The organism is Aliiroseovarius sp. (assembly GCF_030148435.1).
Classification (GTDB): domain Bacteria; phylum Pseudomonadota; class Alphaproteobacteria; order Rhodobacterales; family Rhodobacteraceae; genus JASBTN01.
The window spans coordinates 112,547-166,864 of record NZ_JASBTN010000001.1; the positions used below are offsets into that span (position 1 = coordinate 112,547).

General features: G+C 63.5%; 55 protein-coding genes and 1 tRNA gene (2 of these 56 only partly in view). 34 read left to right on the forward strand and 22 right to left on the reverse strand.

The window, feature by feature from the left end:
• On the reverse strand, positions 1 to 1,008 hold the 5' portion of the coding sequence (locus Q1V43_RS00535) for a substrate-binding protein (protein ID WP_300512827.1). The gene continues 339 nt to the left of window position 1, outside the view; only the first 1,008 of its 1,347 coding nucleotides appear in the window; its start codon is at positions 1,006 to 1,008; its stop codon lies off the left edge, out of view.
• Between the two features lie 217 nt (positions 1,009 to 1,225).
• On the opposite strand from Q1V43_RS00535, the gene Q1V43_RS00540 reads away from it, so the two are divergent.
• The 8 genes from Q1V43_RS00540 to Q1V43_RS00575 all read left to right on the forward strand — a co-directional run bounded on the left by Q1V43_RS00540 (position 1,226) and on the right by Q1V43_RS00575 (position 10,091).
• Positions 1,226 to 2,518 (forward strand): helix-turn-helix domain-containing protein, encoded by a 1,293-nt coding sequence (locus Q1V43_RS00540; RefSeq protein ID WP_300512829.1) that lies wholly within the window; start codon positions 1,226 to 1,228, stop codon positions 2,516 to 2,518.
• A 116-nt stretch (positions 2,519 to 2,634) separates the two neighbouring features.
• Positions 2,635 to 3,012: a response regulator gene (locus Q1V43_RS00545; RefSeq protein ID WP_300512831.1), complete on the forward strand. Its 378-nt coding sequence runs from the start codon at positions 2,635 to 2,637 to the stop codon at positions 3,010 to 3,012.
• A complete protein-coding gene (locus Q1V43_RS00550) occupies positions 3,009 to 3,332 on the forward strand; it encodes a hypothetical protein (protein ID WP_300512833.1) in 324 nt (107 codons plus the stop codon). Before Q1V43_RS00545 ends, Q1V43_RS00550 begins: the two co-directional genes overlap by 4 nt.
• Positions 3,332 to 6,079, forward strand: a complete 2,748-nt coding sequence (locus Q1V43_RS00555; RefSeq protein WP_300512835.1) for an ATP-binding protein — start codon at positions 3,332 to 3,334, stop codon at positions 6,077 to 6,079. Before Q1V43_RS00550 ends, Q1V43_RS00555 begins: the two co-directional genes overlap by 1 nt.
• A 51-nt stretch (positions 6,080 to 6,130) precedes the next feature.
• Entirely contained in the window at positions 6,131 to 7,246 is a 1,116-nt protein-coding gene (locus Q1V43_RS00560; protein ID WP_300512837.1) for a FliM/FliN family flagellar motor switch protein, read from the forward strand.
• Between the two features lie 81 nt (positions 7,247 to 7,327).
• A complete protein-coding gene (locus Q1V43_RS00565; RefSeq protein ID WP_300512839.1) occupies positions 7,328 to 7,654 on the forward strand; it encodes a TraR/DksA family transcriptional regulator in 327 nt (108 codons plus the stop codon).
• Between the two features lie 23 nt (positions 7,655 to 7,677).
• Entirely contained in the window at positions 7,678 to 7,890 is a 213-nt protein-coding gene (locus Q1V43_RS00570) for a hypothetical protein (protein ID WP_300512841.1), read from the forward strand.
• A 104-nt stretch (positions 7,891 to 7,994) separates the two neighbouring features.
• A complete protein-coding gene (locus Q1V43_RS00575; RefSeq protein WP_300512843.1) occupies positions 7,995 to 10,091 on the forward strand; it encodes a 3-hydroxyacyl-CoA dehydrogenase NAD-binding domain-containing protein in 2,097 nt (698 codons plus the stop codon).
• A gap of 182 nt (positions 10,092 to 10,273) precedes the next feature.
• Here Q1V43_RS00575 and Q1V43_RS00580 read toward each other — a convergent pair whose 3' ends face one another.
• From Q1V43_RS00580 to Q1V43_RS00615, 8 genes are all read right to left on the reverse strand, one after another.
• Positions 10,274 to 12,463 carry a 3-hydroxyacyl-CoA dehydrogenase NAD-binding domain-containing protein gene (locus Q1V43_RS00580; RefSeq protein WP_300512845.1) on the reverse strand — a complete coding sequence of 730 codons (2,190 nt, stop codon included), beginning with the start codon at positions 12,461 to 12,463 and terminating at the stop codon, positions 10,274 to 10,276.
• A 15-nt stretch (positions 12,464 to 12,478) separates the two neighbouring features.
• A complete protein-coding gene (locus Q1V43_RS00585) occupies positions 12,479 to 13,687 on the reverse strand; it encodes an acetyl-CoA C-acetyltransferase (RefSeq protein ID WP_300512847.1) in 1,209 nt (402 codons plus the stop codon).
• 23 nt (positions 13,688 to 13,710) lie between these two features.
• Positions 13,711 to 14,346 carry a glutathione S-transferase family protein gene (locus tag Q1V43_RS00590; protein ID WP_300512849.1) on the reverse strand — a complete coding sequence of 212 codons (636 nt, stop codon included), beginning with the start codon at positions 14,344 to 14,346 and terminating at the stop codon, positions 13,711 to 13,713.
• Between the two features lie 152 nt (positions 14,347 to 14,498).
• The gene (locus Q1V43_RS00595) at positions 14,499 to 14,711 is read right to left on the reverse strand and encodes a hypothetical protein (protein WP_300512851.1); all 213 of its coding nucleotides are present in this window, start codon (positions 14,709 to 14,711) and stop codon (positions 14,499 to 14,501) included.
• A gap of 22 nt (positions 14,712 to 14,733) precedes the next feature.
• Complete coding sequence (locus Q1V43_RS00600) at positions 14,734 to 16,509, reverse strand: acyl-CoA dehydrogenase C-terminal domain-containing protein (RefSeq protein ID WP_300512853.1); 1,776 nt, start codon at positions 16,507 to 16,509, stop codon at positions 14,734 to 14,736.
• Positions 16,510 to 16,542: 33 nt separating this feature from the next.
• On the reverse strand, positions 16,543 to 16,938 hold the full coding sequence (locus Q1V43_RS00605; protein ID WP_300512855.1) for a MerR family DNA-binding transcriptional regulator: 396 nt from the start codon (positions 16,936 to 16,938) through the stop codon (positions 16,543 to 16,545).
• A gap of 240 nt (positions 16,939 to 17,178) precedes the next feature.
• On the reverse strand, positions 17,179 to 17,547 hold the full coding sequence (locus Q1V43_RS00610) for a MerR family DNA-binding transcriptional regulator (RefSeq protein WP_300512952.1): 369 nt from the start codon (positions 17,545 to 17,547) through the stop codon (positions 17,179 to 17,181).
• 55 nt (positions 17,548 to 17,602) lie between these two features.
• A complete protein-coding gene (locus Q1V43_RS00615; protein WP_300512857.1) occupies positions 17,603 to 18,736 on the reverse strand; it encodes a putative manganese transporter in 1,134 nt (377 codons plus the stop codon).
• 107 nt (positions 18,737 to 18,843) lie between these two features.
• Between Q1V43_RS00615 and Q1V43_RS00620 the strand changes: the two genes are divergently transcribed.
• The 3 genes from Q1V43_RS00620 to Q1V43_RS00630 are packed head-to-tail and all read left to right on the forward strand — an operon-like array spanning position 18,844 to position 21,126.
• The gene (locus Q1V43_RS00620) at positions 18,844 to 19,308 is read left to right on the forward strand and encodes a PaaI family thioesterase (protein WP_300512859.1); all 465 of its coding nucleotides are present in this window, start codon (positions 18,844 to 18,846) and stop codon (positions 19,306 to 19,308) included.
• A complete protein-coding gene (locus Q1V43_RS00625; RefSeq protein ID WP_300512861.1) occupies positions 19,305 to 19,814 on the forward strand; it encodes a PaaI family thioesterase in 510 nt (169 codons plus the stop codon). Before Q1V43_RS00620 ends, Q1V43_RS00625 begins: the two co-directional genes overlap by 4 nt.
• Entirely contained in the window at positions 19,807 to 21,126 is a 1,320-nt protein-coding gene (locus Q1V43_RS00630; protein WP_300512863.1) for an MATE family efflux transporter, read from the forward strand. The genes Q1V43_RS00625 and Q1V43_RS00630 overlap by 8 nt, the downstream gene beginning before the upstream one ends.
• Here Q1V43_RS00630 and arsC read toward each other — a convergent pair.
• From arsC to Q1V43_RS00645, 3 genes are read right to left on the reverse strand one after another with little or no spacing between them, the layout of a single operon-like run.
• A complete protein-coding gene (gene arsC / locus Q1V43_RS00635) occupies positions 21,123 to 21,473 on the reverse strand; it encodes an arsenate reductase (glutaredoxin) (protein ID WP_300512865.1) in 351 nt (116 codons plus the stop codon). The genes Q1V43_RS00630 and arsC overlap by 4 nt on opposite strands.
• Positions 21,464 to 22,528 (reverse strand): quinone-dependent dihydroorotate dehydrogenase, encoded by a 1,065-nt coding sequence (locus tag Q1V43_RS00640; RefSeq protein ID WP_300512867.1) that lies wholly within the window; start codon positions 22,526 to 22,528, stop codon positions 21,464 to 21,466. The genes arsC and Q1V43_RS00640 overlap by 10 nt, the downstream gene beginning before the upstream one ends.
• Positions 22,525 to 22,863 carry a DUF952 domain-containing protein gene (locus tag Q1V43_RS00645; RefSeq protein ID WP_300512869.1) on the reverse strand — a complete coding sequence of 113 codons (339 nt, stop codon included), beginning with the start codon at positions 22,861 to 22,863 and terminating at the stop codon, positions 22,525 to 22,527. The genes Q1V43_RS00640 and Q1V43_RS00645 overlap by 4 nt, the downstream gene beginning before the upstream one ends.
• Before the next feature lie 167 nt (positions 22,864 to 23,030).
• On the opposite strand from Q1V43_RS00645, the gene Q1V43_RS00650 reads away from it, so the two are divergent.
• From Q1V43_RS00650 to Q1V43_RS00670, 5 genes are all read left to right on the forward strand, one after another.
• Positions 23,031 to 24,599, forward strand: coding sequence for a bifunctional metallophosphatase/5'-nucleotidase (locus tag Q1V43_RS00650; protein WP_300512954.1), 1,569 nt, complete (start codon positions 23,031 to 23,033; stop codon positions 24,597 to 24,599).
• Positions 24,600 to 24,665: 66 nt separating this feature from the next.
• Entirely contained in the window at positions 24,666 to 24,971 is a 306-nt protein-coding gene (locus tag Q1V43_RS00655; protein WP_300512871.1) for a DUF1992 domain-containing protein, read from the forward strand.
• The gene (locus tag Q1V43_RS00660) at positions 24,971 to 25,660 is read left to right on the forward strand and encodes an SOS response-associated peptidase (RefSeq protein WP_300512873.1); all 690 of its coding nucleotides are present in this window, start codon (positions 24,971 to 24,973) and stop codon (positions 25,658 to 25,660) included. The genes Q1V43_RS00655 and Q1V43_RS00660 overlap by 1 nt, the downstream gene beginning before the upstream one ends.
• 81 nt (positions 25,661 to 25,741) lie before the next feature.
• Positions 25,742 to 26,992, forward strand: coding sequence for a malonyl-CoA decarboxylase (locus Q1V43_RS00665; protein WP_300512875.1), 1,251 nt, complete (start codon positions 25,742 to 25,744; stop codon positions 26,990 to 26,992).
• Between the two features lie 12 nt (positions 26,993 to 27,004).
• On the forward strand, positions 27,005 to 28,528 hold the full coding sequence (locus tag Q1V43_RS00670) for a malonyl-CoA synthase (RefSeq protein ID WP_300512877.1): 1,524 nt from the start codon (positions 27,005 to 27,007) through the stop codon (positions 28,526 to 28,528).
• 141 nt (positions 28,529 to 28,669) lie between these two features.
• Here Q1V43_RS00670 and Q1V43_RS00675 read toward each other — a convergent pair whose 3' ends face one another.
• The 6 genes from Q1V43_RS00675 to Q1V43_RS00700 form a co-directional block, all read right to left on the reverse strand.
• On the reverse strand, positions 28,670 to 29,986 hold the full coding sequence (locus Q1V43_RS00675; protein WP_300512879.1) for an FAD-binding oxidoreductase: 1,317 nt from the start codon (positions 29,984 to 29,986) through the stop codon (positions 28,670 to 28,672).
• Positions 29,983 to 31,329, reverse strand: coding sequence for a glutamine synthetase family protein (locus Q1V43_RS00680; protein WP_300512881.1), 1,347 nt, complete (start codon positions 31,327 to 31,329; stop codon positions 29,983 to 29,985). The genes Q1V43_RS00675 and Q1V43_RS00680 overlap by 4 nt, the downstream gene beginning before the upstream one ends.
• Positions 31,329 to 32,138: an ABC transporter permease subunit gene (locus tag Q1V43_RS00685; protein ID WP_300512883.1), complete on the reverse strand. Its 810-nt coding sequence runs from the start codon at positions 32,136 to 32,138 to the stop codon at positions 31,329 to 31,331. Before Q1V43_RS00685 ends, Q1V43_RS00680 begins: the two co-directional genes overlap by 1 nt.
• The gene (locus Q1V43_RS00690; protein ID WP_300512885.1) at positions 32,135 to 33,025 is read right to left on the reverse strand and encodes an ABC transporter permease subunit; all 891 of its coding nucleotides are present in this window, start codon (positions 33,023 to 33,025) and stop codon (positions 32,135 to 32,137) included. The genes Q1V43_RS00685 and Q1V43_RS00690 overlap by 4 nt, the downstream gene beginning before the upstream one ends.
• Before the next feature lies 1 nt (position 33,026).
• A complete protein-coding gene (locus tag Q1V43_RS00695; protein ID WP_300512887.1) occupies positions 33,027 to 34,178 on the reverse strand; it encodes an ABC transporter ATP-binding protein in 1,152 nt (383 codons plus the stop codon).
• A 73-nt stretch (positions 34,179 to 34,251) separates the two neighbouring features.
• Positions 34,252 to 35,337, reverse strand: coding sequence for a polyamine ABC transporter substrate-binding protein (locus tag Q1V43_RS00700; protein WP_300512888.1), 1,086 nt, complete (start codon positions 35,335 to 35,337; stop codon positions 34,252 to 34,254).
• A gap of 167 nt (positions 35,338 to 35,504) precedes the next feature.
• Here Q1V43_RS00700 and Q1V43_RS00705 point away from each other — a divergent pair, with 167 nt between their 5' ends.
• From Q1V43_RS00705 to Q1V43_RS00730, 6 genes are all read left to right on the forward strand, one after another.
• Positions 35,505 to 36,164, forward strand: a complete 660-nt coding sequence (locus Q1V43_RS00705) for a GntR family transcriptional regulator (RefSeq protein WP_300512890.1) — start codon at positions 35,505 to 35,507, stop codon at positions 36,162 to 36,164.
• A gap of 87 nt (positions 36,165 to 36,251) precedes the next feature.
• Positions 36,252 to 37,652: an aspartate aminotransferase family protein gene (locus tag Q1V43_RS00710; protein WP_300512892.1), complete on the forward strand. Its 1,401-nt coding sequence runs from the start codon at positions 36,252 to 36,254 to the stop codon at positions 37,650 to 37,652.
• Between the two features lie 3 nt (positions 37,653 to 37,655).
• Positions 37,656 to 38,957: an FAD-binding oxidoreductase gene (locus Q1V43_RS00715; RefSeq protein ID WP_300512894.1), complete on the forward strand. Its 1,302-nt coding sequence runs from the start codon at positions 37,656 to 37,658 to the stop codon at positions 38,955 to 38,957.
• 304 nt (positions 38,958 to 39,261) lie between these two features.
• Positions 39,262 to 41,055, forward strand: coding sequence for an ABC transporter transmembrane domain-containing protein (locus Q1V43_RS00720; protein ID WP_300512896.1), 1,794 nt, complete (start codon positions 39,262 to 39,264; stop codon positions 41,053 to 41,055).
• 105 nt (positions 41,056 to 41,160) lie between these two features.
• Positions 41,161 to 43,053, forward strand: a complete 1,893-nt coding sequence (locus Q1V43_RS00725; RefSeq protein WP_300512898.1) for an acyl-CoA synthetase — start codon at positions 41,161 to 41,163, stop codon at positions 43,051 to 43,053.
• A gap of 92 nt (positions 43,054 to 43,145) precedes the next feature.
• Positions 43,146 to 43,655: a hypothetical protein gene (locus Q1V43_RS00730; RefSeq protein ID WP_300512900.1), complete on the forward strand. Its 510-nt coding sequence runs from the start codon at positions 43,146 to 43,148 to the stop codon at positions 43,653 to 43,655.
• A 99-nt stretch (positions 43,656 to 43,754) separates the two neighbouring features.
• On the opposite strand, the gene Q1V43_RS00735 is transcribed toward Q1V43_RS00730, so the two are convergent.
• The 3 genes from Q1V43_RS00735 to Q1V43_RS00745 all read right to left on the reverse strand — a co-directional run bounded on the left by Q1V43_RS00735 (position 43,755) and on the right by Q1V43_RS00745 (position 45,853).
• Positions 43,755 to 44,342 carry an acyl-homoserine-lactone synthase gene (locus Q1V43_RS00735; protein WP_300512902.1) on the reverse strand — a complete coding sequence of 196 codons (588 nt, stop codon included), beginning with the start codon at positions 44,340 to 44,342 and terminating at the stop codon, positions 43,755 to 43,757.
• Between the two features lie 67 nt (positions 44,343 to 44,409).
• Positions 44,410 to 45,021 carry an autoinducer binding domain-containing protein gene (locus Q1V43_RS00740; RefSeq protein WP_300512905.1) on the reverse strand — a complete coding sequence of 204 codons (612 nt, stop codon included), beginning with the start codon at positions 45,019 to 45,021 and terminating at the stop codon, positions 44,410 to 44,412.
• Positions 45,022 to 45,778: 757 nt separating this feature from the next.
• Positions 45,779 to 45,853: transfer RNA gene (locus tag Q1V43_RS00745), tRNA-Thr, on the reverse strand.
• Positions 45,854 to 45,938: 85 nt separating this feature from the next.
• Here Q1V43_RS00745 and Q1V43_RS00750 point away from each other — a divergent pair.
• The 9 genes from Q1V43_RS00750 (at position 45,939) to Q1V43_RS00790 (ending at position 52,046) form a co-directional block, all read left to right on the forward strand.
• Positions 45,939 to 46,088 (forward strand): hypothetical protein, encoded by a 150-nt coding sequence (locus tag Q1V43_RS00750; RefSeq protein ID WP_300512907.1) that lies wholly within the window; start codon positions 45,939 to 45,941, stop codon positions 46,086 to 46,088.
• Positions 46,089 to 46,097: 9 nt separating this feature from the next.
• The gene (gene murA, locus Q1V43_RS00755; protein ID WP_300512909.1) at positions 46,098 to 47,363 is read left to right on the forward strand and encodes a UDP-N-acetylglucosamine 1-carboxyvinyltransferase; all 1,266 of its coding nucleotides are present in this window, start codon (positions 46,098 to 46,100) and stop codon (positions 47,361 to 47,363) included.
• 5 nt (positions 47,364 to 47,368) lie between these two features.
• Complete coding sequence (locus Q1V43_RS00760; RefSeq protein WP_300512911.1) at positions 47,369 to 47,848, forward strand: DUF2948 family protein; 480 nt, start codon at positions 47,369 to 47,371, stop codon at positions 47,846 to 47,848.
• A gap of 3 nt (positions 47,849 to 47,851) precedes the next feature.
• On the forward strand, positions 47,852 to 49,162 hold the full coding sequence (hisD, locus tag Q1V43_RS00765; RefSeq protein WP_300512913.1) for a histidinol dehydrogenase: 1,311 nt from the start codon (positions 47,852 to 47,854) through the stop codon (positions 49,160 to 49,162).
• Positions 49,159 to 49,638, forward strand: a complete 480-nt coding sequence (locus Q1V43_RS00770; RefSeq protein ID WP_300512915.1) for a UPF0262 family protein — start codon at positions 49,159 to 49,161, stop codon at positions 49,636 to 49,638. Before hisD ends, Q1V43_RS00770 begins: the two co-directional genes overlap by 4 nt.
• Positions 49,639 to 49,706: 68 nt before the next feature.
• On the forward strand, positions 49,707 to 50,102 hold the full coding sequence (locus Q1V43_RS00775) for a low molecular weight phosphatase family protein (RefSeq protein ID WP_300512917.1): 396 nt from the start codon (positions 49,707 to 49,709) through the stop codon (positions 50,100 to 50,102).
• An 86-nt stretch (positions 50,103 to 50,188) separates the two neighbouring features.
• Positions 50,189 to 50,584 (forward strand): ketosteroid isomerase-related protein, encoded by a 396-nt coding sequence (locus Q1V43_RS00780; protein ID WP_300512919.1) that lies wholly within the window; start codon positions 50,189 to 50,191, stop codon positions 50,582 to 50,584.
• On the forward strand, positions 50,581 to 51,177 hold the full coding sequence (locus Q1V43_RS00785) for a GNAT family N-acetyltransferase (protein WP_300512921.1): 597 nt from the start codon (positions 50,581 to 50,583) through the stop codon (positions 51,175 to 51,177). Before Q1V43_RS00780 ends, Q1V43_RS00785 begins: the two co-directional genes overlap by 4 nt.
• A complete protein-coding gene (locus Q1V43_RS00790; RefSeq protein ID WP_300512923.1) occupies positions 51,174 to 52,046 on the forward strand; it encodes a carbon-nitrogen hydrolase family protein in 873 nt (290 codons plus the stop codon). The genes Q1V43_RS00785 and Q1V43_RS00790 overlap by 4 nt, the downstream gene beginning before the upstream one ends.
• Here Q1V43_RS00790 and Q1V43_RS00795 read toward each other — a convergent pair.
• Complete coding sequence (locus tag Q1V43_RS00795; protein ID WP_300512925.1) at positions 52,024 to 52,782, reverse strand: DUF5765 domain-containing protein; 759 nt, start codon at positions 52,780 to 52,782, stop codon at positions 52,024 to 52,026. The genes Q1V43_RS00790 and Q1V43_RS00795 overlap by 23 nt on opposite strands.
• Positions 52,783 to 52,996: 214 nt before the next feature.
• Between Q1V43_RS00795 and infA the strand changes: the two genes are divergently transcribed.
• The 3 genes in view from infA to Q1V43_RS00810 are tightly spaced (at most 9 nt apart) and all read left to right on the forward strand, a layout consistent with a single transcriptional unit that may run on beyond the window.
• Positions 52,997 to 53,215 carry a translation initiation factor IF-1 gene (gene infA, locus Q1V43_RS00800; protein ID WP_008186030.1) on the forward strand — a complete coding sequence of 73 codons (219 nt, stop codon included), beginning with the start codon at positions 52,997 to 52,999 and terminating at the stop codon, positions 53,213 to 53,215.
• Positions 53,216 to 53,224: 9 nt separating this feature from the next.
• Entirely contained in the window at positions 53,225 to 53,806 is a 582-nt protein-coding gene (locus tag Q1V43_RS00805) for a Maf family protein (protein WP_300512927.1), read from the forward strand.
• Positions 53,803 to 54,318: the 5' portion of a ribonuclease E/G gene (locus tag Q1V43_RS00810; protein WP_300512929.1), read on the forward strand. It continues 519 nt past the right edge of the window; the window shows 516 of its 1,035 coding nt (coding positions 1–516); the start codon lies at positions 53,803 to 53,805; its stop codon lies beyond the right edge, outside the window. Before Q1V43_RS00805 ends, Q1V43_RS00810 begins: the two co-directional genes overlap by 4 nt.

The window sequence follows — 54,318 nt, forward strand, 5'->3', positions numbered from 1 at the left end:
CTTGGTGCCGAAGGATTTCACGAAGGCCTGCGAGCCTTCATCGGTCAGCGACCAGTGCCAGTTGGTGGAGCCAAGGATCCCCTTGATGTTTTCACCAGCACCACGGGCCATCAGGCGCGAGAACAGCGGCACGACGATTTCGAAGTTGCGGCCGTTCACCTGCTTTTCGCGCAGGCCGAACTGCACGGCGTTGGTCAGGGAGTTCACCATGTTGCCGCCATAGTGGTTCAGGACCAGCACGTCGGCATCCGTCTGCAGCACCGGGGTGATGTAGGACGAGAAGTCGGTCGCGGCCAGCGGCGTCTTGACCGTGTTGACGGTCTCCCAGCCCAGGGCCTCGGTCGAGGCGACGATCGATTCTTCCTGGGTCCAGCCCCAGGTGTAGTCGGCGGTCAGGTGATAGGCCTTGCGGTCGGAGCCGTAACGTGCGGCCAGCACCGGGGCCAGGGCGGCGCCCGACATGTAGGCGTTGAAGAAATGCCGGAAACCGTTCGCCTTCTTGTCCTTGCCGGTGGTGTCGTTCGAGTGGGTCAGGCCGGCCATGAAGATGACGCCGGCTTCCTGGCACAGGCCCTGCACGGCAATCGCGACGCCCGAGGACGAGCCGCCGGTGATCATCACCGCGCCATCTTTTTCGATCATCGACTTGGCCGAGGCGCGCGCCGCGTCCGATTTGGTCTGGGTGTCGCCGGTCACATATTCGACCTTCTTGCCCAGGATGCCGTTGCCCTGCAGCGCTTTCGAGCTGAAGGTGTTCATCATGCCGCCGTCACCTTCGCCGTTCAGGTGTTCGACCGCAAGTTGATAGGCGCGCAGTTCATCCGCGCCCTCGTCCGCATAGGGGCCCGACTGGGGCACGTTGAAGCCCAGCGTGACTGAGCTACCCATCGGCTCGTTCGTATAGGCCGCGGCCGACGAGGCGGTGAAGATGGTCGGCAGGGCGACACCGGCACCGGCGACGGCGCCGGATTTCAGCACGCCACGGCGGGTGAAGTTCGAGTTGGACATGTAATTCCTCCCTTTGATTAATGTGCAGCACTCCTCCTCCGAATGCGGCACAGACTCTTTACAGAGCCCTTTCATGTTAGGGGGTGATTGGAAAATTTCGCAACAAATGCTTTTGACGCAACATTTTTTTTGTAAACAAATCTACTATGCTGTGATAGCATTTGTTAACGAATTTTCGCGCACTTGCAGAAAGTGTCGAGAAACACGGGATAAAATGATGCCGCAGTCACGATTGACCGGGAGCAGAATTCGCGAACGCCGTATGGTGCGGGGCATCCGGCAGGCCGATCTGGCCCGCACGGTCGGAATTTCGCCCGCCTACCTCAATCTGATCGAACATAATCGACGCAGAATCGGCGGCAAGCTGCTGGTGGACATTGCCCGCGAACTGGGCGCCGAGCCTGTCAGCCTGACCGAAGGCGCCGAAGCCGCGCTGCTGGGCGCCTTGCGCGATGCGGCGGGACGGCGCCCGGACCAGGACGTGGAACTGGACCGGACCGAGGGTTTCGCGGGACGCTTTCCCGGCTGGGCCGGGCTGGTGGCCGCGCAGCACGGGCGGATCGAGGAATTGGAACGCCTGGTTGAAAGCCTGTCGGACCGGCTGACCCATGACCCGCATCTGGCCGCTTCGCTGCACGAGGTATTGTCAACCGTGACCGCGATCCGCTCGGCGGCGTCGATCCTGACCGACACGACCGATATTGACCCCGACTGGCAGGCGCGGTTCCTGCGCAACGTGGGCGAGGACAGCGCGCGCCTGACCGACAGTGCACAGGGGTTGGTCGACTATCTTGAAGCCGGCAGTGATGTAGAAGAGACGCCGATCTCCCCGCAGGAGGAGGTCGCGGCCTTTCTGGACGGGATCGGTTTTCACATCCCCGCGCTGGAAAGCGGCGAAGGGGATCCGGAGGCAATGGCCGAGGCCTCGGAGGCTCTGCACACCTCCGCGGCCCGCGACATGGCTGCGCGCATGCTGGCGCGCTATCAGGCCGATGCGCGCAACATGCCCGGACCCCGTTTTGCCGCTGCCTGGGCGCAAAGCCGCGATCCCGGCCAGGTGGCTGCACGGTTCCATGTCGATCCGGCCGCAGTGCTGCGCCGGGTGGCGGCGCTGAAAAGCGGTCCGACCTGCGGGCTTGTGATCTGCGATGGCTCGGGAGCGTTGAGTTTCCGCAAGCCGGTCGAAGGCTTTTCGATCCCGCGTTTCGGCACCGGCTGTCCGCTCTGGCCGCTATATCAGGCGCTGACGCGCCCGTCGCAGCCCATTCGGACCCGGGTCGAGATGCCCGGACGCACCCCGCGCCGCTTTATCTGTCTGGCGATCTGTCAGCCGCAGGCCGCGCCCAGTTTCGATGCGCCGCCGGTTTTCGAAGCGACCATGCTGATCCTGCCGGAGGATCCGATGGCCGAAACCGAGCCGGGCTTGCCGGTGGGGGGCTCCTGCCGCGTCTGTCCGCGCGAAGTCTGCGGCGCGCGGCGCGAACCGTCGATCCTGTCGGGCCGGGGTTGAGCCCTTCGGGTCGGTGTCTGTGCAAGAAAAACCATGATGGCTTTTGACATGCGCGCCCGCATTGGGGATAGTCAGGCGAAGCGGGACACAGGGTCCAGGTCCATGGGGAGGGACAGATGGCCAAAAAGGTTCTTGTCATCGAGGACGAACCGAACATCGTCGAAGCCATCAGCTTCATCCTCAGCCGTGATGGCTGGGACGTATCCGTCCATGCCAATGGTGAAACCGCCGCCGATACCGTCCGGGGGGGCGCGCCGGATGTGCTGATCCTCGACGTGATGCTGCCCGGCCGCTCCGGTTTCGAGATCCTGCAGGAACTGCGTGGCGAAGAGGCCACCGCCGACCTGCCCGTTCTGATGCTGACCGCGCGTGGGCAGAAGAAGGACCGCGATCTGGCCGCGCGCCTGGGCGTTACCCGTTTCATGACCAAGCCCTTCGCCAATGCCGAGGTGCTGGAGGCCGTGCGTGACCTGGCCGGCAATCCCGCCTCGTGAGCGGCGGACGCGAACCGCTTTTCCTGGCCCGCCAGACCTATCGCCGCCGCCGCGTGGCGGATGCCGCACGTTTGTTGCCGCTGCTGGGGGTTCTTCTGTTCATGCTCCCCCTGCTGGGCGCCGCCGGGGCCGGAAACGGTGGCGAAGGGACCGGCTCGACTTCGATCGGGGGCATCTACATCTTTGCGGTCTGGGGCGGTCTGATCCTGGCGGCCGCATTGCTGTCGGGGCCGCTCTCGGCAGGCAATCCTGCGCCGTCCGGCAACGACGGAGAGACACCGGAGACGACCAGAACGCGTGATACGGAAGGGCGCGGCTGATGCTGGGCTACAATCTGTTGGTCCTGGTTTGCCTGCTTTACGTGGCCACGCTTTTCGTCGTGGCCTATGGCGCGGACAAGCGCGCGCGGGAGGGGCGCGACGGTGCGGCCTGGCTGCGCAGCCCCTGGGTTTATACCCTGTCACTGTCCGTCTATTGTACCGCCTGGACCTTTTATGGCGCGGTGGGCTACGCGGCGCGCAGCGGGTTGGAGTTCGTCACCATCTACCTTGGCCCGACCTTGATCATGGTGGGCTGGTGGTGGCTTCTGCGCAAACTGGTGCGGATCGGACGGGCGCAACGTGTCACCTCGGTCGCCGACCTGATTTCCTCGCGCTATGGCAAGTCGAACCTGCTGGGTGTGATCGTCACCCTGCTGGCGGTCATTGGCACCACGCCCTATATCGCGCTGCAACTTCAATCTGTTACCCTGTCATTTGCAGTCTTTGCGGCCGAGCGCGGCTCCGGTACCGGTGGGGATCTGGTGGCCGAAGTGCCCGACCTCAACGCCACCGCGCTCTGGGTTGCGGCGGGGCTTGCGGTATTCACCGTGGCTTTCGGGACCCGCAATCTCGATGCCAACGAACGCCATCACGGTGTGGTCACGGCGATTGCGGTCGAAGCGGTGGTCAAGCTGATCGCCCTGCTGGCGGTTGGTATCTTCGTGGTTTGGGGCGTTGCCGGTGGCCCGGGTGAAATCGCACGCACGATCGACAGTTCCGCGATCGCCGATTGGGAGCTCAAACCGGGCCGCTGGGTCAGCCTGACCTTCCTGTCCGCCGCCGCGTTCCTGACTCTGCCGCGCATGTTCCAGGTGTTGGTGGTCGAGAACGTGGACGAGCGCCAGCTCGCCACGGCCTCCTGGGCCTTCCCGGCCTATCTGTTCGCGATGAGCCTCTTTGTCGTGCCCATCGCCGTTGTCGGGCTGAACATCCTGCCCCAGGATGCCAACCCGGACCTTTTCGTGCTGACCGTCCCCCTGCATTTTGAGAAGGAAAGCCTGGCCATGCTGTCCTTCCTCGGCGGGTTCAGCTCGGCCACTTCGATGGTCATCGTGGCGGCCATTGCCCTGTCGACCATGGTGTCGAACCACATCGTCATGCCGATCTGGCTGTCCCTGCGCAGCGACGGGGCCTCGATGTCCGGCGACGTGCGCAACCTTCTGCTGGTCTCGCGGCGTCTGTCGATCGCCGGCGTGCTGCTGCTGGGCTATCTTTATTTCAGGGTCTCGGGCGGCGGTGCGGCGCTGGCATCCATCGGCCTGGTCTCCTTCGCCGGTGTGGCCCAGGTCCTGCCCGCGCTTTTGGGCGGTATCTTCTGGCGTGGTGCTTCGCGCAATGGGGCGGCGGTGGGGCTGGTTGGTGGCTTCGTCGTCTGGGTTTACGGTCTTTTCCTGCCCAGTTTCGGCCCCGACGGAATAATGTCGGCAGAGCTGCTCGCAAATGGCCCCTGGGGCATCGGCTGGCTGCGCCCGCAGGCGCTCTTCGGTCTCGACATCATGGATCCGCTGGTGCACGCGCTGTTCTGGTCCATGGTGGTCAACACGACCCTGTTTCTGACCGTCAGCCTGCTGAGCTTTCCCAATCCGCTGGAACGTCTGCAAGGTGCACAATTCGTCAACGTGTTCGAACATTCCGGCTCGGCGCGCGGCTGGACGCAAAGCCGGGCCCAGGCAGAAGACCTGATGATCATGGCTCAGCGCATCATGGGCCCGTCGGAGGCCCAGGCCCTGTTCGAGGAGCAGGCCGCCGCCCAGGGCAAGGAAGGCTTCCTGCCCGAACCTACCCCCGGGTTCATCGAGCTTCTGGAACGCGAGCTGTCAGGCTCGGTCGGCGCGGCCACGGCCCATGCGATGGTCGGCCAGATCGTCGGCGGTGCTTCGGTGTCGGTCAAGGACCTGATGGCCGTGGCGGATGAAACCGCGCAGATGCTGGAATACTCCTCGCGGCTCGAGGTGCAGTCCGAGGAACTGACCCGCACCGCCCGCCAGCTGTCCGAGGCGAATGACAAGCTGACCCAGCTGTCGATCCAGAAGGACGCCTTTCTGAGCCAGATCAGCCATGAACTGCGCACGCCGATGACTTCGATCCGTTCGTTCTCGGAACTTTTGCGCGATGGCGACATGGACCCCGAGGCCAGCCGGCGTTTCAGCTCGATCATCCATGACGAGGCGCTGCGCCTGACCCGGCTGCTGGATGATCTCTTGGACCTCTCGGTGCTGGAAGCGGGCCACGTGACCCTGCACCCCCAGGCCGACAACCTGAGGGCGGTGCTGGACCGGGCCGTGGCAGCGACCACTTCGGTGGGCGAGGCCGCCGGGATCGAAATCCGGCGCAAGGGCATCTATGAGGATGTGCCGATCCACACCGACACGGACCGTCTGGCGCAGGTTTTCATCAACCTGATCGCGAATGCGATCAAGTATTGCGATGCCGAACAGCCCCGGCTGAAGATCCTTGTCACCCATCGCGGCGATCGGCTGCATGTGGATTTCATCGACAATGGCTCGGGCATTCCCAAGCAGAGCCAGTCGGTGATCTTCGAGAAATTCTCGCGCCTGTCGGATCAGGCCAAGGCAGGAGGTGCCGGGCTGGGCCTGGCGATCTGCCGTGAGATCATGGACAAGCTGGGGGGCAAGGTTTCGTACCTGCCGGGGCAGGGCGGGGCGGCTTTCCGCGTGACCCTGCCGCGCGCGCCGCTGAGGGCGGGTGAACGCCAGTTGAGTGCCGCCGGTCTAAACCATTTGTAAACCTTGTCCTGTCACATCTGGAGGGGATGAATAATCCGGGTGAGCAAAGGCATGCGTGACGATCTTGAGCTCAGCGCGATGCGCCGCAAAGCGGGGGCCGGGCGCCCTCCGCCCGAGATCGGGCGCGCGACCGCCGCCACTGCGCTGCGCGTGGCCGTCGCTCAGGCGGCCGAGGATGTCGCGGCCCTGGTTGCCCTGGCTGCCGGGGTGCAGGAGGATCGTGTGGTGCGCGACAGTTTCATCCAGGCGCTTCCAGAACATGCGCTGCTGGCCCTGTGCGAAGGGGAAGGGGAACGGTACGGCATGGTCGTGATGGACCCCCAGACCCTGGCCGCCCTGATCGAAATCCAGACAACCGGCCGCGTCGTGCCGCACAAGGCCGAGCCGCGCGCACCGACCCGCACAGACGCGATCCTGTCTGCCGATTTCATCAACCGGGTGCTGGAACTGTTTGCGGAACTCGCCGCCGAGGCCGCTCTGCCGGTCCTGCCCACCATCAAAGGGTTCCGCTATGTGCTGCCCCTTGAGGACGCCCGCGCGGTGGAAATGACGCTGGAAGATATTCCCTATCGCCAATACACCCTGACCATGGACCTGGGCAGCGGGGCAAAGGAAGGGCAGCTACACCTGCTTTTCCCCTTTGACCCGCCCCGTCCTGCGGTCTCGGCCACGGCGAATATCGACGGGGGCACGGTTGGCGAAGCGGTGATGGAAGCCCATGCCGAGATTCACGCCGTTCTGCACCGTTTGGAATTGCCATTGACCGAGGTGGCCGATCTGGTGCCCGGCGCGCTGGTCCCGGTTCCCCGCGCGGCCCTGTCCCGCGTGACCCTGGAGGGCATGACCGGGAAAGAGGTGTGCAAAGGGGGGCTTGGTCAGGTTGCCGGACACCGCGCCGTACGCCTCAGTGCCGAAGTGCCGGACAGTATCGCGGCGAAGGTCGGCGCGGACATGCCTGTGCCTCCCCCGCCCACTTTGCCGGGCGCGGCCACAAACGAACCGCCAGCCCCGCCCGCCATGCCTGTGGCAGGACTTTCTGACGTTCCGCCCGGACTGGGCGATCTGCCCGGAGAGGGCGCACCATCCCCACATGACGGTGAGAGGGAGCTTCCCCCGCTCGACGTTGCTCCCATCTCGATGAGTGACCTGCCTGAACCCGTGGGTTGAATCTCCACGTTATGGTTGACCTGCATCAAGGCGACGCGCCAGAATTTTAAGCAAACTGTTGATGATTACAGGAGATTTGCAATGATCGACGTGGGCAAATACCGCAATGTCCTTGAGACACGTCTGGAAGAGCTGCAAGCTCTTTTACAGGAGATAGACAAGGAGCTGGACAGCCACCAGTCGAAGGACTGGGAGGAACTTGCGGTCGAGCGGGAAGGCGACGAGGTTTTGGAGCGCCGTGGAACGGACGCGCAGGCCGAGATTGCCAAGATCCGCGCAGCTCAGGCCCGCATGGCCGAGGACGAGTTCGGCTATTGTGTCGAGTGCGGTAATGAGATTGCCGAAGAGCGGCTGGAAGTGGTGCCCTACACCCCATTCTGTCGCGACTGTGCGGCCAAGCACGGCTAGAAATGACGGAAGAGGAGGACCCAATGGCATTCGAGGACATGAAAGCGGCGGTGGCGAGTATCCTGGACGAGATCGCCAAACGCCCCGAGGACCGGCATGTGTTGCAGGAACAGTTGCGCGAAAAGATTGCCGAGTTCGAATCGATGGGTCTGCCAGTACCCGAGGACTACCTGCGCCTGATCGACGAACTGGACGATGATGACGCCGACGACCTGTTTGACAACATGCCGGTCTGAACCCATGACCACGCCCGCTTGAACGCCCGCCTTTGCCGCGGGCGTTTTCATGTTTGCCTCCGGCGCACGGGCACTTAAATTGCGTCCAGCATCGAGGAGGGGACATGAACGAGCACGTCACATATGAGGTTCAGGACAGCGTTGCTGTGCTGACCATTGCGCATCCACCTGTAAACGCACTATCTTTCTCCGTTCGAAGCGGGTTGCTGGACGCTGTGGAACGGGCCGATTCAGACCCGACCGTGCGGTCGATATTGATTCGGGCAGAGGGACGTACCTTTCCTGCCGGTGCCGATGTGCGCGAATTTGGCAAACCCCGTGCCAAGCCGATCCTCTCCACCGTCGTCGCCCGGATCGAGGCCTGTTCGAAACCGGTCGTCGCGGCTGTCCAGGGCACCGCGTTGGGCGGCGGGTTCGAGATTGCCCTGGGTGCGCATTACCGCCTGGCCGATCGAAAGGCGCGCTTTGGCCTGCCGGAAGTGGGGTTGGGTGTGTTGCCCGGAGGCGGCGGGACCCAGCGGGTGCCGCGCCTGACCGGTGCCGGGTCGGCGCTGGACCTGATGCTGTCGGGCAAGCTGATCTCTGCCGAGAAGGCCAGTGACCTGGGGCTGGTTGACGCGCTGGTGGATGGGGACGTGGCGGCGGCAGGTTTCGCCTTTGCCCGTGACCTTGCCCAAAATGGAGCCAAACCGCGCCCAACCTGCGAACGGCGCGAAGGTTTTGCTGACGCTGCCGCCTACACCGCCGCCATCACTGCGCGCCGCGCCGAGGTCGCCAAGTCACCGCTCGACGCACCGGGAAAGATCGTCGACTGCGTCGAGGCGGCGATGCTGCTGCCTTTCGAGGCCGGCATCGCGATGGAACGCGCGGCCTTCGATGACTGCGAGAACTCGGATGGCGCCCGGGCATTGCGCCACGCGTTCTTCGCCGAACGCCGTGCAGCAAAGGTGCCCGAACTCGATGGCGCCACCCTGCGTGAGGTGAACACAATCGGCGTGGTTGGCGCCGGCACCATGGGGGCCGGCATCGCCGTGGCCTGCCTGGATGCAGGCTTCCCGGTCACGCTGGTGGAACGCGATGACGAGGGACTGATGCGCGGGGTCGAGAAGATCGACGCCATCTACGAGCGCTCTCTTGTCAAGGGGCGCATCGACGCGGCGACGCGGGACGCGCGCATGGAGCTTCTGTCAGGCAGCACACGGATGGAGGATCTGGGGCGCGTCGATCTGGTGATCGAAGCGGTTTTCGAAGAGACATCCGTCAAGGTGGGCGTTTTTGCCCAGCTCGACCAGGTGATGAAACCGGGCGCAATCCTGGCTACAAATACCTCCTACCTGGACATCAACGCCTTGGCCGATACAATCTCGAGGCCTGAGGACGTGGTGGGATATCACTTCTTTTCTCCGGCCAACATCATGAAATTGCTGGAAATCGTGGTGGCGGACAAAACCGACCTGAATGTGGTTGCCACGGGTTTTGCTCTGGCCAGGAAGCTGCGCAAGGTGCCGGTGCGGGCCGGTGTCACCGATGGGTTCATCGGCAATCGCATTCTGGCGGCCTATCGCCTGGCGGCGGATTTCATGCTGGAGGACGGGGCAACGCCGACGCAGATCGACGCTGCCATGCGTGCATATGGGTTCCCGGTCGGCCCATACCAGGTGCTGGATATTGCCGGGCTCGACATCAGCTGGGCGCGCCGCAAGCGATTGGCGGAGACACGCGATCCGGCGCATCGCTACGTGACGATTGGTGACACGCTGTGCGCGCGCGGCTGGTTCGGTCAGAAAGCCGGGCGGGGCTATTATCTTTATGAAGCGGGCGGCCGGGTCGGGCGCGAGGACCCCGAGGTGTTGCGGATCATTTCCGAGGCGCGGGCGGCCAAGGGGATCACCCCGCGCGCCTTTACTGCGGAAGAAATCCAGGCCCGCTGTCTGGGCGCCATGGCCAACGAAGGCGCGAGACTGCTGGAGGAGGGCGTGGCGCTACGCCCCTCGGATATTGATGTGGTGCTGTTCTTTGGCTACGGCTTCCCGCGCTGGCGTGGCGGGCCGATGATGGCCGCCGATCTGCGCGGGTTGCTGACGGTCGAGAACGAGCTGAAGTCCTGGGTGGAGGAAGCACCCGAGTTCTGGACCCCGGCGCCGCTGTGGGATGAGCTGATCAAGAACGGACGCCATTTTGCGGACATGAACGAGGATTAGGTGGGTTCGCCTCTCGTTCATTTCCTGACAGGAAGGTAACGGATCTTCCGTGGAGAGCCTTGGCTGGGTTGGATAAAACCACGCGATTTCGAAGGGCTTTCCCGGGCTCTGCTTCTAGATTGCTATCTTCCCCCCAAAAAAACGCCCGCCGGTCCGGCGGGCGTTTCCTTTTTTCTTCTGTCTCAAGCTGCAAAGCGGCTGTAGAACCCGTCGCCCTTGGCGGCCATGTCGCGCAGGGTCTCGGGCGTGGTGAACCTGGTGCCGAACTTTTCGGTCAACCCATCGCAGATTTCGACTGCCTTTTCGGCGCCGATCATATCGAGCCAGGACAGCGGCCCACCTGACCAGGGGGCAAAGCCCCAGCCGAGGATCGCGCCAACGTCTCCCTCGCGGATGTCCATCAGAACGCCTTCTTCCTTGGCGCGCACGGCCTCCAGTACCTGGGCCATCATCAGACGGTGCTGAACTTCGGTCACGCCGGGCTGATCTGCGGCCTGCGGGTATTTTTCGCCCAGACCTTCCCAGAGATGGCTGCGCTTGCCCTTGTCGTCATAGTCGTAGAAGCCCGCGTTTGCTTTGCGGCCCAGGCGGCCTTCGTCCGCCATCCAGAAAACGACCTCGTCCACCGCGCTGTCGGGGTAGGCATCGCCCATCGCCGCGCGGGTGGCCTTGGCGATCTTGACGCCCAGGTCGATCGAAGTCTCGTCGACCAGCTGCAGCGGCCCGACCGGGAAACCCAGAAGGCGCGCAGCCCCTTCGACCAGCGCAGGCGCAACGCCCTCGCCGACCATGCGGATCCCTTCGTTGATGTAAGGAATGATGCAGCGGTTGGCGTAGAAGAAGCGCGCGTCATTGACGACGATCGGCGTCTTGCGAATCTGGCGCACATAGTCCAGCGCCTTTGCCACCGCCCAGTCTCCGGTTTCCCGGCCCTTGATGATCTCGACCAGCATCATCTTTTCGACCGGCGAGAAGAAGTGGATGCCGATGAACTGCTCCGCCCGGACGGAAGCCCTGGCAAGTTCGGTGATCGGCAGGGTCGAGGTGTTGGTGGCAAAGATGCAGTCCTCACCCACCACGGCCTCGACTTTCCGGGTCATCTCGGCCTTGACGTCCGGGTCTTCGAACACCGCTTCGACAATCAGGTCGCAGCCCTTCAGCGCATCAAGATCAGTGGTGGCGGTGATGAGGTTCAAAAGCGCCTCTTTCTTCTCCGCCGTGGCCTTCTTGCGGGCGATGCCCTTGTCCATGTAGGCCGCCGAATAGGCCTTGCCCTTGTCGGCGGCCTCCTGGTTCTGGTCGATCAGCACGACCTCGATCCCGGCCCTGGCAGACACCAGCGCGATGCCCGCGCCCATCATGCCCGCGCCGAGCACGCCGACTTTCTTCACGCTCTGATCCGGAACATCGGCGGGCCGTACGGCACCTTTTTCCAGCGCCTGCTTGTTGATGAAGAGGGACCGGATCATGGCGGCGGAGGACGGGTTCATCAGCACGTTGACGAACCAGCGGCATTCCACACGCAGCGCGTCATCAAAGGGCAGCATCGCGCCTTCATAGACGGCGGCCAGCAGCGCCTTGGCGGCAGGGTAGACACCGTTGGTCTTGCCATGGATCATCGCGGCCGCACCAACGAAGGTCTGGAATCCGGCCGGGTGATAGGGCGCACCGCCGGGCATCTTGAAGCCCTTGGCGTCCCAGGGTTTGACGATGTCGGCGTCGGTCGCGTTCAGGACCCATGCCTTGGCGCGGGCCTGCAGTTCATCCGCCGGTACGACCTCGTCGATCAGACCGGCGGCCCTGGCCTTGTCGGGGCTGACGGTCTTGCCTTCCAGCAGGAAGGGCGCGGCGGCCATGGCGCCTATCTTGCGCACGAGGCGCGTGGTGCCACCGGCGCCGGGGAAAATGCCGACCATGATCTCGGGCAGGCCGATCTTGGCCTTCGGATTGTCGGCGGCAATGATACGGTGACAGGCCAGCGGGATTTCCAGACCGATGCCCAAGGCGATGCCGGGCAGGGCGGCGATGACCGGCTTTCCGCCTTTCAAGGTCTTGGGGTCCATGCCGGCGCGCTCGATCTTGCGCAGGGCCTTGTGCATCGACATGATCCCGTCGAACAGACCCTGCGCCGGGGTGTCGCCCGCGCTTTCCTTCATTTTCGCGATGACATTCAGGTCCATGCCGCCGGCGAAGTCCCTCTTGGCGGAGGTGATGATCACGCCCTTCACGGCCTCGTCGGACAGGGCGGTGTCGATATGGGCATCGAGCTCGTGCATGCCCTCCATCGACAGCACGTTCATGGATTTGCCGGGCAGGTCCCAGCAGATGGTCGCGACGCCATCGGCGTCAACGGAATAGTTGAAATCAGCCATTGTAACGTCCCTTCCTTACACGCGTTCGATAATGGTTGCGGCGCCCATGCCCGAGCCGATGCAGAGGGTGGCGAGGCCGGTCTCCTTGTCGGATCGCTCCATTTCATCCAGCAGAGCCCCCAGGATCATTGCCCCTGTGGCGCCCAGCGGGTGGCCCATGGCAATCGCACCGCCGTTCACGTTGACCTTGTTCGTGTCGGCATCAAAGGCCTGGATAAAGCGCAGCACGACCGAGGCGAAGGCCTCGTTCACCTCGAACAGGTCGATGTCGCCGAAGCTCATACCCGCGGCCTCAAGCACACGTTCGGTGGCCGGAACCGGACCGGTCAGCATGATGGTCGGGTCGGTGCCGACTTTCGAGGTTGCGCGGATGCGGGCACGGGGTTTCAGGCCGTTCTCCTCGCCGAACTCCTTGTTGCCAATCAACACGGCAGCGGATCCATCGGCGATGCCCGAGCTGTTGCCCGCGTGGTGCACGTGGTTCACCCGCTCCAGATGCGGGTATTTCAGCAGCGCCACGGCATCGAAACCCGGCATCGCTTCGCCCATCGCCTTGAAGGACGGGTTCAGGCCGCCCAGCGTCTGCATGGTGGTCTCGCGGATCATTTCGTCCTCGTCCATGATGGCAAGGCCGTTCTGGTCGCGCACGGTGTAGACGGAGCCCTTGAAACGCCCGGCTGCCCGGGCGGCAGCGGCGCGTTTCTGGCTTTCGACTGCATAGGCGTCGCAATCATCGCGTGAGAACCCGTATTCGGTGGCGATGATATCCGCCGAGATGCCCTGCGGCACGAAATAGGCTTTCATCGCCAGGTGCGGGTCGGCGGCAATCGCGCCGCCGTCCATACCCATCGGCACGCGGGACATGCTTTCCACACCACCGGCGATATAGGCCTTGCCTGCGCCGCCCTTGACCTGGTTCGCGGCCATGTTCACGGCTTCGAGGCCGGAGGCACAGAACCGGTTGATCGAAACACCCGGGATGCGTTCGTCAAGATCGCTGTACAGAACTGCCGAGCGCGCAAGGCAGGCGCCCTGTTCGCCGACCTGGGTGACATTGCCCCAGATCACGTCCTCGACCGCATGCCCCGACAGGTTGTTGCGTTGGGCCAGTTCGTTCAGGGTAATTGCCGACAGGCGCACGGCGGTCACTTCGTGCAGCGTGCCGTCCTTCTTGCCCTTGCCGCGCGGGGTGCGCACGGCGTCATAGATATAGGCTTCGGTCATTCGTCGAATTCCTTCCGAAAAGATCAGGCGCGGTCCGCAGGCGAACCGGGCATCAGGTCATAGGGGTGTTTCCAGCCGGGCAGGGCGGAAATGCGGTCCAGCCAGGCGCTGATATTGGGCCAGTCGGCACGGTCGAAGCCGAAGGGTTCGGGGTAGAACAGGTAGCCACAGCAGGAGAGGTCCGCGATGGTCACGTCGTTTCCCACCAGCCAGTCCTTGTCGGCCAGTTCGGCCTCCAGCACCTTGTAGGCTGCCTTCAGGCGGCCCTGGTTGAAGGCGATCACCTCGGCCGGGCGTTTGTCCTCGGGGATGAAGTTCATCAGGAACCGGGTCGTTCCGATCTGTGAGGACATCTTGTGATTGTCCCAGAACTGCCAGCGCAGGATCTCGCGGCGTTCAGCGGCGGATTTGCCGCCCAGCTTTCCCGACTTGGAGCTGACATAGTCCTGGATCACTCCCGACTGCGACAGGGTCACGTCGCCGTCCACCATGACCGGAACCTCGCCCATGGGGTTGATTTTGCGATATTCCGGGCCACGCGCCTCGCCACCGAAAAAGTCGACATAGACGGGCGCCCATTCAAGGCCCGAGAGTTCCAGCGCCAGCGCTGCCTTATAGGCATTGCCGCTTTCGCCGAAGCAGTAGAGTTTGACGGTCATGTGGTCCTCCCAGTCTCACGGGCAGAGCCGGGGGTTTCACACCCCCGGACCCCCGTGGGATATTTCGGGCAAGATAAAGGAGCAGGGTTTCACTTTATCTTGCCGAAAATATCCCCGCCGGAGGCATCCCGAAGGTGCCTCCGGCGCAGGTGTCAGCGTTTGCGTGCGTCCAGTTCGGCGTTGAACAGGCGCAGGCGTGCGGTCAGGTTTTCCTGATCCGTCACGCTGTCGAAATGTTCGAACAGGAAGGACAGCGCCTCGCCTTCGTCCAGCCCCGCCTCGCTTGCAAAACGCTTGAGGCGGCGGTAGCCGTCCTCGGTCATGGCGCAGGGAAAGCGGCGGGTCAGGCGGAAACGTTTGGGCATGAGCTTTCCTTCCTTCTGTGGTTCAGAATGCCTCGGCGGCCAGGGCCATCACCGGATCGGCGCCGCTTTCGATGCGGGCCAGGTGCATGGCGCAGGCGGGCAGGCGACGGACCATATAGTAGCGGGCGGTTGTCAGTTTCGTCTCGTAGAACGCGGCGTCATCGGTGCCGTTTGCCAGCGCGTCCAATGCTGCCCTGGCCATGCGCGCCCACATCAGCCCCACGCAGACATGGCCGAAGAGATGCATGAAGTCGTAAGAACCGGCCAGCGCATGGTTGGGGTTCTTCATGCCATTCTGCATGAAATACATGCCAGCGGTCTGTAGGTGTTTCGAGGCGGATTTCAACGGTTCGGTGAACTCGGCCATGCCTTCGACTTCGCTGTTTTCCTTGCAGAAATCCTTGACCAGATCGAAGAATGCCATGACATGCTTGCCGCCGTCCTGAGCGAGTTTGCGGCCCACCAGATCCAGAGCCTGCACACCGTTCGCGCCTTCGTAGATCATCGCGATGCGCGCGTCGCGGGTGAACTGGCTCATGCCGTGTTCTTCGATATAGCCGTGGCCGCCATAGATCTGCTGCGCCAGCACGGTCATGTCATAGCCCTGATCGGTCAAAAAGCCCTTCAGCACCGGGGTCAGGAGCGACACCAGCCCGTCTGCATCAGTGTCTTTCGCGCGATGGGCGGCGTCAATCAACTGCGCGCCCCAGTAGAGGAAGGCACGGCCGCCCTCGACAAAGCTTTTCTGATCCATCAGCGAGCGGCGGATGTCCGGGTGCACGATCAGCGGGTCGGCCGGTCCGTCGGGGTTTTTTGCGCCGGTCACGTCGCGTCCCTGCAGACGGTCCTTGGCGTAGTCGACGGCGTTCTGGTAGGCGGCCTCGGCCTGGGCCATGCCCTGCATCGCCACGCCCAGGCGGGCTTCGTTCATCATGGTGAACATGGCGCGCATGCCCTTGTGCATGTCGCCCAGCAGATATCCGGTTGCCGCATCATAGTTCATCACGCAGGTCGAGTTGCCATGAATGCCCATCTTTTTCTCGATATTTCCGACCGACACGCCGTTGCGCGACCCGGTGGAGCCATCCGCGTTCACGTTGAACTTGGGCACGATGAACAGGGACACGCCCTTGATGCCTTCGGGGCCGCCGGGAATCTTGGCCAGCACCAGGTGAATGACGTTTTCCGACATGTCGTGATCACCGGCCGAGATGAAGATCTTCTGCCCGGAGATCCTGTAGGAGCCATCCTCCTGCGGTTCGGCCTTTGTGCGCATCAGGCCCAGGTCGGTGCCGCAATGGGGTTCGGTCAGGTTCATTGTACCGGTCCATTCGCAGCTTACCATCCTGGGCAGATAGGTCGCTTTCTGCTCGTCCGTGCCATGGGCCAGGATGGCCGAGGCGGCACCGTGGGTCAGGCCTTGATACATGGTGAATGCCTGGTTGGCGGCGGAGAACATCTCGCCCACCGCAGTGCCCAGCAGCACCGGCATGTTCTGGCCGCCGAATTCCTCGGGCATGTCCAGACCGGGCCAGCCGCCTTCTTTCATCTGCTCGAAGGCCTGCTTGAAGCCGGTCGGTGTGTAGACCACGCCGTTTTCCAGCCGGCAGCCTTCGTGGTCGCCCACCACGTTCAACGGGGTCAGCACTTCGGAGGCCAGTTTGCCGGCCTCTTCCAGAACGGCGGAGGTGAAGGACGGGTCCAGCTCGGCATAGCCGGGAATGTCGCTTTCGTGGGCCTTCAGCACATCATGCATCAGGAAGGCCATGTCCTTGGTGGGCGCGGTGTAGGTAGGCATGCGTCGCGTATCCTTGTTGGTCTTTTCAAGCCGTCATTCGGCGTCGTCGTTCTCGAACGAGGCGATCATCTGTGCGCCCCAATCGAGCTGTTCCTTGAGGTCGGCAATTGCCACGTCCAGCTCCTCGCGCTGTTTTTCCAGCGTGTCCAGGTGCTTGCGAGCGATGTCGAAGGTTTTGCGCAGCTGCGTCTGCTGCTGGTCGCCCATGTCATAGAGGTCGAGCAGCTGGCGGATTTCCTCGAGCGCAAAGCCGAAGCGCTTGCCGCGCAGGATCAGCTTCAACCGCGCACGGTCGCGTTTGGTGAAGAGGCGCTTCTGCCCCTCCCGGATCGGAGAGAGCAGCTCTTTCGCTTCGTAGAAGCGCAAGGTGCGGGCGGTCACGCCATAGGCGTCGCACATCTCGCGAATGGTCATCAACTCATCGGTCATTGTCGTCTCCGATATCGAATGCGGGTGCCCCGTGTGTTCGGGTCATGTCCCTTGCCTACACTAGAACTTTACGTTGACGTAAATGTAACGTGACGTCAAAGTTTTTGGCGACGGAACGTCAATTTCGGCTGAAACTGGCTTACGTCGGGGCAGCTTTGCGGGTCGCAATGGCAAAACGCCCCGGGCGCGGGGCTCCGGGGCGTCGAACGGCGTCGAATCGGATGTAGGTTTGCTTGCGGCTCAGCCCAGGTCTTTGGCCACATCGTCGCGCAGCTTCTGCAGGTCGGTGATCGACTCGACCAGTTCCTCCTGCTGTTTGCGCAGGGCGACCAGCTGCCGGTCCGCCAGTTCTACCCAGGCCTGCATCTGCGCGTCCGTGCCTTCCTCGTCGTAGATCAGCAGCCACTGGCGCAGCTCCTCCAGCGAGAACCCGAAGCGGCGCCCGCGCAGGATCAGCGTCATGCGCGCCACTTCGCGCGGGGTATAAAACCGCGAACGGCCTTCCTTTTCCGGGTTCAGAAGCTCGATATACTCGTAATATCTGAGCGTGCGCGGGGTCACATCGAACCTGGCGCACATTTCCTTGAAGGTCAGGCGTTCCTCGGACATGTCGGCTCCCCGGTCTTTCATCTTGACGCGAAGGTAGTCCGCCTGAGCGCAGGATTCAATTCATGAAACCCGGCGCGAGGAATTGGAACGTATAGGCGACGATCAGGGCGGGCAGGGCAGAGTAGACCGTGGCCATCATCGCAGCCCGCGGGTTCAGCGCAATCGCCGGGAACAGCGCGTCGCCGTCGTTTGAGATCGCATTGCCCATCACCGCGGCGAAGGGGATCACACCGTTGATATAGAGCGTCGTCACCAGCACCTGAGGGCCGCAACCGGGGATGAAGCCGATCAGCACGCCCATCAGCGGCAGAAGCGGCGCGACGGTCTGGAACAGGAGCCCGATATCGATCCCGCCGAACTGGGCTACATAGTCATAGGCCAGGTAGGCGCCGATCACCCAGACCGAGATGAAACTGGTCTCTTCGGCCATGCGCGTCACCGGCGCATCCTTGGTGTTGGTCATGGCCGCCAGGATCGAGGAGGACCAGATGAACAGGCCCAGAAAGGTGCCCGCCAAGGCAATCGGCAGGATCGGCACACCCAGGATGTGGCTGATTTCGACCTGTCCCAACTGCGCGCCCCCTACGATCAGCCCGGGGATGGCCAGGGCCAGGTACGCCCAGTAGGTCGGGTGGGTCCGGCCAATGAGGGGCGCAATCTCGCAGGCGCCGTGGTTGATCTCTCGGTATTCATGGCTGTGGAACCGATCGACGATCCAGCCCGACAAGATGCCGGCCACAAGGGACATGGGCAGCACCACGGCGGCCGCATCCGGCCGCGTGGCGATCAGAAGGAAGGCTGCGTCACCCATGGTCGCGGTCAGCGTCGCCACCACCGCACCGAAGCCGACATTGCCCGAACTGTAGGCGGCCACGACCACAACGGCGCCACCACATCCGGGTGTCGTGCCCAAAAGAGCGGCCAGGGGCACCTGTGCCCCGCGCGCGTTCTTCAGCGAGGCACCGATGTCGAACTTGAACAACCGCTCGGCCCCATAGAACAGCATCAGCGTCGCGGCCACGAAGACCGACACCTGCACATAGGCGTCCACCATCAGCGAGCGCGTCAACTCGCCCAGTTGCCCGGGCCAGGCTGCCAGGGCAGCCAGGATCAGCACCACGATCAGGCGGTTGCGCCGGAACAAACCCCGGCGTTCGGCGGGGACGGGGGCGGAGATCGTGTCGGTCATGGAATCCTGCAATTGAGAACTATTCTCAATTGCGGAAAATAGCACTTGCCCCGCCTTATGCAAGCAAGAATAAATCACGGGGACAAATGCGGAAGGATTGCGGGGACATGAACGGGCTGACCCCTGAAAAGAAAGCGGAAATCGCCAAACGCTTTACCGAGGCGATCCCCCATAGCAAGGCTTTGGGCATGGAGCTGACCCGGATAGGCAACGGCGAGGCCTTCATTGAAATGCCCTATGACGAGCGGTTCATCGGTGATCCCCGCACGGGGGTGATTCACGGTGGTGCGGTCTCGGCGCTTCTGGACACCTGCTGCGGGGCCTCGGTTATGAGCCATTCAAGAGCCCCCGCGATCACCGCCACAATCGACCTGCGCATCGACTACATGCGCCCCGCCACGCCGGGGCAGAAGATCCGCGCCCATGCGACCTGCTACCGGGTGACGAAATCCGTGGCCTTCGTTCGGGCCGTGGCGATGGATGACGATGATGACCGTCCCGTGGCCACCGCCGCCGGCACCTTTACCGCCGACCATGCGCCGGGGCGCAAGTCCAGCGAGGCCCTGTCATGAGCCGTCCCAGGCCTGAACCGGTCCATGTGGTCCAGAAACGCCGCGACGCCGCGCTGCGCGCGCTGGTGCATGGGGTGCCCTATGTGGAGTTCCTGGGCATCGAGTTCGACCGCCGTGGTGACGAACTGACCGCGCTTCTGCCCTTCGCGGACAAGCTGATCGGCAATCCGATGTTGCCCGCCATTCATGGCGGGGTCACGGCGGCCTTTCTGGAAACTTCGGCGATCATCGAACTGGGTTGGTCGATCCTGTGGGACCAGATCGAAAGCGGCCAGGTCGATCCCGAGGAGCTGACCCCCGGCCAGCTGCCGCAATTTCCCAAGACGATCGGCTTTACCGTCGACTACTTGCGTTCGGGCCTGCCGCGCAATGCCTATGCGCGGGCGCGGGTGGTGCGGTCCGGGCGGCGCTATGCGTCGGTCCATGTCGAAGCCTGGCAGGACAACCGGGACAAGCTCTTTGCCCAGGCAACAGGGCATTTCCTGATGCCGATGATGGATGAATGAAAATTTACACCGCGATCTGACCCATGCGAGGGTTCTCAAGATCGCAATTCCAATAGTTCTGGCCAATGCCACTGTGCCGATCCTGGGCGCGGTGGACACGGGTGTGGTCGGGCAGATGCAGGCAGCCGCCCCGATCGGTGCGGTCGGTATCGGCGCAATCATCCTCACCGCGATCTACTGGATCTTCGGCTTTCTGCGCATGGGCACGACCGGGTTGACGGCGCAGGCGCTGGGGGCCGGGGATCGCGGGGAGGTCGCGGCATTGCTGACCCGGTCGTTGCTGATCGGGCTGGTCGGCGGAGCGTTGATGGTCCTCATGCAGATGCCGCTGTTCTTCGGCGCCTTCCTGGTCGCGCCCGCCTCGCCCGAGGTCGAAAACCTAGCGCGGGATTACATGGCGATCCGGGTCTGGTCCGCGCCGGGCGCAATCGGGCTTTATGGCATTACCGGCTGGCTGATCGCCTGTGAACGCACCCGGGCGGTGCTCATCCTGCAGCTCTGGATGAACGGGCTGAACATTGCCCTGGATCTCTGGTTCGTGCTCGGGCTGGGCTGGGGCGTGAACGGCGTGGCCCTGGCGACATTTCTTGCGGAATGGAGCGGCTTCGCCCTTGGTCTCTGGCTTTGCCGTGAGGCTTTCCGGCGGCCCGAATGGCGCGTCTGGTCGCAGGTGTTCGACCGGGTGATCCTGAAGCGCATGGCGGTTGTAAACGGCGACATCATGATGCGCAGCGCGATGTTGCAGACCCTGTTCGTGAGTTTCCTGTTCTACGGGGCCAGGTTTGGCGACGTGACCCTGGCCGCCAACCAGATTTTGCTGCAATTCCTGCATATTACCGCTTATGCTATGGATGGTTTCGCCTTCGGCGCCGAGGCTCTGGTCGGTCAGGCACTGGGGGCACGCAACCGGGACGGGCTGCGCCGCGCCGCGGTCCTGTCAAGCTTCTGGGGCGGAATGATCGTGATCCTTCTGGCCCTGGTCTTTGCCCTGGGCGGCGGGCTGATCATCGATCTCATGACCAATGCGCCCGAGGTGCGCATCGAAGCGCGGCTCTACCTGATCTGGATGGTGCTGGCTCCGCTCCTTGGCTGGGCCGCCTGGATGCTGGATGGGATATTCATCGGCGCCACCCGCACCCGTGACCTGCGCAACATGATGGCCCTGTCCTTTGCCGTCTACCTTGCGGCGCTGGCGATCTGCCTGCCGCTTTGGGGCAACCACGGGCTGTGGGTGGCGCTGTTGATCAGCTTTCTGGCGCGCGGGGCGACACTGGCCTGGAAATACCGGCAGCTTGAGGCACAGGCGGGTTAGAACAGCTCCAGCACGCTTTCCGGCGGACGACCGATCCGTGCTGCGCCTTCCCTGATCACGATTGGGCGTTCGATCAGGATCGGGTGTGCCACCATGGCGGCGATCAGCCTGTCCGGCGCGCTGTCACGGCTCAGGCCCAGCTCCTTGAAGACTTTCTCGCCGGTGCGCATTGCCTCGATCGGGGCCTTGCCCAACGCGGCCAGGGTTGCGCGGATGTCTGCCTCCCCGGGGGAGTCCTCGAGGTACTTGCGCACCTCCGGGACATGGCCGTTTTCCTCGAGCAGCGCGAGGGTCTGACGCGACTTGGAACAGCGCGGGTTGTGCCAGATGATCAGGCTCACAGCCAATCCTCCCGACCGGTTCCGACCGCGTCTGAGACATGGGCGAACCCGTCGCGCGCCAACAGGCCATCGAGCCCCAGAGCGATGTCCTCGACCAGCGACAGCCCCTTGTAGGCGAGCGCCGAATACAGCTGGACCACATGGGCGCCGGCGCGGATTTTCTGATAGGCGTCTTCGGCCGACCCGATGCCGCCCACACCGACAAGAGGCATTTCGCCATGGGTCAACTGGCTCAGACGGGCCAGGACTCGAGTAGATTTTTCGAACAATGGAGCGCCGGAAAGGCCGCCTTTCTCGCCCTTATCTGCACTTTTCAAACCTTCGCGGTCCAAAGTGGTGTTTGTGGCTATCACCGCGTCGATCTTGACTTCCATAGCGACCTCGGCCACTTCGGCCAGTTCCTGATCGCTCAGGTCCGGGGCGATCTTGAGAAAGATCGGGGTGTATTTGCCCAAGGTGTCGCGCACGTCCAGCACCCCGGTCAGCAGCGCACGCAGCGCTTCGGCCCCTTGAAGATCACGCAGTTTCTCGGTGTTGGGCGACGAGACGTTCACCGTCGCGAAATCCACCAGCGGGCCGCAACTGGCCAGCACATTCGCGAAATCCGCCGCGCGGTCTTCGCTGTCTTTGTTTGCGCCCAGATTCAGCCCCACCGGCACCGGGCGGCGGCGCGAACGGCGGGTCAGGCGGGCGGCGGCGGCTTCCATCCCTTCGTTGTTGAAACCGTAGCGGTTTATCACCGCCTGATCTTCGGTCAGGCGAAAGAGGCGCGGTTTCGGGTTGCCCTGCTGGGCGCGCGGCGTGACGGCGCCCACTTCAACGAAGCCGAAACCCGCCTGGGTCAGCGCATCCACCACCTGGGCATTTTTGTCGTAGCCAGCGGCGAGGCCCACGGGGTTGGTCAGCTCCATGCCGCAGAAGTTCGTTTTAAGCCGGTCCGTGCTGACCAGGCCGGAAAGGGGTACAATCCCCAGCCGCATCGCGGTCAGTGCCAGCGAATGGGAGCGTTCGGGATCGACCTGGTGCAGCGCCTTCAGCGCGATCTTTTCGATGAGGTTCATTCCATGTCCTCCGGAAATTCATGCCCCTGCGGACCCAGCGGCAGCGGGCGGTGCCACAGCACGTCGTTCATGCGCAATACCCTGTAAAGATGCGGGAAAAGCGCGCCACCACGCGAGGGTTCCCACTTCAGCGCCTCCCCGAGTGTCTCGGCGTCCAGGGCCAGAAGCTCCAGCCCGTCCTCGCCCGCGAAATGCTTTGCGGCCGTTTCGGCCGCCTGGGTGGCGGTGGAAAAATGCACGAAGCCGTCGGTCAGGTCGACGGGGGCGCCCGGCGTCTCGCCCGCCGCCTGGAAGGCCGCCCATTCGTCGGCCCGGAAGATCTTGTAAATCAGCATGGGGCCGACATGCCGCGATGTGACCCAGAGGTCAAGATGACACTGTCACGCGGCTGTCACCTGCTGGTGCGATATGGCTGACCCGAGGGCAATCAAGGTCAGGTTTTGACAGGGGCAGCGACTCGCGCCAATCTGACCACAAGATCAAAAATCAGGGGGATACCATGATGAAACATGTTCTGACGTCGGTCGCGGCGCTGGCCGTGACCAGCGGCATGGCAATGGCGGATTACACGCTGACCATTCTGCACACCAATGATTTCCACGCGCGCTTCGAGCCGATCAGCAAATACGACAGCGGATGTAGCGCGGAGGACAATGCCGAGGGCAAGTGTTTCGGCGGCTCGGCCCGTTTGCAGACGGCCATCGATGCGGCGCGCGCGCGCTCGAACAACGCGATCCTTGTGGATGGCGGCGACCAGTTCCAGGGCACGTTGTTCTACACCTACTACAAAGGCGCGCTGGCGGCCGAGATGATGAACCAGATGGGCTATGACGCGATGACCGTGGGCAACCACGAATTCGACGACGGCCCCGAGGTGCTGCGCGGCTTCATGGATGCCGTGAATTTCCCGGTCTTGATGTCGAACGCCGATGTTTCCGGAGAGGAGCTGCTGGCCGGCAAGCTGGCGAAATCTACCGTGATCGAACGCGGCGGCGAGAAGCTGGGGCTGATCGGCCTGACTCCGCAGGACACGGACGAACTGGCCAGTCCTGGCGACGACGTGATTTTTACCGACCCTGTCCAGGCGGTGCAGGGCGAGGTCGACAAGCTGACCGAAATGGGCGTGAACAAGATCATCGTGCTCAGCCACTCGGGCTTTGGCGTCGATCAGCGCGTGGCGGCGGAAACCACCGGTGTGGACGTGATCGTCGGCGGCCATAGCAACACGTTGCTGTCGAACACGAACGAGCGCGCCGAGGGGCCCTATCCAACCATGGTTGGCGGGACGGCCATCGTCTCGGCCTATGCTTATGGCAAGTTCCTGGGCGAGCTGAACGTGACTTTCAATGACGCGGGTGAAATTACCGAGGCCGTGGGCGAGCCGCTGATCATGGATGGCGAGGTGCAGGAGCACGAGGCCACCGTGGCGCGCATCGCCGAAGCGGCCAAGCCGCTGGAAGAAGTTCGCAACCGCGTAGTCGCCCAGGCCGCCGAGGCCATCGACGGCGAACGTGGCTCCTGCCGGGCAGGGGAATGCACCATGGGCAATATCATCGCCGACGCCATGCTGGCGCGGGTCAAGGACCAGGGCATCCAGATTGCGCTCCAGAACGGCGGCGGCATCCGCGCCTCGATCGACGCGGGTGACGTGACCATGGGCGAGGTGCTGACCGTGCTGCCGTTCCAGAATACGCTTTCGACCTTCCAGGTCTCGGGCGCAACGGTTCTGGAAGCGTTGGAAAACGGGGTCAGCCAGCTCGAGGACGGCGCGGGCCGTTTCGCGCAGGTCGCCGGCCTGAAATACACTTTCGATGTCTCGCAATCCGCAGGTTCGCGCGTGTCAGACGTGGTGGTAATGGAAGGCGGCGCCTGGGTCGCGATCGATCCGGCCAAGACCTATGGCGTTGTCTCGAACAACTACGTGCGCAATGGCGGCGATGGTTACAAGATGTTCAAGGACGCTGAAAACGTCTATGATTTCGGCCCGGACCTGGCGGATGTGACCGCCGAATACATGGCCGCGATGGGGCCGGTCATGCCGAAACTGGACGGGCGTATCACAGCGAAATAACCGCCTGTTGACGATTGCGGCCCCTGCCGGGAAACTGGTGGGGGCCTTTTCTTTTGCGAGGGACGGATGGACCACCCGTTGATCGACCTCATCAATGCGAAAATCCGCGCCGCCGAGGAGGCGGGCGAGTTCGACAATCTGGAAGGGGCGGGCAAGCCACTGCCCAAGGTGGACGACCCGGAGAACGCTCTGATCAACCGGTTGATCAGGGAAAACGGGGCCGTGCCGGAATTCGTGACCTTGTCGCGGGAGCTTGAGCGCTTGCGCGCCGAGCTGCGCGAGACCGGGGATCGCACACGGCGGCGCGAGATCATGAAGGAAATGTCCATGATGGACGCCAAGATCGAGCTGGCCCGCAAGGCGCATCGCTGATGTGCGGTCGGTTCGCACTGACCTTGCCGACAGATGCGATGGCCGCGCTGTTCGGCGCGATCCCGGCAAATGACCTGCCACGGGTGCCCAATTTCAATATCTGTCCCACAAACTCGGTCCATGTGGTCTGGACCGGCGAGGGGCGGCGGCTGTCGGCAATGCGCTGGGGCTTTCTGCCCTTCTGGTACAAGAGCCCGACGGACGGCCCTCTGCTGATCAATGCGCGGGCAGAGACCCTTGCCGAAAAACCGGCCTTTCGCGCGGCGGCCCGCGAACGGCGCTGCCTGATCCCGGCCACGGGGTTTTACGAATGGACCAAAACGCCGGATGGCGCGCGGCTGCCCTGGTATATCCACCGGCGGGACGAGGCCCCCCTGGCTTTCGCCGGGGTCTGGCAGGACTGGGGCGAGGACGGGCTGCCCACCTGCGCCATCGTCACCTGCGGCGCGAATGAAAGCATGTCGGCGATCCATCACCGAATGCCTGTTGTGCTGGAACAGGATGACTGGGGCAAATGGCTGGGCGAAGAAGGCCACGGAGCGGCGGTTCTGATGCAGCCTGCCGGGGAAGATATCCTGACATTTCATCGGGTTGACCCGAAAGTAAATTCGAACCGCGCCTCCGGTCCCCAGTTGATCGACCCGTTGCCCGGAGGGCGTAGGCCGGCGGAGCCGCTGCGCGGTGCCTGATTGTGTGTTTGTCGCAGGGGGCGCCGTTGCACCCGGCCTTCGACTTGGTAGAGTGGGGCGGAGCAGTCGGAGGAAGGCAAGATGGCCGAACGCAGCACCCTGTCGCATCTGTTGGGGCGTATCGCCCGGGTTGGGCGGGGCCAGGGCACGGCCCGCGACCCGCTGACCCTTTGCGAAGATTTGCTGGGCGACAAAGGCGAGGTGTCGGGCCTCGCCGCCGCGATGGAAATCCTCGATGGGGCCGAGGCGCTGGACAATGGTGAACTGGGCGATTTCTTTGCCGCCCTGGCTGACCGGTTCTGTGTCGACGGCAAAGCCTTGGCCAAGGCGGTGGCGGACTGGGACGGTAAAAGTCCCGAGGGCGCCCGCGCCATTCACGAGGTCAGCGAACCGCGCAGCCAGGAACTGATCCGCCGCATCAACCGCGCGCCCGGTGCCACCGCGCGCCTGGTGGCGCTGCGGGCCAAGCTGGTGCAGCACGCCCGCGCCAACCCGGCGTTGGCGGGGCTGGATGGTGATTTCCTTCATCTCTTTGCCAGTTGGTTCAACCGTGGTTTCCTGGAATTGCGCCATGTCGATTGGCAGAGCCCGGCGGAAGTGCTGGAAAAGATCATCTCCTACGAGGCGGTGCATGAGATCACCGGCTGGGACGATCTGCGCCAGCGGGTGGCGGACCCGGACCGGCGGCTCTTTGCCTTCTTTCACCCGGCGATGCCGGACGACCCGCTGATCTTCGTCGAAGTGGCGCTGATGGCCGAGATCCCCGGCGCAATCGGCCAGATCATCAACGGTACGCGCGAGGCGCTCGACCCGGAGGCCGCCAGGGTCGCGGTGTTCTATTCGATTTCCAACTGTCAGGCGGGGCTGCGCGGGATTTCCTTCGGGAATTTCCTGATCAAACAGGTGGTGGCCGAACTTCAGGCCGAGCTGCCGGGGCTGAACACTTTCGTCACGCTGAGCCCGGTTCCCGGCCTCAGGCATTGGGCCATGGCCGGCGGGGAAGGGATGCTCGAGGGTGTCGGGTGGAGGCCCGAGGACGGCATTCCCGACCCGCTGACCACGGCGCGGATCGCCGCGCGCTACCTGACTGGCGCGCGCCGCTCCATGGGCACCGCGTTCGACCCGGTCGCGCATTTCCACCTCGGCAATGGGGCGCAGCTCCATGCGGTGCATGCGGGCGCCGATCCCTCGGATACGGGACTGGGGAACTCCTGGGGGGTCATGGTGAATTACCTCTATGATTTGAGCAAGATAGAAGCCCACCACCAGGCCTATGCCAATGAGGGCGAGATCGCCGCGGCGCCGAAGGTGCGCCAGCTGGCGCGAATGTAGAGGACCATGAGCATGTACCGACAGAACTACCTGGCCCACGCCATTTCGCGGGCCTCGGACGGACGCGGAGAGGGATTGTTCCTGACCCGCCACCCGGACGGGGCGACGGTGCGCTATGCCGATTTCTGGAAAAATGCCGAACGCATGGCGGCGGTGCTGGTGGCGGCGGGCGTGACCCCGGGCGACCGGGTCGCCGTACAAGCGCCCAAGACCGTGGCCATGCTGGAACTTTACGTGGGTTGCGTGCTGGCCGGCGGGGTATTTCTGCCGCTCAACACTGCCTATACGCCCGCCGAGGTGGCGTATTTCCTGGGTGACGCCCGCCCGCGGGTCCTGGTCTGCGATCCAGAGAAACTGGAGGCGCTGACACCCATCGCGGTCGAGGCGGGTGTTGCGAACATCTTTACCCTCGGCGCGGGCGAGATTGGGTCACTGATCGATGCCAGGGCCGGGGCGGAGCCGGGGTTCACCGCCGTGGCGCGCGGCGCGCAGGATCTGGCGGCGATCCTTTACACCTCTGGTACGACGGGACGCTCGAAAGGCGCCATGCTGACCCACCGGGCGCTGGCATCGAACAGCGAGGTGCTGCGGGACTATTGGCGCTTTACCTCCGATGACGTGCTGATCCACGCCCTGCCGATTTTCCACACCCACGGGCTTTTCGTGGCCACCAATGTGACGCTGATGGCGGGCGGGTCGTGCATTTTCATGCCCGGTTTCGACGCCGGGGCCGTGCTGGGCTACATGCCTCGCGCCACGGCTCTGATGGGCGTGCCCACCTTCTATACCCGGCTCCTGGACCAGCAGGGCCTGGGCGAGGCTGCGAAGGGCATGCGCCTCTTCGTGTCCGGTTCCGCGCCCCTGTTGGCCGAGACCCATGAACGCTGGCGGGCGGCAACCGGCCACGCGATCCTGGAACGATACGGCATGACCGAGACGAACATGAACAGCTCGAACCCCTATGAGGGCGAGCGCCGCGCGGGCACGGTGGGGTTCCCGCTGCCCGGGGTTGAGCTGAAAGTCTGCGATGCGGAGACCGGGCAGGAGGTCGCAACCGGCCAGATCGGCGTGATTGAGGTGCGCGGCCCGAATGTGTTTGCCGGTTACTGGCAGATGCCCGAAAAGACCGCCGAGGAGCTGCGCGCGGATGGCTGGTTCATTACCGGCGACCTCGGCATGGTGGATGCGGACGGCTATGTCACCATCGTCGGGCGCGGCAAGGATCTGATCATTACCGGCGGGTTCAATGTCTATCCGAAGGAGGTCGAGGGCGTGATCGATGCGCTGCCCGGCGTGCTGGAAAGCGCCGTGATCGGCGTGCCGCACAAGGATTTCGGTGAAGGGGTCGTGGCCGTCGTGGTGCCCGAGAAAGGCGCGGACGTCTCTTCCGAGGCGATCATTGACGGTGTGGCGGACAAGCTGGCGAAGTTCAAGCAGCCGAAGTCGGTGGTCATGCTGGCCGAACTGCCGCGCAACACCATGGGCAAGGTGCAGAAAAACGTGCTCAGGGAGAAATATGCGGCGCTTCTCTCGTGAGGGGGCGCCTTTTCCTCTTGTGCCTGCGGTGATGGTGTTCCCCTGCTTGCCGGATACGTGACCGGTAAGGCTGGGACGGGGCTCTGCCCCGGCGGCAGCGCGCTGCCGCTCCCCGGGATATTTGGGGAAAGTTGAAAGGGGTCAGAGCCGGTCCCTGAGCCGGTACCCCCAATAGGCGCCGCGCAGGAGCAGGCGGCGGGCGGGGCCAAGTGGAAAACGGGTGAGCGGCGCGTTGTGGATTTTGCCGGCGTTGCCACGGCCCAGTGCCAGATCGGCAAGCCGTGCGCCGGTCCAGGTGCCCATGGCGACGCCATTGCCGTGGTAGCCCAGCCCGGCCCAGGCGTTCGGCCAGTCCCCCAGCGGCCCGGCATAGGGGGTGAGCTTGCGGGTCAGGCAAAGCAGGCCGGACCAGAAATGGGGCGTTTCGACATCCGTCCAGGCGGGAAACATCCGGGCGAGGTCGGTACGGGTCTTTGTGCGCATGGCCGTCTGGCCGTCGAGGCTGGCCGCGACATTTCCGCGGGTGCCGATCAGGAAGCGCCCGTCGGGGAGCAGGCGAAAATAATGCAGGAGCTTGCGCGTGTCATAAGCCATCAGGTCGGTTGTCCAGCCCTGGGCGGCCCGCTCGCTCTTGGAAAGAGGACGGGTGATGAGGATGTTCGATTGCACCGGCAGGTAGCGGCCCGAGAGCCAGTCGGGCAGGTCCTCGGCACTGTAGCCATTGGTGGCGAGGATCAGTTTTCGTGCCGTGACCAGGCCGCGTGGCGTGTCGAGCCGGTAGCCTTCCACAACCGGGGTGATCGCTGTCACCGGGCTCTGGGCGCGGATGTCCGCCCCGGCCGTCTGTGCCGCGATGGCGAGCCCGTGGGCATAGAGCGCCGGGTTCAGCGCGAAGCCCAGTTTCAGGTGCATGGCGCCATGAAATTCGGCCCCCGCCATGCCGCGCTCTGCCAGGGCTTCGCCGGGGATCACCTCGGCGGCGACCCCCATGGCCTGCCAATCCGCCGCATCTGCCTTGAGGGCCGCCATGCGGGAGGGGAGGTGGGCCAGCCGCACTTCGCCATCGGAGTGGGTTTCCGCCGCGATGCCGTGTGTGTCGAGCAGGTCTGCAACCAGGTCCACAGCGGCCCGTTCGGTGGCGTAGTAGGCGCGGGTGGCCTCCTCGCCGTAGCGTTTGGCCATGGTTTCGGGTGAGGTTTTCGCCCCGCCCGCGCAGCAAAAGCCGCCGTTTCGGCCGGAGGCGCCCCAGCCGGGATATTCGCTGTCAAGCACCGTGACCTGCGCCCCGGCCCGGGCCAGGTGGAGCGCGGCGGAGAGCCCGGTATAGCCCGCGCCGATCACGGCGACCTCGGTGGTCAGGTCGCCGTCGACCCGTGGCCAGTCATGGTCGGGCAGGCGCCAGAAACACTCGGCACGGGCGTCCTGCCCGTAAGCAAAGGGTTCATAGATGCGTTTCACAGACGCCCCAGGTAGGTCCTGTATTCCACCTGGCTGATTTCATTGGCCAGCTTGACGATCTCGTCATGGCGTACGGCCGCATAGATGTCGCGGTAGCGCGCGCCAAGAAGGTCCTCGATGAAAGGGCTGGCCTCGAAAGCCTCGACCGCCTGGCGCCAGGTTGCCGTGAGGCGGGGCGCGCGGACCGAGTTCGGGTCATCCAGCGGCAGGGGCAGGTCGGGTTCGGTGTCGAGCCCGTGCAGCATGCCGCCGAGGATCGCGGCAATTGCCAGATAGGGGTTGGCATCCGCGCCGGCGATGCGGTGTTCCAGCCGTGCGCCGGGGCCCTTGACCTCGGGCAGGCGTACACCGGCGGCGCGGTTGTCGAAGCCCCAGTCGGGGGCAGAGGGGGCAAAGCTCATCGGCTGGAAGCGGCGGTAGGAGTTCATGTGCGGGGCAAACAGCGCCTGTGCCTCGCGCATGGTGCTCAGCACTCCGCCCACGGCGGCTTTCAGCGTGTCCGACACGCCGTCTCCGTCGTGGTCGAAGATGTTCGTGCCATCGGCATCCACCACCGAGACATGGGCATGCAGCCCGTTGCCCGGGAAGCCCGCGTAGGGTTTGGGCATGAAGGTTGCTTCCATCCCGTGCGCCCGTGCCACGCCCCGCACCAGGCGGCGGAACAGAAGCGCGGTATCGGCCGCCTCCATCACGTCATCGGTATGGTGGAAGTTGATCTCGAACTGGCCCGGTCCGTATTCGGCAATCAGCGTATCCGTGGCCAGCCCCTGCGTGGCGGCGGCGTCGAGGATCGCGTCAAGGATACCCTGGGTGCGTTCCAGTACCTCCAGGTCATAGTTCTGCGCCATGGGCGAGCGGTCGGGTGGTTCAGGCGCGGCGTCGAGCTCGGCGCGCGGTTTGAACAGGTAAAACTCCAGCTCGGTTGCCAGCACCGGGTTGAGGCCCCGGTCGGCAAAGCGATTGGCCACCTTGGCAAGCTGCACACGGGGCGACAGCTGGCTGAGCTCGCCGGTGTCCGGGTCAAGCATTTCCACCTGGACCTGGGCCACGTGCCCCTCTGCCCAGGGCACGGGTTTCAACGTTCCCGCAATCGGCACGATGCGCCCGTCCGGGTCGCCCTTGACGATCCCAAGTCCGGTTTCCGGCACCTCTTCGCCCAGGATGTTGGGCGCATAGGTCGAATGGGGCAGGCGCACGCCGCCCTCTGCCAGTTTCTTTTCATCATTGCCGGGCAGCCATTTGCCGCGCAGGACCGCGTTCAGGTCGCACAGCATCAGCTCCAGCCGGTCGGGGCGGCCGTGGGTGGCGCAATAAGCGGCGTATTCCTCAAGAAAGTTGGACATCAGATTGCTTCCTGTTCTTCCTTCTGGCGCCGCATGATGGCGCGCTTGGACATGAGCGAGGTGGTGATTACGCCAACCGCGACGATCGAGATCAGGATGGTAGACAGCGCGTTGATCTCGGGCGAGACCCCCAGGCGCACCGCCGAGAAGATCTTGATCGGCAGGGTGGTGGAGCTGGGCCCTGCGGTAAAGGAGGCGATGACCAGGTCGTCGAGCGACAGGGTAAAGGCCAGCAGCCAGCCGGAGATCACGGCGGGCGCAATGATCGGCAGCGTCACCAGGCGGAAGGCTTCGAAGGGGGTGGAACCCAGGTCCAGCGCAGCCTCCTCCAGTGACCGGTCGAATGTTACCAGCCGCGAACTGACCACGACCGAGACATAGCACATCGAAAAAGTCGTATGCGCCAGTACGATGGTGATGATCGAGCGATCCAGACCGATGGCGATGAACAGAAGCAGCAGCGACAGGCCGGTGATCACCTCGGGCATCACCAGCGGCGCGTAGATCATCCCGGAGAACAGTGTGCGCCCGAAGAACCGCCCGCCGCGCACAATCGTGTAGGCGGCCATGGTGCCCAGCACTGTGGCGAAGGTCGAGGACAGCAGCGCGACCTTCAGCGTGTTCAGGGCGGCGTCCAGGAAGGCTTCGTTGCGGAACAGCTCTCCATACCATTTGGTCGAGAACCCGGCCCAGACAGTGACCAGCTTGCCCCCGTTGAAGGAGTAGACGATCAGGATCAGCATCGGGATGTAGAGGAAGGCGAAGCCCAGGGTCAGGCTGACCGCGTTGAACCAGCTCAGGCGTCTCATCGTTCAGCCTCCCTTTGTTTTTCCTCGTTGCGCTGGAACAGCACGATGGGAATGATCAGAAGCAGGAGCAGGATCACCGCCACGGCGCTGGCCACCGGCCAGTCGCGGTTGGAGAAGAACTCCTCCCACAGCACCTTGCCGATCATCAGCGTCTTGGAGCCCCCCAGCAGCGCCGGGATCACGAACTCACCCATCGCCGGGATGAAGACCAGAAAGGAGCCCGCGATGATGCCCTGTTTTGACATCGGGAAAGTGACCAGCCAGAAGGCGGTGAAGCGTGAACAGCCAAGGTCTTCGGCTGCCTCCAGAAGGCTTTCGTCCAGCCGCTCCAGCGCGGCATAGATCGGCAGAACCATGAAGGGCAGGTAGGTGTAGACAATACCGATATAGACGGCGGTGTTGGTGTTGAGAATGGTCAGCGGCTCGCCGATCACCCCGATGCCCATCAGGAGTTGATTGAGCAGCCCCTCCTGGCTGAGGATCGCCTTCCACGCATAGACGCGGATCAGGAAGGAGGTCCAGAACGGCAGGATCACCAGCATCATCAGGGTCGGGCGCCATTCATCCGGCGCACGGGTCATGCCATAGGCGATGGGATAGCCCACGATCAGCGTCATGATGGTCGAGACAATCGCGATCTTCAGGCTCGACAGGTAGGCTTTCCAGTAGAGGCTATCCTCGGCAAGGAACCAGAAGTTCTCCAGGTCCAGTTGCGACGCCCAGTCGGTAAAGCCCTCCCAGCCGCGGCTCAGGTCAAGGGTCGGCGTATAGGGTGGGATCGCCAGTTCGATGTCCGACAAGCTGATCTTCAGCACGATCAGGAACGGCACCAGGAACAGCGCCAGAAGCCACAGGTAGGGGACGGAGATCAGTCCAAACCGGCGCATCTCAGTCCACCAGCACGGCGCCGGCCGTGTCCGTAAAGCTCAGCCAGACTTCGTCTTCCCAGGTAAAGCTGCGCCGCGCCACGCGGCGGGTGTTGGCGGTCTGGGCCTTGATGATCTGCCCGCCCGGCAGCTCGACGTGATAGGTCGAGATATTGCCCAGGTAGGCGATGTCATGGACCTTGCCGCGGATCGCATTGTTGCGGTCCGTGGGGCGGTCGCGGGTAATCGTCACCTTCTCGGGCCGGATCGCCAGCGCCACCTCGGTGCCTTCGGCCAGATCGCGTTTGGTGGCGGCCCAGAGCGGTGATTGCCCCTCGGCGAAATGGATGTGCACGTGGTCGGTATCGGCCCCCATGTCCTTCCTGCTGGCCTTGCCGCGAATGATGTTCACATCGCCCAGGAAGTCGGCAACATAGACCGAGTTGGGCTCTTCATAGATGCGGTCCGGCGTGTCGACCTGCACGATCTTGCCGTGATCCATGACGGCCACGCGGGAGGATACGGTCATCGCCTCTTCCTGGTCATGGGTCACGATCACGAAAGTGGTGCCGGTGGTTTCCTGGATGTCCATCAGCTCGAACTGGGTTTCCTGGCGCAGCTTCTTGTCGAGCGCACCAAGCGGTTCGTCCAGCAGCAGCAGTTTCGGCGCCTTGGCGAGGCTGCGTGCGAGCGCCACGCGCTGGCGTTGCCCGCCCGAGATCTGGTGCGGCTTGCGCTGGGCGAACTTGCCCAGCTGGACCAGGCGCAGCATTTCCTCGACCCGATTGCCGATCCTGTCCTTGTCCAGACCCTCACGACGCAGGCCGAAGGCGATATTGTCCCAGACCGACAGGTGCGGAAACAGCGCGTAGCTCTGGAACATCATGTTCACCGCGCGCTTGTTGGGTGGCACCGGGGCGATGTCCTGCCCGTCCAGAAGGATCGTGCCCTCGGTCGGGGTTTCGAACCCGGCAAGCATGCGCATCATCGTGGTCTTGCCGCAGCCCGACGGGCCCAGCAACGAAAAGAATTCCTTCTCGTGGATATCAAGCGTCAGATCGTCGATCGCGGTGAAGTCGCCGAAGCGCTTGGTCACGTTCCTGAACTGGATGATCGGCTTTGCTTCGGGGGCGTTCCACGGGGCAAAAACCTGTTGTGCGGCGGCATCGGCCATCGTCACCTTCCTTCGCGCATGTCTGGGATAGGAAAGCCCCCCCGAAAGGCCCGCTTGCGGGGGGGCAAAGGGCTCAGGTGCCCGATTTGATGCGGGTCCACATGCGGGTCACGACCCGCTGGACCTTCGCCGGGTAGGGTGTGGTGGTGTAGAGGTTTTCCAGCGTTGCCTCGTCCGGGTAGATCGCCGGATCCCCGATCACGTCCTCTTCCAGCAGCGGCTGCGACGCCTTGTTGCCGTTGGCGTAGTAGACGTAGTTCGATGCGTCCGCCATGTTCTGCGCATCCAGGATGAAGTTCAGGAAGGCATGCGCCCCTTCGGGGTTCGGTGCGTCGGCGGGAATTGCCATCTGGTCAAACCACATCAGCGCCCCTTCGGACGGGGCGTTGTAGGCGATCTCGACACCGTTCTCGGCTTCCACGGCACGATCGCGGGCCTGAAGGATGTCACCGGACCAGCCGATGGCCACGCAGATATCGCCATTGGCCAGCGCGTTGATGTATTCCGAGCTGTGGAATTTCTGCACATAGGGGCGCACGGCAGCCAGCACTGGCTCGGCCTTGGCGATCACGTCCGGATCATGGCTGTCCGGGTCTTCACCCAGATAGGCCAGGGCGGCCGGGATCAGTTCGGCCGGGGCATCCAGGAAATGCACGCCGCATTCGGCGAGCTTCTCCATGTTGGCCGGATCGAACACCAGGGCCAGCGACCCGACCGGAGCGTCCGCGCCTAGGACTTCGGTGACTTTGCCGACATTCACGCCGATCCCGGTGGTGCCCCACATGTAGTTGATCGAATAGGCGTTGTCCGGGTCGTATTTTTCGGTGCGCGCTTCGATCACGTCCCAGAGGTTGCCCGCATTGCTCAGTTTGGACGTATCGAGCTTCTGGAACGCACCCGCGATGATCTGGCGTTGCAGGAAAGTGCCCGACGGCACCACGACATCATAGCCCGACCCGCCGGCCAGCATCTTGGTCTCCAGCACCTCGTTCGAATCGAAAACATCATAGATCAGGTCAAAGCCGGTCTCGGCTTCGAACTTCTCCAGCAGTGCCTCGTCGATATAGTCCGACCAGTTGTAGACACGCACTTCTTCGGCGGTGGCGGCACCCGCGCCAAGGGCCAGCGCGACCCCCATAGTCACCCAAGTCTTGTTCATTTCAGTAGCTCCCTGTTGTTCGGGGTCGCGCCCCGGGTTGCGTGACATTTGATCAAAAAAATGCGCGTAAGGCAATATGGTAAAATTCACCGCAGCGCGTTAGGCTGCATTTCGAGCTTATCCACCGGACCGGAATTGGCAAAGAGATTGTGACAGGAGGCAGCAGCGTGCAGGACAGGGCGGCAAAACTACCGGATCACGAAAAGGTCTATCGCAAGTTGCGCGAAATGATCCTGTATGGTGAGCTCACGCCAGGCCAGGCTGTGACCATCCAGGGATTGGTCGCAACCTTGGGCGTGGGGATGACTCCGGTGCGCGAGGCGATCCGCCGGCTGACCTCGGAAGGGGCGCTGGTGTTCCAGGGAAACCGCCGGGTCAGCGTACCCGAAATGGATGCCGAAGAATGGGAGGAGATCGCCTTCGCCCGCTTGACGATCGAGCCGGAACTGTCTCGTTTGGCTGTTGAAAACATGGGGGCTGAGGATATTTCACACCTTGTTTCCATCGATGACCAGCTCAACGCGGCAATCGACCAGGGGGATGTGCGCGGCTACCTCGAACACAATTATCGCTTTCACCGAGCGCTCTATGAATTGTCGGGGGCGCATGTGCTTTTGTCGATAGCGAACATGCTCTGGCTCAGGGGCGGACCCGGGCTGCGCGTGGTGCTGGGGCGCTATGGCACAGCCAATCTTCCTGACAAACATGCCGAGGCGCTGGCGGGTATGCGCGCCGGTCAGCCTGAGGTGGTGGCAGAAGCGATCCGGGGAGACATCCAACAGGGAATCGACACGGTGCGCGCCCACCTGCTGGGGGAAAAGGTTTGATCAAAATGCAGGCACCCCGTTGACAGTGCAATATTTGATCATATTCTGTGTGGAGCTTCGAAAACCGGCCCCACAGGAGTGCCTGCCATGAACAAGATCACGAATCATCTGCCCACCGCCGAGCTTCAGGCGATTGATGCGGCCCACCACATGCATCCGTTCACCGCCGGCGGTGAACTGGCCCAGAAGGGCACACGGGTCATCACCGGTGCTGACGGGATCTGGCTGCGGGACAGCGAGGGCAACAAGATCCTCGATGCCATGGCCGGGCTGTGGTGCGTGAACATCGGTTATGGCCGGGACAGCCTGGCCGATGTGGCGGCGCGGCAGATGCGTGAACTGCCCTATTACAATACCTTCTTCCAGACCACGCATGTGCCTGCGATCGCACTGGCTCAGAAGCTGGCGGAACTGGCGCCCGGCGACCTGAACAATGTGTTCTATGCCAACGGCGGCTCGGATGCGAATGACACCAATATCCGCATGGTGCGCACCTATTGGGCCGAGAAGGGCCAGCCGCAGAAAGAGGTGATCATCTCGCGCTGGAATGCCTATCACGGGTCGACCATTGGCGGCACTTCGCTGGGCGGCATGAAGGGCATGCACGGCCAGGGCAGCCTGCCGATCCCGGGAATCGAGTTCATCGACCAGCCCAACTGGTGGGCCGAAGGTGGCGATTCGGATCCCGAGGAATTCGGCCTCGCCTGCGCGCGCCAGCTTGAAGAGAAGATCAAGGATCTGGGGGAAGACAAGGTCGCGGCCTTCATCGCCGAACCGGTGCAGGGCGCGGGCGGGGTGATCGTCGCGCCGGACAGCTACTGGCCGGAAATCCAGCGCATCTGCGACAAATATGACATCCTGCTGATCGCCGACGAGGTGATCTGTGGTTTCGGGCGCACTGGCGAATGGTTCGGCAGCCAGTATTACGACATCAGGCCCGACATCATGACCGTGGCCAAGGGGCTCAGTTCCGGCTACGTGCCGATCGGTGCCTCGATCGTCTCGGACGAGGTCGCCGCCGTGCTGGCGGGCACCGAATTCAACCACGGCTATACCTATTCCGGCCACCCTGTGGCCTGTGCCGTCGCGCTGGAAAATCTGCGCATCCTGGAGGAAGAGGGCATCGTCGATCACGTCAAGAACGTCGCTGCACCCTACCTGGCCGAACAATGGCATTCGCTGGCTGATCACCCGATGGTGGGCGAGACCAGGATCGTCGGGTTGATGGCCTCGCTGGCGCTGGTGCCGAAAAAAGGCAGCCGCGCGCCCTTTGCCTCGGATGCGGGAACGGTGGGCCTCATGACCCGCGAGCGCTGTTTTGCCAACAACCTGATCATGCGCCATGTCGGCGACCGGATGATCATCGCCCCGCCGCTGGTCATTACGCCCGCGGAAATCGACGATCTCATCGCCCGCGCCCGCAAATCGCTGGACGAGGCCTATGAGAATGTCAAAAAGGCGGGGCTTCTGGTCGCCAAGCCGGAGTGACCCATGGATATCCTGACCGCGAATGACAGGGTGGGGGAGTTCCCCCCCTCCTGGTATGCCGCGACGGCCACGTCGCCGGCGCCCTATCCGGCGGCGGAGGGCGAGATGCAGGCGGACCTCTGCATCATCGGTGCCGGGTTCACGGGCCTGTCCGCCGCGCTCCATGCGGCGCGGGCCGGGTTGAAGGTCGTGCTTCTGGAGGCCCACCGCGTGGGTTTCGGCGCCTCCGGGCGAAATGGTGGTCAGGTGGGCACCGGCCAGCGGGTCGAACAGGACGCGTTGGAGGATATGGTCGGCAAGGACCGCGCCCGGCAGCTCTGGGATCTGTCCCTGGAAAGCGTGAAGCTGGTGCGTGACCTGGTTGCGGAATGCGCACCCGAGGCCGACTGGCGTGACGGCATCCTGCACACCGATCACCGCGCGCGTTTCGTGCCGCACAGCCATGATTATGCTCGGAAATTGCGCGATGAATATGGCTATGAGCTGATCCGCCCGGTGGGCCGGGAGGAATGCCGTCACCTCTGTGGCTCCCCTGCCTATCACGGTGGCACGCTGGACATGGGCGGTGGTCATATCCACCCGCTGCGCTTTGCCTTCGGACTTGCACGCGCCTGCGAGGCCGCCGGGGTGATGATCTGCGAGACCTCGCGGGTGAACGGCGTGGCCGAGGGCGACCCGGTGACGATCACCACCGACAAGGCGACGATCCGGGCGGGCCATGTGCTCTGGGCGTGCAACGGATATCTTGGCCATGCCCAGGGGCAGGTGGCCGCGCGGGTCATGCCCATCAACAATTTCATCGTCGCCACCGAACCGCTGGATGAACATGACGCGAGAAACCTGATCCGCGAGGGGCACGCGGTGGCCGACAGCAAGTTCGTCATAAACTATTTCCGCCTGTCCGAGGACAACCGCATGCTGTTCGGCGGTGGCGAGAGCTATGGCTACCGTTTCCCAAAGGATATCGTGGCGCTGGTGTCGAAACCGATGCTGGAGATCTACCCGCAGCTGCGCGGAGTCGAGATCGACTATGCCTGGGGCGGAACCCTGGGCATCACCCTGAACCGCATGCCGCATTTCGCGCGGCTTTCGGGCAATATCCTGACCGCTTCGGGATACTCCGGTCACGGCGTTGCAATGGCAACCCTGGGTGGCAAGCTTGCTGCCGAGGCGGTGGCGGGGCAGGCGGGGCGGTTCGACGTCATGGCAGAAGTGCCCAGCCCGCGTTTTCCGGGCGGGGCGACCCTGCGCTGGCCGCTTCTTGTGCTGGCAATGGTCTGGTTCGGCCTGCGCGACCGGCTCTGAGGCGTCGGGGAGGGGTTGCGCCCATTCCTCGAACCGCCTGCGGCGGTCTCGTCCTGGTCGCGGCAGGAACGCCGGTGCCCGGCGTGTCGCTGCGCTCCGTATCTTGCCTTCGGCGGGGATATTTTTTGAAGGGTCTACCACAGCTGAGCATCGGAGAACCTTGTGGAAAGATGAAAGGGGGAGCCGCATTCCGGGTGGCGTGCACCGTGAGGGGCGGGGTCTGACAAACTGTCCGACTTGACTGTTGCTATTGTCCCGGCCGCCCGGGGCCGCTATCTCTCCTCGGGATCAAAGGAGCGCGCGCATGGCCAATCGGGACGCACAAGAGGCCCAGGAACGGGAAAAGTCGAAACGCATTGGTGCGCTCCGCGGGCTGTGGCCCTTCATGCGTCCGCATCGCCTGATGATATTTGCCGCCTTTCTGGCGCTGGTCTTTACCTCTGCCATCTCGCTGATCCTGCCAATCGCAGTGCGACGGGTAATCGACGGGTTCGGCGAATCGACCGCCGAACTGCTGGACAGGTATTTCCTGTTTGCCCTGGCCGTGGCCGGGGCGCTCGCCGTGGGCACCGGGCTGCGCTACTACCTTGTGACGCGCCTGGGCGAACGGGTCGTGGCCGACATCCGCAAGGCCGTGTTCGACCGCGTCATCGGCATGTCGCCCACCTTCTTCGAGCGCATCATGACCGGCGAGGTGCTGAGCCGCATCACCACCGACACCACGCTGATCCTGTCGGTGATCGGCTCGTCGGTATCCGTTGCCCTGCGCAACGTGTTCATCTTCCTGGGCGGCATGGTGCTGATGTTTCTGACCTCGGCCAAGCTGACGGGGATGGTTCTGTTGATCGTGCCCGCCGTGGTGGTGCCGATCATCATCCTGGGCCGCCGCATGCGCGTTCTGTCCCGCGAGAACCAGGACTGGATCGCCAAGAGTTCGGGCAATGCGTCCGAGGCGCTGCTGTCGGTGCAGACGGTGCAGGCCTTTACCCATGAAGACCTGTCGCGCGCCGAGTTTTCGGACGTGACGGAAAAGAGCTTCGTCGCAGCGCGCAAGCGCATCACCACCCGCTCCGTCATGACGGTGATCGTCATTGCGCTGATTTTCTCCGGCGTGGTTGGCGTCTTGTGGATCGGCATGCGCGATGTGACTGCGGGCAATGTCTCGATCGGCGCACTGGTGCAATTCGTGATCTACGCCGTGATGGTCGCAGGTGCCGTGGGCGCTCTGTCCGAAATCTGGTCGGAATTGCAACGTGCAGCAGGGGCCACGGAACGTCTGGTCGAGCTTCTGAACGCCGAGGACAACGTGCAGGACCCGGCCCAGCCGAAATCCATCACCGCGCGCCCGGCCGGGGGGGTCAGCTTCAACAACGTCACGTTCCACTACCCGGCGCGTCCCGATGCGCCCGCGCTGCATGAAATCAACCTCAAGATCGCGCCGGGCGAGACAGTGGCGCTGGTCGGCCCTTCCGGCGCCGGCAAGTCGACGATCATTCAACTGATGCAGCGTTTCTATGATCCGGATCAGGGCAGCGTGACCCTGGACGGGGTGGACCTGAGCGAGATGCGCCGCGACGACTTCCGCCAGTACATGGCGCTGGTGCCGCAAGACGCGGTGATCTTCGCCACCTCGGCCCGCGAGAACATCCGCTTCGGTCGCCCCGAGGCTTCGGATGCCGAGGTCGAGGCCGCCGCCATGGCCGCCGCCGCGCATGAGTTCCTGGCCAAGCTGCCCGAGGGCTATGACACTTTCGTCGGCGAACGCGGTGTGATGCTGTCGGGCGGGCAGAAACAGCGCATCGCCATCGCCCGCGCCATCCTGCGCGACACGCCGGTGCTGTTGCTGGACGAGGCGACCAGCGCGCTGGACGCCGAAAGCGAACGCCTTGTGCAGCACGCGGTTGACGCCTTGGCCCAGGACCGCACCACCGTGATCGTAGCCCACCGCCTGGCCACGGTGAAGAAGGCCGACCGAATCGTCGTCTTCGACGAGGGGCGTATCGTCGCACAGGGCACCCATGACGAGCTGGTGACGCAGGGCGGGCTCTATGCACGTTTGGCAAAACTGCAATTCACCGAAGGACTTGCCGCCGAGTAAGCCCCGGTTTCCACGTTACGTCAGACTTGCGCGTCTGGGGCGAAGGCCCCACACTCCAACCCCAACAACCGCCCGAAAACAACGGGCCAGGGGAGGGAGTGAGCCATGTTTCCGTTCAATTCAGCGGCCGACCGGGACGCCGTTGCCAGTGAAATGCCGTGGGAGAAGCGTGAGAAGCCGGTCACGATGTATGGCCGTCTGAAGAAAACCGCTGACGAACACGGGTCGCGCCCGGCCGTGTCCTATCAGATCACCTCGGGCCCGACCGATGCGGTCGAGACCGTCACCTGGCAGGACATGCATGATCGCTCGGTTCAGGCGGCGAACCTGTTCCGCGCACTGGGGGTGGGTGAAACGGATGTCGTTGCCTACCTGCTTCCCAATGCGAACGAGACCTTCTATGCCCTGCTGGGCGGGTCCATTGCCGGGATCGTCAACCCGATCAACCCGCTGCTGAATGCCGAACAGGTCGCGGGCATTCTGCGCGAGACCGGCGCCAAGGTGCTGGTCACGCTGAAGAGCTTCCCCAAGACCGAAGTGGCCCAACTGGCTGCCGAAGCGGTCAAGATGGCACCGAATGTCAAAACGGTGCTGGAGATCGACCTCAACCGTTACCTGAGCTTCCCGAAAAACTGGATCGTGCCGCTGATCCGGCCGAAGAACCCGGTCGGCCACAGCGCCCGGGTCCTGGACTTCAACGCCGAAATGGCCAGGCAGAACACCACGCTGGATTTCGAAGACAGCCAGATCGACCGCGTCTGCGCCTATTTTCACACCGGCGGCACCACCGGCACACCCAAGGTCGCGCAGCACACCTATGGCGGCATGATGTACAACGGTTGGCTGGGCGCGAACCTGCTGTTCAACGCCGAAGACGTGATCATCTGCCCGCTGCCCCTGTTCCACGTCTTCGCGGTGCAGGTCATCTTCATGGCCGGGATCACCTCGGGCTGCCACATGGTCTTTCCGACGCCTGCGGGCTATCGCGGGGACGGGGTGTTCGACAATTTCTGGAAGCTGGTCGAACGCTACAAGGTCAGCTTCGTGATCACCGTGCCCACCGCCATCGCCGCCCTGATGCAGCGCCCTGTGGATGCGGATGTATCCTCGCTCAAGGTCGCTTTCTCGGGCTCCGCGCCGCTGCCGGTCGAGCTTTACAACCGCTTTCAGGAAGCGACAGGCGTGACCATCGTCGAAGGCTACGGGCTGACCGAGGCGACCTGCCTTGTCAGCTGCAACCCGCCGGGCGGCAACAAGAAGGTGGGGTCCGTCGGCGTGCCGCTGCCCTATACGGATGTGAAGATCGCCAACTGCGACACCGAGGGCAATATCCTCGAAGAATGCGATGTCGATGTGGTGGGAGAGATCTGCGTTTCGAACCCCGGTGTCTTCGTCGGCAACACCTATACGGAGACCGAAAAGAACGCGGGCCTTTATGCGGGGGGAACCCACCTGCGGACCGGTGATCTGGGCCGTATGGACGAGGACGGGTACCTGTGGATCACGGGGCGTGCCAAGGATCTGATCATTCGCGGCGGGCACAATATCGATCCGGCCGAGATCGAAGAAGTGCTGGCCGGACACGAGGCGGTCGCCTTCGTCGGCGCCATCGGCCAGCCCGACAGCTATTCGGGCGAGCTGCCCTGCGCCTATGTCGAACTGGTCGGCGGGGCCGAAGTCTCGGTCGATGAACTGATGGCCTATGCCAAGAAACACATCCACGAAAAGGCCGCCATGCCCAAGCATATCGAGGTATTGGACGAACTGCCCAAGACCGCCGTTGGAAAGGTCTTTAAACCCGATCTGCGCAAATCCGCGATTACCCGTGTCTACAACGCGGCGTTGGCCAAGGCGGGGCATCCGGCCGAGGTGGTCGAGGTGCTGGATGACAAGAAACGTGGTCTGGTAGCCCGTCTGCGTACCACCGGAGAGGTGGATTACGAGGCCGTCAGCCATACGTTGGGCGAGTTCACCCGGCCCTTCGAGTGGATGGAGTGAACCGCCGGGCTGCGGCGATCTGCCCGGTCGCGACTTGATTGCGACGGAAACCTTTGCCACCCTTGGCATGTTGACAAAGCGGAGGGTGGCTCATGTTTTTGACCAAGCTTGTTCGAAATGCAGTGGCGGTGGCCGTGGTTCTGGCCGCTCCTCTGGCAGCGTTCGCGCAGCCTTATGAGAACTACTATTTCGGTCACAAGGCCTGGACGGTTCACGTTGTGACCTTTGGCGACAACTCACTGGCCTGCCGGGCCCGCGTCAGCGAGCCGGGGACCAGCTTTGCGATCTGGGCGGACGGCTATTCGTCGGTCACGCTGGAGTTCCTGCGCTCCAACTGGGATTTCTACGAAGGGCGTGAGGACATCGTCGTGCAGATCGACCGGCGCGCCAGCTGGGATCTGACCGATGCGGACCTGTCCGGCGACCAGATCCTGTTCCAGCTGCCGGGCGGCAATGCCTCAGACCGGTTCCTGGACGAGATCGTGCGCGGCAACCAGGTCAAGCTGTATTCGAATGCGGGCGAGTTCGTGGAAGGCTGGTCGCTGGCAGGCAGCGCGGCCTCGATCGACAAGCTCATCGAGTGTACCCGCCGCCTGCGCTGAGGCGCAGACGGCAGGACGATTTCAAGGTATTCCCACGGCCAAACTGGCCGCAGGATGGCTGTTCGCCGGCCCGGCACAAACGGGGCCGGGCGCGCGGGGTCAGTGCATCTTGTCCGTCAGGTTGATCGACACGACCTGGTTGTCCACCCCGTCGATATGCATGACCCGGCCCGCCGCTTGCGCATCAAGCTTGCAGCGGCGTGCCCAGCGTGGCCAGCTGGCCGGGATCAGTCCCAGCACCTGCGATGCGCCCAGTTCACGCGCGGATTTGGTCATTTCGGTGATCAAATGCGCGTGGACCACCCGCCGGATCCGCTGCGGCGTGTCATGGGCGACGAAAACGCGGCTCGATTCCCAGATGTTTTCCGCCACCGGAGCCTCGTCATAGAGCAGGTCCGAGGGGATCGAGTCCAGCAGCCCCCGCTGCGCGTCGCGGATCATATAGGTGTAGATGCCGCAACGTGCCGTGGTGGGTGTCAGGCGAATGCCGGCCAGCACCTGGCCGAACTGATGCACCGCCACCCAACGGCTTGCGGGCGTGTCGTACTGGTCGAACTCCATGCCCATTGCCTCGGGCAGGTCCCAGTTGTTCTGAACAATGAATGACTGACGTCTAGCGCGAAGTAGATTCGCGAAAAGCTCGCCATGGTTGTGTATATTCTCGAAAGAGAGCGTCGTGGTCTGCATGGTTTAAGCCTCCAGCTTTGGTAAGGTTCCGGGTTCGGTCGTCCGTGGAAGGGTTCAGGCGCCCGGCTCAGATGAGCCGGTAATCCTTGGCGCGCTGAATGGCCTCCGCGGAGGTTCGAGCGAAGAGTTTGCGGCGCGCCGATGTCAGGCGCGCCTTGAGTGCGCTTTCAGAGATGCCCAGGCGTGCGGCTCCGGCGGCATATCGTTCGCCGGACCCCACGACTTTCAGCGCTTCGATCTCGGCCCCCGTCAGGTTGTCGGGCGGCTCGGTCTCGGTGTGGAGGCGAAGGATGATCCCGGAAAGTTCGGCGATCTCCTCGTCCGTGAATTCCCGGTCCGCCCTTGCGATCCCCGCCACGGTGCGGGACGTCATCGGCCCGCAGGAGATCGAGACCCCATAGACGAGCCCGAATTTCCGGGCCTCGGCCATGATGTCGAACGGATCCGGGATGTCGATATCGCTCCACCGTGTGGCTCCGGTGCGCGATATCCCCCAGGCAATCAGTGGGTCACGCAGCGCATAGGCGTGCTGCGTGTAGTGGTCCGTCCAGGCCTGTGGGTAGGTCTGGAAGGTCATCAGCGGGGCGGCAAAACGAATGTGAAGACCGACGAAATAGCCCTTCGGGGCCAATTCGCCCAGTTCGTTGGTCAGGTCCTCTATGTTCAGATTTTTCCCCATGATGGTTAAAGTCTAGGGACCATCGTGGAAGGGGCACAACCATAAATTGCGAGTTGACGCTGCGGATTCGACAGGAAATCGCAAACCTGAAAAATGTGTGTTTTTTTGAACCTAACTTAAAAGCTAGGGTTGTGTGGATAAGTTTCAACTTATCCACAGCGTTAAGGAAGGGTTCCCAAATTGCCTGTCTATTAAGATAGGTTAACAGGCCGAATCATATCCATTTTGCGAATGGGGTCAGGCAAGACTTTCTGCAATTTATGGTTGATGTCGGCGGCTGCTCCAGCACCTTCCGGAATACCGCCCTGGTGGTATTGCGACCATTGCTGCGGATTACATGATCGTCCGTCCGGACCCGGATGAGGCGCATCGTGAGATCAAGTAGGAACCGGCAGCGACCTTGAAGCCATTCCCCATGTCGCAAATTGTACGCGGAGTATTCCACGTGATACCGGAAGCTGTGAGTTTGGGGTGGTAACTTCACCATGCCCGTCGACTGACAGCGCGCATTTTTGCTTGCCAAAGCGTTTCTACTTGAACCTGAGACAGGTTTTTCTCGAAACGCTTTAGGTGGGCGGGCTGGCGGGCGATGTGAAATGGCACCAGGCCAAGTTCGTAAAAGAGCATTCAGCAGAGTTTGTACGGGATTTGTACCGATAGTTGCTGTGTTGTGCTGCAAGTTCCGGTGGTTTCGGGCGAAATCCGCCCCCAAGATGCCCTGGTGGTGCGGAAAAGCTGTTGGTTTTCAAATGGGGGATGGTGCCGCAGGGGAGGATTGAACTCCCGACCTCACCCTTACCAAGGGTGCGCTCTACCACTGAGCTACTGCGGCGGCGTGAGCGGGTATCTAGCTCCCCCGGCGCAGGGATGCAAGCGCAATCTGGACCCTTTTTTCACTCTGGGGTACAGAAGGGTTCATGAGCACATTCGACAAACCGAAAAAGCCAGTAAAACAAGCGCAATCGCGTGAGGATCGCCTGAAGGCGGCGTTGAAGGCCAACATGGGGCGGCGCAAGGCGCAGGCCCGCGTGCGCGCGGATAAACCGGATAACAGCAAAGAAGAGTGAGGCAGGTTAATGGATTCGATTGTGGTGACGGGCGGCGGCGAGCTGCAGGGAGAAATTCCGATCGCGGGGGCCAAGAACGCCTGCCTGACGCTGATGCCGGCCACGCTTCTGAGCGAGGAACCGCTGACGCTGACCAATGCGCCGCGCCTGTCGGACATCAAGACGATGACGATGCTGCTGGAAAGCCTGGGTGCGGAAGCAACCGCGATGCAGGGTGGCCAGGTGCTCGCCATGTCCAGCCACGACCTGACCTCGTCCCACGCGGATTATGATATCGTGCGCAAGATGCGTGCCTCCAACCTGGTGCTTGGCCCGCTTCTGGCGCGCATGGGCCACGCCGAGGTCTCGCTGCCCGGCGGCTGTGCCATTGGCGCGCGCCCGATGGACCTGCACATTCACGGGCTCGAGGCGCTGGGGGCCGAGATCGAGCTGCGGGACGGTTATTTGCACGCCAAGGCGCCGCGCGGCCTCAAAGGGGCAGAGATCAAGCTGAGTTTCGCGTCCGTCGGGGCGACCGAGAATATCCTGATGGCTGCGACGCTGGCCAAGGGCACCACCGTGATCCGCAATGCCGCGCGTGAGCCGGAGATCGTTGATCTGGCCACCTGCCTGCGTGCCATGGGCGCGCAGATCGAGGGCGACGGCACCCCGGAAATCGTTGTGCAGGGCGTCGACCGCCTGCATGGCGCCACCCACCAGGTTGTCACCGACCGGATCGAACTGGGCACCTACATGTTGGCCCCGGCCATCGCCGGGGGCGAAGTCGAATGTCTGGGTGGCAAGATCGAGCTGGTCTCGGCATTCTGCGAGAAGCTGGAGGCGGCGGGCATCCATGTCGAGGAAACCGCGCGCGGTCTGAAAGTAGCGCGCAAGAACGGGCGCGTGCGCGCGGTGGACGTGACCACCGAACCCTTCCCGGGCTTCCCCACCGACCTGCAGGCGCAGATGATGGCCATGCTCTGCACCGCCGAGGGCACCAGTGTGCTGCACGAAACCATTTTCGAAAATCGCTTCATGCACGCCCCGGAACTGACCCGGATGGGCGCCGACATCGAAGTGCACGGTGGCACGGCAACTGTGCACGGGGTCGACAAGCTCAAGGGGGCGCCGGTGATGGCGACGGACTTGCGGGCCTCGATCTCGCTAATTCTGGCCGGCATGGCGGCCGAAGGCGAAACCGTGGTCAGCCGCGTCTATCACCTTGATCGCGGCTATGAACAGGTTGTGCGCAAACTGTCCTCCATCGGGGCGAAAATCGAACGGATCAAGGAGTGACCGGGATGGTCGAAGACGCGCGGTTCGAAGACGGCGGCGAGGAGCCGCTGCGCCTGATGGCGGTGGATGCGGATGACCTGCAGGTTGTCTCGTCGCTGGTGCAGGATGCGGTGTTTCCGATCACCGAAATGGCCTGGCATCCAGGCCAGCGCCGCTTTGCCCTATTGCTCAACCGCTTTCGTTGGGAGGACAAGCCGGCGGCAGACCATCGGGGCCGCGCGGTAGAACGGGTCCAATCGACGCTTGTCATCGGTGATGTTGAAAAAGTGCAATCCCAAGGGGTGGATCGCAGCGACAAGGACATGGTTTTGTCGCTTTTGTCCATCTCGTTCGTGCCCGGAGAGGACGGTACCGGCCGCGTCGAACTGACGCTTGCCGGCGATGGCGCCATCGCGCTGGAGGTCGAGGCGCTGGATGTCACCTTGCGTGACGTGACCCGCCCCTATATTGCGCCCTCCAAGCACACGCCCGAACATCCGGAGTAAGCCATGCCCCTTCGCCTCTCGACCCAGGCCGCCGATTTCGCGGCGCGCTTTGCCGAGCTTCTGTCGATGAAGCGCGAGGACAGCCCGGATGTGGACGCCGTGGTGGCGGAAATCATCGCCGACGTTCGCGCGCGCGGGGATGCGGCAGTGATCGAGCTGACCTCGAAATTCGATCGGTTGGATCTGACCCCCGAGACGCTGCGCTTCTCCGAGGAAGAGATCGAAGCCGAATGCGCCAGGGTGTCTGCCGCTGATCGCGCCGCGCTGGAGCTGGCAGCCGAACGCATCCGCGCCTATCACATCCGCCAGATGCCTTCTGACGACCGCTGGACCGACGACACCGGGGCCGAGCTGGGCTGGCGCTGGTCGGCGGTTTCCGCGGCGGGACTTTATGTGCCCGGCGGGCTGGCAAGCTACCCGTCGTCCGTGCTGATGAACGCGATCCCGGCCAAGGTGGCGGGGGTCGGGCGGCTGGCCGTGGTGGTGCCAACCCCGGACGGGCAGGCCAACCCGCTGGTCCTGCTGGCCGCGCGCATCGCCGGTGTGGACGAAGTGTATCGCATTGGCGGGGCGCAGGCCGTGGCGGCGTTGGCCTATGGCACCAAAACCATTGCGCCGGTCGACAAGATCACCGGTCCGGGCAACGCCTTCGTCGCCGCTGCCAAGCGGCGCGTGTTTGGCAAGGTCGGCATCGACATGATTGCGGGCCCTTCCGAGATTCTTGTGATTGCCGACTCCGCGAACGATCCGGACTGGCTGGCGCTGGATCTGCTGAGCCAGGCTGAACATGACGAAAGCGCCCAGTCGATCCTGATCACCACGGATGCGGAATTTGGCGAGAAAGTTGCCGGGGCTGTTGAAAAACGCTTGGAAACCCTGGCACGGCGCGAGATCGCCGGGGCCTCCTGGCGTGACTTCGGCGCGGTCATTACCGTGGCCGACCTTGACGAGGCCGCAGAGCTGTCCAACCGCATCGCGCCCGAACACCTGGAGCTTTGCGTGGCCGATCCCGAGGCCCTGTCCGAAAAATGCACCCATGCCGGCGCCATCTTCCTGGGGCAGTATACGCCCGAGGCGATCGGTGACTATGTCGGTGGGCCGAACCACGTCCTGCCCACTGCGCGCTCGGCCCGGTTCAGCTCGGGCCTGTCGGTGCTGGACTTCCTCAAGCGCACCACGCTTGCCCGCATGACCCCGGCGACCCTTGCCGCCATCGGTCCCGTCGCCGAGACCCTCGCCATTTCCGAAAGCCTCGAAGCGCATGGCCTGTCCGTGCGTGCACGGCTCAACGCCCTGAACGAACAAGAAAAATGACCCATTGCATCAGCCATATCGAGATCGACGAGACCGGGCTTGCCGCCCCTACGCCCGCCATCGAGCAGGAGCGCAAGGTCGCGGTGTTTGACCTGCTGGAGGACAACAGTTTCGTGCTGGAAACACGCGGCGATCAGGCGGTTGCGGATGGCCCCTATCACCTGGGCCTCGCCATTCGCGAAAAGCGCCTGGTTTTCGACGTGGACACGGAAAGCGGCGATGATGCTGCCGAATTCCACATGTCGCTGGGCCCGTTCCGCCAGGTCGTGAAGGATTATTTCGCCATCTGCGAAAGCTATTTCGACGCGGTGAAGAAACTGCCGCCCAGCCAGATCGAGGCAATCGACATGGCCCGCCGCGGCATTCACAACGAAGGCGCGCGCGTGCTGCAGGAGCGGCTTGAAGGCAAGGCCGAGATCGACATCGACACCGCCCGCCGCCTTTTCACCCTCATCTGCGTATTGCATTGGGGCTGAGCGTGACCGGGGGCGAGCGTCCACAATCGGTTCTGTTTTGCTGCGACCACAACGCAGTACGGTCCCCGATGGCCGAGGGCATGATGAAAGCTTTCTACGGCCATGAAATCTATGTGCAATCCGCCGGTGTGCACAGCGAGCTGGAGGTCGATGGATTCTCGGTCGCGGTCTGTGACGAACTGGGCATTTCGCTGTCCGGCCATACCGTGCGCAGCTTCGACGATATGCGCCAGTGGGGCGATGACCTGTCCAGCTTTGATCTGGTCGTGGCCCTGTCCCCGGCCAGCCAGCGCCGGGCCCTGGACCTGACCCGTCACTACCACCTGGAGGTGGAATACTGGCCGATCATTGATCCGACGGGGCTGGGCAACCGGCGTGAGGAAAAGCTCGACGCCTACCGGGCTGCACGCGACCAGATTCGCGATCACATGATCCGCCGATTCGGAGCTCCGATCGAGGCATGACGCTTCCCGCCCTCCGGGCGGCGCTTTCGCTCTTGCCCGGTTGCGCGCCTGGCGGCACTCTGCCGCGCAACAACCGGGAGAGATCCATGAGCCGTGACACCATTCAGCGCTATTTCGAAGCTTTCAACGCGGGAGATACACCCGCCATGCTGGACTGCCTGTCCGAGGATGTGGCGCACCATGTGAACGAGGGCAGGATCCGCACCGGAAAGGCACTGTTTTCCAAGTTTTGTGACCACATGTCAGCCTGTTACAAGGAAAAGCTCACCGATATGGTGATCTTTGTCTCCGAGGACGGCCGCCGCGCGGCGGCGGAGTTCGTGGTCAACGGAACCTATCTGAATACCGACCCGGGCCTGCCCGAGGCGCGCGGTCAGAAATACGTCCTGCCAGCCGGATCCTTCTTTACGCTGGAGGGCGGCAAGATCACCCGTGTGACCACCTATTACAACCTTGCCGACTGGGAGCGGCAAGTCGCGTGACCCTGGACGTCCGCCCGCTGACCGGCACGGATCTGGAGCGCGTCCTGCCGGATGTCGCGCGACTGCGCATCAAGGTGTTCCGCGCCTGGCCTTACCTCTACGATGGCAGCTTCGACTATGAGCATCGCTACCTGCAGAGCTATCGCGACTCGGTGGGGGCCATTCTGGTCGGCGCGTTCGACGGCGACCGGTTGGTCGGCGCCTCGACCGGTACGCCGATGGAGGATCACGCGGAAGATTTCGCCGCCGCTTTCGCGGGGACGGGCCTTGCCTTGGGCGATATTTTCTACAACGCCGAAAGCGTGCTTTTGCCTGAATACAGGGGCAGGGGGATCGGCCATGCCTTCTTCGACGCACGCGAGGCCCATGCCCGCGCCCTGGGCCGCCGCCACGTCGCTTTCTGTAGCGTGGTCCGGCCGGAGGATCACCCGTTGCGGTCTGCCGATTACCGTCCGCTTGATGCCTTCTGGACCGGGCGCGGCTATCGTAAGCTCGATGGAACCCTCGCGCGGTTTGCCTGGAAAGATATCGACAAGCCCGCCGAGGACGAGAAACCGCTGCAATTCTGGATCCGGGACCTGGAGGAGACATGAGGTTAGCCGCCGCCGCCTATCCGATCGACTGGCATGACAGCTGGGCCAGCTTTGAGGACAAGATCAGCGCCTGGGTGCATGGGGCCGAAGCCGACCTGCTGGTCTTTCCGGAATATGGCGCGATGGAACTGGCGTCGCTCGCGGGCAAGGACATTTGCGCGAACGTGGAGGCCAGCCTGCACGCCGTGGCCGGGCAGATGGAGCGGGCGGATGGTTTGCTTATGCGGCTGGCGGCTGAAACCGGCAAGCATATCCTTGGTGGCTCCGGTCCCGTCTTTGCAGGCAACCGTCCGGTGAATCGCGCCACTTTCTTTACCCCGGACGGTCGGGCGGTCTCGCATGACAAGCAGATCATGACCCGCTGGGAGCGCGATCCGATGGACTGCCACGGCGGAGCGCCCTTGACGCTGATGGAAACGGCCCTGGGCAAGATCGGCGTGCTGATCTGCTATGACAGCGAATTTCCCCTGCTGGGCCGCGCGCTGATCGAGAAAGGGGCGGACATTCTGCTGGTGCCATCGGCGACCGAGGGCATGGCGGGCTATGCCCGGGTGCGCATCGGCGCCATGGCCCGCGCACTGGAAGGTCAATGTGTGGCCGTACATGCCCCGACGCAGGGCGATGCGACTTGGAACCAGGTGGTGGATGTGAACACTGGGGCGGCCGCCATCTATGGCCCGCCGGACAAGGGCTTTCCGGACACGGGCATCATCGCGCAAGGCCGCTTTGACACGCCCGGCTGGGTCACGGCCGAAGTCGATCTTCGCGCCATTCGCGAGGTACGCCGCGACGGTCACGTGTTGAACAAGACCCACTGGGACGAACAGGTGGGCCGCGACGGGCCGGTCAGGATTGAACGGTTGATCTGACCCGTAGCCAGGGCGGCGGGTGGCGCGCTTTCAGGAACTGTCGCAGCGGCGTGAAGATGATCACCGCAGCAATGCCGACAGACGCCAGGCACCAGATAGCCGGTTGTTCGTTCACATTGTCGGTAATCAGCCGCGCGGCAATCGGCCCGACCAGAAACTGGAACACCGTGATCCGCCAGGCCCCGTAGAAGAAGGGCAAGACGAAAACCGCAAGTCCATATCCCGACATGCCGTCACGAAATTGCCTCAGCAGCCAGTAGTCCGAGGTGGCCAAACCGTTGCCCCAGCTGTTGAGCGGCATCTCCCATGCCAGGTGCCAGTTGCCCTCGACCGTACAGAATTCTTCGCCACACATAATCCGCCAGGGTGCGCAGGTGCCGTTTCCCGTGAGCGGGGCCAGTTGCAGGATTGTATAGGCCGCCGCTACCGCGCACAGCGCGTACACCCAGCCCCGTGCGCGCAGCCGCGCGGCCTCGGGCAGGCAGGCCAGGGCCAGCGCGTTGAAGAAGAACGGTTGCAACGCGATATGGCCATAACTGAACATTGTCAGGTACTTGTTCGCGGGCAATCCGCATTGGCCGATTACCGGATAGCTCAGAGTCTGCACGACTTCCATGATCGAAAAGAAGCTCAGGGTAAGCCAGAAGGCCGGCGGATCTCCGCGCCGGGCCGATACGGCGGAAAGGGCGAACCCGCCGACCGCCAAGGTGGCCGAGACTTCCATGTTCCAGCACATAGGGACTTTCCACCGGCTGTTTTCTGGTCACTGACATAACGTTAACGTGTAGCGTCCGGCGGAGCAACTCGCCAAAAACGTGTGGCAATTTGCGCCGCCGCAACCACCTCATGACGCTATGAAGCCGCAGCCTACCCTTTTCCCTTGAAAATCCCCCGTTTCGGGGCCATTTAGGGGGCGCCCGCGACCCGCGGGTGTGAAAACAGGAGTGAACATGGCCAAGGAAGAACTGCTCGAATTCCCCGGTGTCGTGAAGGAACTCCTGCCGAACGCGACATTCCTGGTCGAGCTGGAGAACGGCCATACGATCATCGCGCACACGGCAGGAAAGATGCGCAAGAACCGCATCCGCGTTCTGGCTGGCGACAAGGTCCAGGTCGAGATGACCCCCTATGATCTGACCAAGGGTCGGATCAACTACCGCTTCAAGTAAGCGCAACCGATGCCGCGTCTGATCCTCGGCTCGGGCAGCCCGCGCCGGGCCGAACTGTTGGGCCAGCTTGGCCTGACAGCGGACGAGGTGCGTCCGCCCGATGTGGATGAAACGCCGCGCAAGGGCGAACTGCCGCTGCACTACTGCCGCCGCATTGCCGGTGCCAAGGCCGACGCGATGGATGTCGCGGCGGATGAGGTCGTGCTCTGCGCGGACACCACCGTGGCCCTTGGCCGCCGCATCATGGGCAAACCCGCCGATGCGGGGCAGGCGGCGGAGTTCCTGCTGGCGCTTTCCGGGCGCCGTCACCGCGTGATCACTTCGGTCGTGGTGCGCAACACAAAGGGACGTTGGGCGCGCGACGTGGTGACAAACGTGAAGATGAAGCGCCTCTCGGATGATGAGCTGAACGCCTATCTCGCCTCGGAGGACTGGCGCGGCAAGGCCGGGGCCTATGCCATCCAGGGGCCGGCCGGGGCCTTCATCCCGTGGATCCAGGGCAGCTATACGTCGGTCGTGGGCCTGCCGGTCGCGGAAACCGCCGCTCTGCTGAAAGCGGCGGACTATCCCGTTTATGGAGGCTGGTCATGAAAGGCCGCGTGATTGCTCTGGATGAATTGAAGGGCCGCCGTGTCGCCGTCCTGATCGAGGATGGCGTGGTCGAGGATCTTCTGATCGACGGACCGGACGACAGCTTTGCCCCGGGCGCGATCCTGCGCGGCATCTGCGATCGCCCGCTGAAGGGGCAGGGGGGCATGATGCTGCGCCTGCCCGATGGCCAGACCGGATATCTGCGCGGGGCGAAGGGGCTGAAGCCTGGCCAGGCGCTGCTGGTACAGGTCACTTCGCGTGGTGAACCGGGAAAGGCCGTGCCGGTCAGCGACCGCGTACTGTTCAAGAGCCGTTTTGCCATTGTCACCCCCGGAGCGCCCGGCCTGAACATCTCGCGTGCCATTCGCGACGACGAAGAGCGCGTGCGCCTGCATGAGATCGCCGTCGACCTGATGGGCGAGGCCGCCGAAGGGCTGATCCTGCGATCCGCGGCCAAAGGGGCGTCGGACGAGGAGGTCGCGGGCGACATTGCCGGGATGCTGGAGCTTTCC

Excerpts from the sequence above, each read along its gene's own strand:
- Q1V43_RS00720 (WP_300512896.1), top strand. The coding sequence starts at position 39,262 with ATGGCCAATCGGGACGCACAAGAGGCCCAGGAACGGGAAAAGTCGAAA.
- Q1V43_RS00580 (WP_300512845.1), bottom strand. The coding sequence starts at position 12,463 with ATGGCTGATTTCAACTATTCCGTTGACGCCGATGGCGTCGCGACCATC.
- Q1V43_RS00730 (WP_300512900.1), top strand. The coding sequence starts at position 43,146 with ATGTTTTTGACCAAGCTTGTTCGAAATGCAGTGGCGGTGGCCGTGGTT.
- Q1V43_RS00680 (WP_300512881.1), bottom strand. The coding sequence starts at position 31,329 with ATGTCCAACTTTCTTGAGGAATACGCCGCTTATTGCGCCACCCACGGC.
- Q1V43_RS00685 (WP_300512883.1), bottom strand. The coding sequence starts at position 32,138 with ATGAGACGCCTGAGCTGGTTCAACGCGGTCAGCCTGACCCTGGGCTTC.
- Q1V43_RS00615 (WP_300512857.1), bottom strand. The coding sequence starts at position 18,736 with ATGACCGACACGATCTCCGCCCCCGTCCCCGCCGAACGCCGGGGTTTG.
- Q1V43_RS00560 (WP_300512837.1), top strand. The coding sequence starts at position 6,131 with ATGCGTGACGATCTTGAGCTCAGCGCGATGCGCCGCAAAGCGGGGGCC.
- murA (WP_300512909.1), top strand. The coding sequence starts at position 46,098 with ATGGATTCGATTGTGGTGACGGGCGGCGGCGAGCTGCAGGGAGAAATT.
- Q1V43_RS00545 (WP_300512831.1), top strand. The coding sequence starts at position 2,635 with ATGGCCAAAAAGGTTCTTGTCATCGAGGACGAACCGAACATCGTCGAA.
- Q1V43_RS00570 (WP_300512841.1), top strand. The coding sequence starts at position 7,678 with ATGGCATTCGAGGACATGAAAGCGGCGGTGGCGAGTATCCTGGACGAG.
- Q1V43_RS00780 (WP_300512919.1), top strand. The coding sequence starts at position 50,189 with ATGAGCCGTGACACCATTCAGCGCTATTTCGAAGCTTTCAACGCGGGA.
- Q1V43_RS00660 (WP_300512873.1), top strand. The coding sequence starts at position 24,971 with ATGTGCGGTCGGTTCGCACTGACCTTGCCGACAGATGCGATGGCCGCG.
- Q1V43_RS00620 (WP_300512859.1), top strand. The coding sequence starts at position 18,844 with ATGAACGGGCTGACCCCTGAAAAGAAAGCGGAAATCGCCAAACGCTTT.
- Q1V43_RS00640 (WP_300512867.1), bottom strand. The coding sequence starts at position 22,528 with ATGAACCTCATCGAAAAGATCGCGCTGAAGGCGCTGCACCAGGTCGAT.
- Q1V43_RS00610 (WP_300512952.1), bottom strand. The coding sequence starts at position 17,547 with ATGTCCGAGGAACGCCTGACCTTCAAGGAAATGTGCGCCAGGTTCGAT.
- Q1V43_RS00565 (WP_300512839.1), top strand. The coding sequence starts at position 7,328 with ATGATCGACGTGGGCAAATACCGCAATGTCCTTGAGACACGTCTGGAA.
- Q1V43_RS00805 (WP_300512927.1), top strand. The coding sequence starts at position 53,225 with ATGCCGCGTCTGATCCTCGGCTCGGGCAGCCCGCGCCGGGCCGAACTG.
- Q1V43_RS00595 (WP_300512851.1), bottom strand. The coding sequence starts at position 14,711 with ATGCCCAAACGTTTCCGCCTGACCCGCCGCTTTCCCTGCGCCATGACC.
- Q1V43_RS00585 (WP_300512847.1), bottom strand. The coding sequence starts at position 13,687 with ATGACCGAAGCCTATATCTATGACGCCGTGCGCACCCCGCGCGGCAAG.
- Q1V43_RS00600 (WP_300512853.1), bottom strand. The coding sequence starts at position 16,509 with ATGCCTACCTACACCGCGCCCACCAAGGACATGGCCTTCCTGATGCAT.
- Q1V43_RS00645 (WP_300512869.1), bottom strand. The coding sequence starts at position 22,863 with ATGCTGATTTACAAGATCTTCCGGGCCGACGAATGGGCGGCCTTCCAG.
- Q1V43_RS00670 (WP_300512877.1), top strand. The coding sequence starts at position 27,005 with ATGTACCGACAGAACTACCTGGCCCACGCCATTTCGCGGGCCTCGGAC.
- Q1V43_RS00695 (WP_300512887.1), bottom strand. The coding sequence starts at position 34,178 with ATGGCCGATGCCGCCGCACAACAGGTTTTTGCCCCGTGGAACGCCCCC.
- hisD (WP_300512913.1), top strand. The coding sequence starts at position 47,852 with ATGCCCCTTCGCCTCTCGACCCAGGCCGCCGATTTCGCGGCGCGCTTT.
- Q1V43_RS00540 (WP_300512829.1), top strand. The coding sequence starts at position 1,226 with ATGCCGCAGTCACGATTGACCGGGAGCAGAATTCGCGAACGCCGTATG.
- Q1V43_RS00655 (WP_300512871.1), top strand. The coding sequence starts at position 24,666 with ATGGACCACCCGTTGATCGACCTCATCAATGCGAAAATCCGCGCCGCC.
- Q1V43_RS00770 (WP_300512915.1), top strand. The coding sequence starts at position 49,159 with ATGACCCATTGCATCAGCCATATCGAGATCGACGAGACCGGGCTTGCC.
- Q1V43_RS00760 (WP_300512911.1), top strand. The coding sequence starts at position 47,369 with ATGGTCGAAGACGCGCGGTTCGAAGACGGCGGCGAGGAGCCGCTGCGC.
- Q1V43_RS00690 (WP_300512885.1), bottom strand. The coding sequence starts at position 33,025 with ATGCGCCGGTTTGGACTGATCTCCGTCCCCTACCTGTGGCTTCTGGCG.
- Q1V43_RS00715 (WP_300512894.1), top strand. The coding sequence starts at position 37,656 with ATGGATATCCTGACCGCGAATGACAGGGTGGGGGAGTTCCCCCCCTCC.
- Q1V43_RS00630 (WP_300512863.1), top strand. The coding sequence starts at position 19,807 with ATGAATGAAAATTTACACCGCGATCTGACCCATGCGAGGGTTCTCAAG.
- Q1V43_RS00795 (WP_300512925.1), bottom strand. The coding sequence starts at position 52,782 with ATGTGCTGGAACATGGAAGTCTCGGCCACCTTGGCGGTCGGCGGGTTC.
- Q1V43_RS00700 (WP_300512888.1), bottom strand. The coding sequence starts at position 35,337 with ATGAACAAGACTTGGGTGACTATGGGGGTCGCGCTGGCCCTTGGCGCG.
- Q1V43_RS00575 (WP_300512843.1), top strand. The coding sequence starts at position 7,995 with ATGAACGAGCACGTCACATATGAGGTTCAGGACAGCGTTGCTGTGCTG.
- Q1V43_RS00740 (WP_300512905.1), bottom strand. The coding sequence starts at position 45,021 with ATGGGGAAAAATCTGAACATAGAGGACCTGACCAACGAACTGGGCGAA.
- Q1V43_RS00775 (WP_300512917.1), top strand. The coding sequence starts at position 49,707 with ATGGCCGAGGGCATGATGAAAGCTTTCTACGGCCATGAAATCTATGTG.
- Q1V43_RS00710 (WP_300512892.1), top strand. The coding sequence starts at position 36,252 with ATGAACAAGATCACGAATCATCTGCCCACCGCCGAGCTTCAGGCGATT.
- Q1V43_RS00555 (WP_300512835.1), top strand. The coding sequence starts at position 3,332 with ATGCTGGGCTACAATCTGTTGGTCCTGGTTTGCCTGCTTTACGTGGCC.
- Q1V43_RS00790 (WP_300512923.1), top strand. The coding sequence starts at position 51,174 with ATGAGGTTAGCCGCCGCCGCCTATCCGATCGACTGGCATGACAGCTGG.
- Q1V43_RS00625 (WP_300512861.1), top strand. The coding sequence starts at position 19,305 with ATGAGCCGTCCCAGGCCTGAACCGGTCCATGTGGTCCAGAAACGCCGC.
- Q1V43_RS00665 (WP_300512875.1), top strand. The coding sequence starts at position 25,742 with ATGGCCGAACGCAGCACCCTGTCGCATCTGTTGGGGCGTATCGCCCGG.
- Q1V43_RS00650 (WP_300512954.1), top strand. The coding sequence starts at position 23,031 with ATGAAACATGTTCTGACGTCGGTCGCGGCGCTGGCCGTGACCAGCGGC.
- Q1V43_RS00750 (WP_300512907.1), top strand. The coding sequence starts at position 45,939 with ATGAGCACATTCGACAAACCGAAAAAGCCAGTAAAACAAGCGCAATCG.
- Q1V43_RS00735 (WP_300512902.1), bottom strand. The coding sequence starts at position 44,342 with ATGCAGACCACGACGCTCTCTTTCGAGAATATACACAACCATGGCGAG.
- Q1V43_RS00725 (WP_300512898.1), top strand. The coding sequence starts at position 41,161 with ATGTTTCCGTTCAATTCAGCGGCCGACCGGGACGCCGTTGCCAGTGAA.
- Q1V43_RS00605 (WP_300512855.1), bottom strand. The coding sequence starts at position 16,938 with ATGACCGATGAGTTGATGACCATTCGCGAGATGTGCGACGCCTATGGC.
- Q1V43_RS00590 (WP_300512849.1), bottom strand. The coding sequence starts at position 14,346 with ATGACCGTCAAACTCTACTGCTTCGGCGAAAGCGGCAATGCCTATAAG.
- infA (WP_008186030.1), top strand. The coding sequence starts at position 52,997 with ATGGCCAAGGAAGAACTGCTCGAATTCCCCGGTGTCGTGAAGGAACTC.